General features: G+C 73.0%; 48 protein-coding genes (1 of these 48 cut by a window edge). 29 read left to right on the forward strand and 19 right to left on the reverse strand.

From position 1 onward, the window contains the following. Together QUG92_RS12790 and QUG92_RS12795 are read left to right on the forward strand one after the other, a co-directional pair. Nucleotides 1–595, forward strand: partial view of a DUF805 domain-containing protein gene (locus QUG92_RS12790; protein WP_289459321.1) — the 3' portion only. Its footprint begins 20 nt before the window's first position; 595 of the gene's 615 nt are visible here — the last part of the coding sequence; its start codon lies beyond the left edge, outside the window; its stop codon occupies nucleotides 593–595. Nucleotides 596–635: 40 nt separating this feature from the next. After that, nucleotides 636–1,679, forward strand: a complete 1,044-nt coding sequence (locus QUG92_RS12795) for an NAD(P)-dependent alcohol dehydrogenase (protein ID WP_289459322.1) — start codon at nucleotides 636–638, stop codon at nucleotides 1,677–1,679. Between the two features lie 114 nt (nucleotides 1,680–1,793). Here the strand turns inward: QUG92_RS12795 and QUG92_RS12800 are convergent, their stop codons facing one another. The 6 genes from QUG92_RS12800 to QUG92_RS12825 are packed head-to-tail and all read right to left on the reverse strand — an operon-like array spanning nucleotide 1,794 to nucleotide 9,571. Next, nucleotides 1,794–2,495 (reverse strand): GntR family transcriptional regulator, encoded by a 702-nt coding sequence (locus QUG92_RS12800; RefSeq protein WP_259346172.1) that lies wholly within the window; start codon nucleotides 2,493–2,495, stop codon nucleotides 1,794–1,796. Nucleotides 2,496–2,508: 13 nt separating this feature from the next. Then, entirely contained in the window at nucleotides 2,509–4,173 is a 1,665-nt protein-coding gene (locus QUG92_RS12805; RefSeq protein WP_434533051.1) for a dipeptide ABC transporter ATP-binding protein, read from the reverse strand. Next, the gene (locus tag QUG92_RS12810) at nucleotides 4,157–6,055 is read right to left on the reverse strand and encodes a gamma-glutamyltransferase family protein (protein WP_259346171.1); all 1,899 of its coding nucleotides are present in this window, start codon (nucleotides 6,053–6,055) and stop codon (nucleotides 4,157–4,159) included. The genes QUG92_RS12805 and QUG92_RS12810 overlap by 17 nt, the downstream gene beginning before the upstream one ends. A gap of 38 nt (nucleotides 6,056–6,093) precedes the next feature. Next, the gene (locus QUG92_RS12815; RefSeq protein ID WP_289459323.1) at nucleotides 6,094–6,966 is read right to left on the reverse strand and encodes an ABC transporter permease; all 873 of its coding nucleotides are present in this window, start codon (nucleotides 6,964–6,966) and stop codon (nucleotides 6,094–6,096) included. Further along, nucleotides 6,963–7,916: an ABC transporter permease gene (locus QUG92_RS12820; RefSeq protein WP_182046875.1), complete on the reverse strand. Its 954-nt coding sequence runs from the start codon at nucleotides 7,914–7,916 to the stop codon at nucleotides 6,963–6,965. The genes QUG92_RS12815 and QUG92_RS12820 overlap by 4 nt, the downstream gene beginning before the upstream one ends. After that, nucleotides 7,913–9,571, reverse strand: a complete 1,659-nt coding sequence (locus QUG92_RS12825) for an ABC transporter substrate-binding protein (protein ID WP_289459324.1) — start codon at nucleotides 9,569–9,571, stop codon at nucleotides 7,913–7,915. The genes QUG92_RS12820 and QUG92_RS12825 overlap by 4 nt, the downstream gene beginning before the upstream one ends. A 313-nt stretch (nucleotides 9,572–9,884) precedes the next feature. Here QUG92_RS12825 and QUG92_RS12830 point away from each other — a divergent pair, with 313 nt between their 5' ends. From QUG92_RS12830 to QUG92_RS12845, 4 genes are all read left to right on the forward strand, one after another. Then, complete coding sequence (locus QUG92_RS12830) at nucleotides 9,885–11,045, forward strand: peptidoglycan DD-metalloendopeptidase family protein (protein WP_289459325.1); 1,161 nt, start codon at nucleotides 9,885–9,887, stop codon at nucleotides 11,043–11,045. 68 nt (nucleotides 11,046–11,113) lie between these two features. Beyond that, on the forward strand, nucleotides 11,114–11,737 hold the full coding sequence (locus QUG92_RS12835; RefSeq protein WP_289459326.1) for a DNA alkylation repair protein: 624 nt from the start codon (nucleotides 11,114–11,116) through the stop codon (nucleotides 11,735–11,737). A 61-nt stretch (nucleotides 11,738–11,798) separates the two neighbouring features. After that, nucleotides 11,799–13,298 (forward strand): MFS transporter, encoded by a 1,500-nt coding sequence (locus QUG92_RS12840; protein WP_289459327.1) that lies wholly within the window; start codon nucleotides 11,799–11,801, stop codon nucleotides 13,296–13,298. Continuing rightward, nucleotides 13,288–13,845: a TetR/AcrR family transcriptional regulator gene (locus QUG92_RS12845; RefSeq protein WP_223246549.1), complete on the forward strand. Its 558-nt coding sequence runs from the start codon at nucleotides 13,288–13,290 to the stop codon at nucleotides 13,843–13,845. Before QUG92_RS12840 ends, QUG92_RS12845 begins: the two co-directional genes overlap by 11 nt. 124 nt (nucleotides 13,846–13,969) lie before the next feature. Here QUG92_RS12845 and QUG92_RS12850 read toward each other — a convergent pair whose 3' ends face one another. Beyond that, nucleotides 13,970–14,812, reverse strand: coding sequence for a polysaccharide deacetylase family protein (locus QUG92_RS12850; RefSeq protein ID WP_289459328.1), 843 nt, complete (start codon nucleotides 14,810–14,812; stop codon nucleotides 13,970–13,972). 222 nt (nucleotides 14,813–15,034) lie between these two features. Between QUG92_RS12850 and QUG92_RS12855 the strand changes: the two genes are divergently transcribed. The 5 genes from QUG92_RS12855 to QUG92_RS12875 all read left to right on the forward strand — a co-directional run bounded on the left by QUG92_RS12855 (nucleotide 15,035) and on the right by QUG92_RS12875 (nucleotide 18,987). After that, on the forward strand, nucleotides 15,035–16,225 hold the full coding sequence (locus tag QUG92_RS12855) for a zinc-dependent alcohol dehydrogenase (protein ID WP_069711910.1): 1,191 nt from the start codon (nucleotides 15,035–15,037) through the stop codon (nucleotides 16,223–16,225). Nucleotides 16,226–16,253: 28 nt separating this feature from the next. Beyond that, nucleotides 16,254–17,312 (forward strand): NAD-dependent epimerase/dehydratase family protein, encoded by a 1,059-nt coding sequence (locus QUG92_RS12860; protein WP_289459329.1) that lies wholly within the window; start codon nucleotides 16,254–16,256, stop codon nucleotides 17,310–17,312. 222 nt (nucleotides 17,313–17,534) lie between these two features. After that, nucleotides 17,535–17,879, forward strand: coding sequence for an SHOCT domain-containing protein (locus tag QUG92_RS12865; RefSeq protein WP_289459330.1), 345 nt, complete (start codon nucleotides 17,535–17,537; stop codon nucleotides 17,877–17,879). 9 nt (nucleotides 17,880–17,888) lie between these two features. After that, the gene (locus QUG92_RS12870) at nucleotides 17,889–18,305 is read left to right on the forward strand and encodes a DUF6314 family protein (RefSeq protein ID WP_289459331.1); all 417 of its coding nucleotides are present in this window, start codon (nucleotides 17,889–17,891) and stop codon (nucleotides 18,303–18,305) included. A 4-nt stretch (nucleotides 18,306–18,309) separates the two neighbouring features. Further along, a complete protein-coding gene (locus QUG92_RS12875; protein WP_289459332.1) occupies nucleotides 18,310–18,987 on the forward strand; it encodes a pentapeptide repeat-containing protein in 678 nt (225 codons plus the stop codon). Here the strand turns inward: QUG92_RS12875 and QUG92_RS12880 are convergent. Further along, entirely contained in the window at nucleotides 18,972–19,970 is a 999-nt protein-coding gene (locus QUG92_RS12880; RefSeq protein WP_289459333.1) for an NAD(P)/FAD-dependent oxidoreductase, read from the reverse strand. The genes QUG92_RS12875 and QUG92_RS12880 overlap by 16 nt on opposite strands. A gap of 65 nt (nucleotides 19,971–20,035) precedes the next feature. Between QUG92_RS12880 and QUG92_RS12885 the strand changes: the two genes are divergently transcribed. Next, complete coding sequence (locus QUG92_RS12885) at nucleotides 20,036–20,659, forward strand: helix-turn-helix domain-containing protein (RefSeq protein WP_182046865.1); 624 nt, start codon at nucleotides 20,036–20,038, stop codon at nucleotides 20,657–20,659. A gap of 3 nt (nucleotides 20,660–20,662) precedes the next feature. Here the strand turns inward: QUG92_RS12885 and QUG92_RS12890 are convergent, their stop codons facing one another. Together QUG92_RS12890 and QUG92_RS12895 are read right to left on the reverse strand one after the other, a co-directional pair. After that, complete coding sequence (locus tag QUG92_RS12890; RefSeq protein WP_289459334.1) at nucleotides 20,663–21,337, reverse strand: hypothetical protein; 675 nt, start codon at nucleotides 21,335–21,337, stop codon at nucleotides 20,663–20,665. A gap of 142 nt (nucleotides 21,338–21,479) precedes the next feature. Further along, nucleotides 21,480–22,253: a glycosyltransferase family A protein gene (locus tag QUG92_RS12895; protein WP_289459335.1), complete on the reverse strand. Its 774-nt coding sequence runs from the start codon at nucleotides 22,251–22,253 to the stop codon at nucleotides 21,480–21,482. A gap of 156 nt (nucleotides 22,254–22,409) precedes the next feature. On the opposite strand from QUG92_RS12895, the gene QUG92_RS12900 reads away from it, so the two are divergent. From QUG92_RS12900 to QUG92_RS12940, 9 genes are all read left to right on the forward strand, one after another. Beyond that, nucleotides 22,410–23,315, forward strand: a complete 906-nt coding sequence (locus tag QUG92_RS12900) for a hypothetical protein (RefSeq protein WP_289459336.1) — start codon at nucleotides 22,410–22,412, stop codon at nucleotides 23,313–23,315. After that, entirely contained in the window at nucleotides 23,312–23,755 is a 444-nt protein-coding gene (locus QUG92_RS12905; protein ID WP_289459337.1) for a phage holin family protein, read from the forward strand. Before QUG92_RS12900 ends, QUG92_RS12905 begins: the two co-directional genes overlap by 4 nt. Further along, nucleotides 23,752–24,324 (forward strand): DUF3618 domain-containing protein, encoded by a 573-nt coding sequence (locus QUG92_RS12910; protein WP_182046859.1) that lies wholly within the window; start codon nucleotides 23,752–23,754, stop codon nucleotides 24,322–24,324. Before QUG92_RS12905 ends, QUG92_RS12910 begins: the two co-directional genes overlap by 4 nt. 83 nt (nucleotides 24,325–24,407) lie before the next feature. After that, complete coding sequence (locus tag QUG92_RS12915) at nucleotides 24,408–24,833, forward strand: MarR family winged helix-turn-helix transcriptional regulator (protein WP_182046858.1); 426 nt, start codon at nucleotides 24,408–24,410, stop codon at nucleotides 24,831–24,833. A 41-nt stretch (nucleotides 24,834–24,874) separates the two neighbouring features. Continuing rightward, a complete protein-coding gene (locus QUG92_RS12920) occupies nucleotides 24,875–25,516 on the forward strand; it encodes an MBL fold metallo-hydrolase (protein WP_289459338.1) in 642 nt (213 codons plus the stop codon). A gap of 48 nt (nucleotides 25,517–25,564) precedes the next feature. After that, nucleotides 25,565–26,245: an HAD family hydrolase gene (locus QUG92_RS12925; protein WP_289459339.1), complete on the forward strand. Its 681-nt coding sequence runs from the start codon at nucleotides 25,565–25,567 to the stop codon at nucleotides 26,243–26,245. 60 nt (nucleotides 26,246–26,305) lie between these two features. After that, complete coding sequence (locus QUG92_RS12930) at nucleotides 26,306–26,788, forward strand: GNAT family N-acetyltransferase (protein WP_259346170.1); 483 nt, start codon at nucleotides 26,306–26,308, stop codon at nucleotides 26,786–26,788. 47 nt (nucleotides 26,789–26,835) lie between these two features. Continuing rightward, on the forward strand, nucleotides 26,836–27,459 hold the full coding sequence (locus QUG92_RS12935) for a TetR/AcrR family transcriptional regulator (protein WP_289459340.1): 624 nt from the start codon (nucleotides 26,836–26,838) through the stop codon (nucleotides 27,457–27,459). Next, nucleotides 27,456–29,156 carry an MDR family MFS transporter gene (locus QUG92_RS12940; RefSeq protein WP_289459341.1) on the forward strand — a complete coding sequence of 567 codons (1,701 nt, stop codon included), beginning with the start codon at nucleotides 27,456–27,458 and terminating at the stop codon, nucleotides 29,154–29,156. The genes QUG92_RS12935 and QUG92_RS12940 overlap by 4 nt, the downstream gene beginning before the upstream one ends. Before the next feature lie 117 nt (nucleotides 29,157–29,273). Here the strand turns inward: QUG92_RS12940 and QUG92_RS12945 are convergent, their stop codons facing one another. Then, the gene (locus tag QUG92_RS12945; RefSeq protein ID WP_353063141.1) at nucleotides 29,274–30,281 is read right to left on the reverse strand and encodes a LacI family DNA-binding transcriptional regulator; all 1,008 of its coding nucleotides are present in this window, start codon (nucleotides 30,279–30,281) and stop codon (nucleotides 29,274–29,276) included. A 202-nt stretch (nucleotides 30,282–30,483) separates the two neighbouring features. Here QUG92_RS12945 and uriH point away from each other — a divergent pair, with 202 nt between their 5' ends. The 5 genes from uriH to QUG92_RS12970 all read left to right on the forward strand — a co-directional run bounded on the left by uriH (nucleotide 30,484) and on the right by QUG92_RS12970 (nucleotide 35,406). Continuing rightward, a complete protein-coding gene (uriH, locus tag QUG92_RS12950; RefSeq protein WP_289459342.1) occupies nucleotides 30,484–31,491 on the forward strand; it encodes a uridine-preferring nucleoside hydrolase UriH in 1,008 nt (335 codons plus the stop codon). Further along, nucleotides 31,488–32,906: a uridine transporter UriT gene (gene uriT / locus QUG92_RS12955; protein ID WP_289459355.1), complete on the forward strand. Its 1,419-nt coding sequence runs from the start codon at nucleotides 31,488–31,490 to the stop codon at nucleotides 32,904–32,906. The genes uriH and uriT overlap by 4 nt, the downstream gene beginning before the upstream one ends. Then, complete coding sequence (locus QUG92_RS12960) at nucleotides 32,903–33,760, forward strand: ribokinase (protein ID WP_289459343.1); 858 nt, start codon at nucleotides 32,903–32,905, stop codon at nucleotides 33,758–33,760. Before uriT ends, QUG92_RS12960 begins: the two co-directional genes overlap by 4 nt. A 99-nt stretch (nucleotides 33,761–33,859) precedes the next feature. Continuing rightward, nucleotides 33,860–34,795, forward strand: coding sequence for a Ppx/GppA family phosphatase (locus QUG92_RS12965; RefSeq protein ID WP_182047668.1), 936 nt, complete (start codon nucleotides 33,860–33,862; stop codon nucleotides 34,793–34,795). 2 nt (nucleotides 34,796–34,797) lie between these two features. After that, nucleotides 34,798–35,406, forward strand: a complete 609-nt coding sequence (locus QUG92_RS12970) for a hypothetical protein (protein ID WP_289459344.1) — start codon at nucleotides 34,798–34,800, stop codon at nucleotides 35,404–35,406. Nucleotides 35,407–35,438: 32 nt separating this feature from the next. Here QUG92_RS12970 and QUG92_RS12975 read toward each other — a convergent pair whose 3' ends face one another. Further along, nucleotides 35,439–36,053: a putative antibiotic biosynthesis monooxygenase gene (locus tag QUG92_RS12975; RefSeq protein WP_289459345.1), complete on the reverse strand. Its 615-nt coding sequence runs from the start codon at nucleotides 36,051–36,053 to the stop codon at nucleotides 35,439–35,441. 57 nt (nucleotides 36,054–36,110) lie between these two features. On the opposite strand from QUG92_RS12975, the gene QUG92_RS12980 reads away from it, so the two are divergent. Further along, entirely contained in the window at nucleotides 36,111–36,611 is a 501-nt protein-coding gene (locus QUG92_RS12980) for a DUF6328 family protein (protein ID WP_182047673.1), read from the forward strand. Here QUG92_RS12980 and ku read toward each other — a convergent pair. Continuing rightward, nucleotides 36,608–37,648: a non-homologous end joining protein Ku gene (gene ku, locus QUG92_RS12985; RefSeq protein WP_289459346.1), complete on the reverse strand. Its 1,041-nt coding sequence runs from the start codon at nucleotides 37,646–37,648 to the stop codon at nucleotides 36,608–36,610. The genes QUG92_RS12980 and ku overlap by 4 nt on opposite strands. 62 nt (nucleotides 37,649–37,710) lie before the next feature. Between ku and QUG92_RS12990 the strand changes: the two genes are divergently transcribed. Next, nucleotides 37,711–38,601, forward strand: coding sequence for an SDR family oxidoreductase (locus QUG92_RS12990; protein WP_182047677.1), 891 nt, complete (start codon nucleotides 37,711–37,713; stop codon nucleotides 38,599–38,601). Continuing rightward, nucleotides 38,598–41,120 carry an ATP-dependent DNA ligase gene (locus QUG92_RS12995; RefSeq protein WP_289459347.1) on the forward strand — a complete coding sequence of 841 codons (2,523 nt, stop codon included), beginning with the start codon at nucleotides 38,598–38,600 and terminating at the stop codon, nucleotides 41,118–41,120. The genes QUG92_RS12990 and QUG92_RS12995 overlap by 4 nt, the downstream gene beginning before the upstream one ends. A gap of 324 nt (nucleotides 41,121–41,444) precedes the next feature. Here QUG92_RS12995 and QUG92_RS13000 read toward each other — a convergent pair whose 3' ends face one another. From QUG92_RS13000 to QUG92_RS13025, 6 genes are all read right to left on the reverse strand, one after another. Continuing rightward, complete coding sequence (locus tag QUG92_RS13000) at nucleotides 41,445–41,618, reverse strand: hypothetical protein (RefSeq protein ID WP_182047681.1); 174 nt, start codon at nucleotides 41,616–41,618, stop codon at nucleotides 41,445–41,447. 10 nt (nucleotides 41,619–41,628) lie between these two features. Beyond that, nucleotides 41,629–42,597 carry a sugar phosphate isomerase/epimerase family protein gene (locus QUG92_RS13005; protein ID WP_289459348.1) on the reverse strand — a complete coding sequence of 323 codons (969 nt, stop codon included), beginning with the start codon at nucleotides 42,595–42,597 and terminating at the stop codon, nucleotides 41,629–41,631. A 177-nt stretch (nucleotides 42,598–42,774) separates the two neighbouring features. Further along, nucleotides 42,775–43,521, reverse strand: a complete 747-nt coding sequence (locus QUG92_RS13010) for a fumarylacetoacetate hydrolase family protein (protein ID WP_289459349.1) — start codon at nucleotides 43,519–43,521, stop codon at nucleotides 42,775–42,777. A gap of 18 nt (nucleotides 43,522–43,539) precedes the next feature. Continuing rightward, the gene (locus QUG92_RS13015) at nucleotides 43,540–43,764 is read right to left on the reverse strand and encodes a hypothetical protein (RefSeq protein WP_289459350.1); all 225 of its coding nucleotides are present in this window, start codon (nucleotides 43,762–43,764) and stop codon (nucleotides 43,540–43,542) included. Next, nucleotides 43,761–44,108, reverse strand: coding sequence for a hypothetical protein (locus tag QUG92_RS13020; RefSeq protein WP_182047687.1), 348 nt, complete (start codon nucleotides 44,106–44,108; stop codon nucleotides 43,761–43,763). The genes QUG92_RS13015 and QUG92_RS13020 overlap by 4 nt, the downstream gene beginning before the upstream one ends. 102 nt (nucleotides 44,109–44,210) lie before the next feature. Next, nucleotides 44,211–46,682, reverse strand: a complete 2,472-nt coding sequence (locus QUG92_RS13025; protein ID WP_289459351.1) for a phosphoketolase family protein — start codon at nucleotides 46,680–46,682, stop codon at nucleotides 44,211–44,213. Nucleotides 46,683–46,820 lie beyond the last annotated feature (138 nt).

The following is a 46,820-nucleotide window of genomic DNA, read 5'->3' on the forward strand; positions in this document are numbered from 1 at the left end:
GCTCGACCAGGGGCCGGTCGACGTCGGGGCGCGCCCGGTCGTCGCGTGGCTGCGGTTCTGGACGCAGGGGTGGCGCTTCCACGGGCGGGCGAGCCGTTCCGAGTACTGGTGGGTCCTGCTCCTCGAGGCCCCCGTGGCGCTCGGCGTCTGGTGGCTCCTGCAGCGCGCCGGTCTCGCGTCGCACTGGACGCTCTCGGCCGACCCGTTCGGGATCGTCCCGGCGCCGCAGGTGACGTTCCGGCTGGTGTCCTCGGAGCACTCGTGGTGGGGGATCGGAGCGGGCCGCGACGTCCGTCCGTCCGGGTGGGACCTCGCCGTGCTGGCCGGGCTCGCGCTGACGTTCGTCCCGCGGTGGTCCCTGCTCGTCCGGCGACTGCACGACCGCGACCACAGCGGGGCGTGGATCCTGCTCATGGTGTGCCTCGGGCCGTTCGGCGCGCTCGTGCTCGCCGTGATGGTGCTGCGGTCGTCGCGGCCGAACGGGGCGCGGTTCGACCGGGGGTTGTTCGCGGGGCGGAGGGATGCTCCCTGGTCGTCGACAGCGGTGTCCGCGCCTGCGCCGGAGCCTCCATCCGAGCAACACGTGTCGTCCTGAGCGACGGGCGTAGTCTGGATCACGTCGAAGGAGGACACCCATGCACGCCGTCGTGTTCGAGCAGTACCAGACGTTCCCCGTCCTGACCGAGGTCGAGAAGCCCGTCCCGGGCCCGGGGGAGGTGCTCCTCAGGGTCGCCGGCGCAGGAGCCTGCCACTCCGACGTCGCCGTCTACCGCGAGTTCCGGGAGGGGCAGCCGGGCGCGCAGGTCCCCGGGTTCGTGCTCGGCCACGAGAACTCCGGCTGGGTCGAGGCCGTCGGTGACGGCGTCTCCGGGTTCACCGAGGGCGACGCGTACCTCGTGTACGGGCCGGTCGGCTGTGGGCACTGCTCGTACTGCTCGAAGGGGCAGGACACCTACTGCGAGAACGCCGCGACGAACCCGTACGCGGCCATCGGCCTCGGGCGTGACGGGGGCATGGCGGAGTACGTCACGGTCCCGGCGCGCAACCTCGTGCCGCTCGGTGACGCCGACCCGATCGCGGCGGCCCCGCTCAGCGACGCGGCCCTGACGCCGTACCACGCGATCAAGGCCGCGCTGCCGAACCTGGCCGGCGGCGGTCGACACGTGCTCGTCGTGGGTCTCGGAGGGCTCGGACAGATCGCGGTGCAGATCCTCACGGCGCTCACCGGCGCCACGGTCATCGCGACCGACACCAAGCAGGACGCCATGGAGCGGGCGGCTGCCCGTGGCGCGGTCACCGTGCCCGCGGGGCCCGACCAGGCCGCTGCGATCCGCGAGCTCACCGGCGGGAAGGGCGTCGACGCGGCGTTCGACTTCGTGGGCGCGACGCCGACGATCGCGACGGCGAAGGCCTCGATGGCGATCGGCGGTCGGCTCACGGTCGTCGGGATCGCCGGTGGGACCGTCGAGTGGAACTTCTTCTCGACGCCGTACGAGTCGACGATCACGAACACCTACTGGGGCACGATCGAGGACCTGCACGAGGTCGTCGCGATGTACCGGGCGGGGCAGATCGAGCCCGACGTCGAGCGGTTCGCACTGCGCGACGCGCTCGAGGCCTACCGGAAGCTCGAGGCCGGCGAGCTGTCCGGTCGCGCGGTGGTCGTCCCGACGCTGTAGCGGCGGGCGGCGGGGCGGCGCGGCTGCCCGAGGCTCGGCTGGGCGGACACTTTCGCGGCCACCGGGCCACGAAAGTGTCCGCGGGCGCGAGCCTCGGCCGCGCGGGCCGGCGCGTCAGACCGCGGGGCCGGCCTCGCGCAGGGCGTCGGCCTGCTCGGGGGAGGAGCGGGCCGCGTAGCCGATGCGGCTCTCGCGCACGTGCCACGCCATGCGCTCGGCGGCCCCGTCCACGTCGCCCGCGTCGATCGCGGCGAGGATGCGCCGGTGGTCGGGCCAGAGCCGCTTGCCGCGCGAGAAGGTGTCGAGCGCGTAGAGCCACTCGATCTTCCGCGAGAGCTGCCGGAGCAGGGTCGCGAGCGTGGCGCTGCCGGACAGCTCGGCGACGAGCAGGTGGAAGCGCTCGTTCAGGTCGACGAGCTGGTCGAGGTCCTCGCGCTCGACGGCGGCGTCGCCCGCGTCGAGGACGGCGCCGAGCTCCCGGCGGACCCGCCACCAGTCCTCGGGCGGGGTCGCCTGGTCGAACAGGGTGCGGGCGCGGGTGGCGGCACGGCGGGCCGTCGCGGTCTCGAGCGACTCGCGCACCGCGAACAGGTCGTCGGCCTCGTCGAACGGGATGTCGGCGATCCGGGAGCCGACGTTCGGACGGGACACGACGAAGCCCTCGCCCTCGAGCCCGCGCAGCGCCTCGCGCACCGGGACCCGCGAGACGCCGTAGCGGTCGGCGAGGAACGCCTCGGTCACCCGGGTCCCCGGCTGGAGCACGCCGGCGACGATGTCGAGGCGGATGGCGTCGATGACACTCGTCCCGTTCAGCACGGTGCCGATCGTCTCACGCGGCCGCCTCGGCGAGACGCTTCCCGGGGATGGCGTCGAGCAGGTCCTTCGTGTACTGCTCCTGCGGGTCGTCGAACACCGCCGCGACACTGCCCCGTTCGACCACCTCGCCGCGACGCATCACGACGACGTCGTCCGCGATCCGGCGGACCACCCCGAGGTCGTGCGTGATGAACAGGTAGCTCAGGCCGAGCCGGTCCTGCAGGTCGTCGAGCAGCGTCAGGATCTGCTCCTGCACCAGGACGTCGAGCGCCGAGACCGCCTCGTCGAGGATGATGAGCTCCGGCTCGAGCGCCAGCGCCCGGGCGATCGCCACGCGCTGCCGCTGCCCGCCGGACAGCTCGTTCGGGCGGAGCTGCGCCACGGACCGGGGCAGCGCGACCTGGTCGAGCAGCGTCGCCACCCGCTCGGTGCGCGAGGCCCGGTCGCCGATCCCGAACACCCGGAGCGGCTCGTCGATGATCCGCTCGATCGTCGAGGTCGGGTCGAGCGAGCCGTAGGGGTCCTGGAACACGGGCTGCACCCGCCGTCGGACGTCCCGCCGCTCCCGACCCCGCGCACTGCCGATCGACAGCCCGTCGACGAGGGCACTGCCCGAGGTGGGCGTCTCGAGACCGAGCACGACGCGGGCGACGGTCGTCTTGCCGGAACCGGACTCGCCGACGACGGCGGTCGTCGTGCCGCGGCGGACCGTGAAGGACACCCCGTCCGCGGCGCGGAGCGTGCCGGCACCGCGTCCACGGAGCTTGTACTCCTTCACCAGGTCGGTCACGACGAGGATCGGCTCGCCGGCCGCGACCGGCTCCGGTGCGACCCCGGACAGCGCGGGCGCCGCCGCGATGAGCCGCTTCGTGTACTCGTGCTGCGGGTCGCGGAGGATCGCCTCGGGCGCGCCCTGCTCGACGATCTCGCCGTCGAGCATCACGACGACGCGGTCGGTCCGGTCCGCGGCGACGCCGAGGTCGTGCGTCACGAACAGCAGCGTCGTTCCGTGCTGGTCCACCAGGGTCTGCAGGTGGTCGAGGATCTGCCGCTGCACCGTCACGTCGAGCGCGCTCGTGGGCTCGTCGGCGATGAGCAGCTCCGGCTGCCGGGCGAGGGCCACCGCGATGAGGATGCGCTGCCGCATGCCGCCGGAGAACTCGTGCGGGTACTGGTCGGCCCGTCGCCCTGCTTCGGGGATGCCGGCCTCCGTCATCAGGGCGATCACCCGTTCGCGGAGCGCCGCGCGTCCGCGCAGCCCGCCGGCCCGCAGGGCGTCCGCGATCTGTGCAGCCACCCGCATCGAGGGGTTGAGGTTCGTCGACGGGTCCTGCGGCACCAGTCCGATCCGTCCGCCCCGGACGCGGCGCATGAGCGGTTCGTCGGCGTGGGCGATGTCGTCGTCGCCGAGCCGGATGTCCCCGCCGGTGATGTGGCCGGCACCGGGCAGGAGCCGCAGCAGCGCGGCGATGAGCGTCGACTTGCCGGAGCCCGACTGCCCGACGATCGCGACGCGCTCGCCGCGGCGGACGTCGAGGTCGATGCCGTGCAGCACCTCGCGGTCGCCGAACGCGACCCGCAGGTCGCGCACGGACAGCAGGTGGTCGGCTCCGGTGTCGGACGGGAGGCGCGGCTCGGCCCCGGTGGTGGTGGTCACGTTCTCAGCGTCCTGCGGCATAGCCCTGTGCTCCTCGCGGGTTGGCGGCGGCGCCCAGGACGCCGGTGTCGGGGTCGCGCGTCACGCACGACAGGCGGCCGAGCGACCAGTCGCCGGCGCGGGTGACGACGTGGCCGAGCTCCTCGAGCCCGGTGATGACGTCGTCGCCCAGTCGGTCCTCGACGACGAGGCCGCCGGGGGTCCAGGTGCGGGGCCAGAACGACCCCGGGAACGACGTCGTGTGCAGAGCGGGGGCGTCGATCGCCTGCTGCGGGGACCACCCGCCGACGATCGTGCGCAGCAGGTAGAGCAGCTGCCACTGGTCCTGCTGGTCGCCGCCCGGTGACCCCATCGCCACGACCGGTTCGCCGTCCCGCAGGACGAGCGTCGGGGTGAGCGTCGTGCGGGGGCGGGCGCCGGGGGTGAGGGTCGTCGCCGTGCCCTCCTCGAGCCAGGTCATCTGCAGGCGGGTGCCGAGGCAGAACCCGAGCTCGGGGATCGTCGGGGACGACTGCAGCCACCCGCCGGACGGCGTGGCGCTGACGATGTTGCCCCAGCGGTCGACGACGTCGATGTGGCACGTGTCGCCCCGGGTCTCGCCGGTCTCCATCACGATCGGCTCGCCGCGGTCCTCGTGGTCGGGTGCGTCCTCGGCGGGTGCGGCCACGGCCTGACCGCGTGCTCCCGGGACCGTGGGCTCCCCGACGCCGGCGACCGGTCCGCCGCGGGGCGTGTACGACTCGCGGAGCGGCGGCAGCGCCCCGCCGGGCACCGAGACCGTCCCCGGGCGGAGCTCGTGCGAGGCGCGGTCGCCGATGAGCGCCCGCCGCTCGGCGGAGTAGGCGTCGGACAGCAGCTCGTCCATCGGGACGTCGCCGTCGCCGTAGTACGCCTCGCGGTCGGCGAGCGCGAGCTTCTGCGCCTCGGCGATCGTGTGCGCGCCGAGGACCGTCGAGGGGTCGAGCCGCTCGTCGTCGAGCGGTTCGAGCAGCCGGAGGGTCTGCAGGAGCGCCGGGCCCTGACCCCACGGTCCGGTCTTGGCGATGGTGTGCCCGCGGAACTCCGCGGTCGTCGCGGGTTCGGTCGTCGCCCGGAACGCCGCCATGTCCGACGCCCGGATCACGCCCGCGTGGTCGGTGCCCGACGCGTGCCGGTGCGGGTCGCGCACGAAGCGGTCGACGGCCTCGGCGACGGAGCCCTCGGCCCACTCGGTGCGGGCGGCCTCGATGCGCGCGACGCGCGCGTCGCCGTCGTCCCCGTCGACACCGGACCCGGCCTGCACGAGCCGCTCCAGCACGGCGGCCCACGCCTCGTTGCGCACCATGGTCCCGGGGACCGGCACCGAGCCTCCCGGCAGCCACCGCTCGGCGGAGGACGGCCAGTGCTCCCGGAACAGGTCCTGGACCGTCGCGATCGTGGCGACCACCCGGGGTGCGACGGGGTGGCCGTCACGGGCGTAGCCGACGGCGGGGGCGAGCACGTCGGCGAGCTCCCAGGTGCCGCGCTCCGCGAGGAGCAGGAACCAGGCGTCGACGGCGCCCGGGACGGCGGCCGCGAGGGCACCCGATCCGGGCACCAGGTCGAGCCCCTCGGCACGGTAGTGCTCCGGCGTCGCTCCCGCGGGGGCGGGGCCCTGACCGACCAGGACGGTCGGGGTCTTCCCCTCGGCGGTCGCGTACACGGCGGTCATGTCGCCGCCCGGACCGTTGAGGTGCGGCTCGACGACGTGCAGGACGAAGGCTCCCGCGACGGCGGCGTCGAAGGCATTGCCGCCGCGCTCCAGGACCGACTGCGCCGTCGCGGTGGCGATCCAGTGCGTCGATGCGGCCATGCCGAAGGTGCCCTGCAGGTCCGGCCGGGTGGTCTCGGTCGGCGGTGCGGTGAAGGCGGGGTTGGTGCTCATGGTGCTGGTGCTCCTCAGCGGTGTTCTCGGCGGTGTTCTCAGCGGTCCGAGGCGGTGGGGTCGAGGGCGTCGCGCAGGGCGTCGCCGAACAGGTTGAAGCCGAGGCAGATGACCGCGATCGCGATGCCCGGCACGACGGCGGCCCACGGGGCCTGGCCCAGGTACTGCTGCGCGTCCGAGAGCATGATGCCGAGGCTCGCCGTCGGCGGTTGGATGCCGAGGCCGAGGAAGGAGAGCAGGGCCTCGCCGATGACCGCGACCGGCATGATCACGGTCGCCTGCACGATGATCGCGGAGACGCAGTTCGGCAGCACGTGCTGCAGGATGATCCGCGCGCCGCCGGCGTCGAGGGTCTTCGCGCTCGTCACGAAGTCGGCGCTGGTGATCCGGAGCGTCTCGCCGCGGACGATGCGGATCATCGCCGGGACGTGCGAGATGCCGATCGCGATGACGGCGTTCGTCAGGCTCGGACCGCTGATCGCCGCCAGGCCCACCGCGAGGATGAGGAACGGGAACGCGAGCGCGACGTCGGTCAGGCGGCTGATGATCGCGTCGAGCCAGCGCCAGTACCCGGCGAGCAGGCCGAGCGGGGTGCCGACCACGACCGCGAGGAGCACCGACAGCACGCCCACGACGAGCGAGACCTGGATGCCGTAGAGCGTCCGGGAGAGGATGTCGCGACCGAGGTCGTCGGTGCCGAACCCGAAGCCGACGGTGAAGGGCACCTGGAACGGCAGGTCGAAGTGGGTCGCCGTCGGGTCGTGCGGGGCGACCAGCGGCGCCGTGATCCCGGCGAGCACGACGACCGCGAGCATGATGCCGCCGGTCATGCCGAGCCGGTTCGTCCGGACCTGCTTCCAGATCCGGCCGCGACTCGAGCCGAGGTCGAAGGGGGCGGTGATGGTGGTCATGCGGTTCCTCCGACGCGGATCTTCGGGTTGATGACGGAGTACAGGACGTCGACGGCGAAGTTGATGAGGACGTAGCCGAGGGTGATGACGAGCACGACGGCCTGGATGACCGGGTAGTCACGGGTGAAGACGGCGTCGAGCGTGAGCTTGCCGAAGCCCGGCAGCGCGAAGATGCGCTCCGTGACGACGGCGCCGGAGATCAGGCCACCGAGCTGCAGGCCGACGATGGTCACGACGACGATCATCGAGTTCCGCAACCCGTACCGGAACAGCACCCGCGGACGGCTCAGGCCCTTCGCGCGTGCCGTCCGGACGAAGTCGGTCTTCATCGTCTCGATCATCGACGCCCGGGTCTGCCGCATGATCACGGCGGCGAGCGAGGTGCCGAGGATGAGGGCCGGGAGCGTCAGGTGGTGCAGGGCGCCGACCGGGTCGCTCGTCACCGGCACGTAGCCGGACGCCGGGAACCAGCCGAGGCCGGCGGCGAGCCACACGATCGCGAGGATGCCGAGCCAGAAGTTCGGCACGCTCAGGCCCACGAGCGCGGCGGCGTTCGCCATCCACTCGGGCCAGCGGCCGCGGTAGCGCTCGGCGAGGGTGCCGAGGGCGACCCCCACGACGACCGCGACGACGATCGCGTAGAGCGCGAGCCACAGCGTGACCGGCAGGGTCGCGCCGAGGAGCTCGGTGACGGGCGTGCCCGTCCGGGTGGACTGGCCGAGGTCGCCCTGCAGCGCGTTGACCACGAAGCGCCAGTACTGCACGAGCAGGGAGTCGTCGAGGCCGAGGTCGGCGCGGACGGCGGCGAGCCGTTCGGGGCTCGCCTCCTCGCCCGCCAGGGCCAGCGCGGGGTCGCCCGGCAGCTGCCGGACCCCGAAGAACACCACGATCGAGGCGAGGACGAGCGTGAGCGCCGCCTGCCAGAGCCGGGTCAGGACGTACCGGATCACTTGTCGCCGCCTTCCACGAACGCCGCCTGGCTGAGTCGGACCACGCCGTCGGCGTAGGTGGAGACACCGGCGACGTCCGTGCTGACGCCGGTGATGCTGCGGGTCCGGTAGAGGTAGATGATCGGGTCGTCCTGCTGCACCTTCGTGACGAGCTGGCCGTACAGGTCGGCGCGCTCCTGCTGGTCGGTGGCCTGCGCCGCCCGGCTGATCAGGTCGTCGACCTCGGGGTCGCTGTACCCGGGGTAGTTGTTGCCGCCGCCCGTGCCGAGGAACGAACCGATGTTGCCGTGCGGGTCGACGCGGCCCGACCACCCGAGCTGCAACGCCTGGAAGTCGCCGCGCGTCTGGTCGTCGAGCAGGGTCGTGTACTCGACCGGGGTGATCGTGATCGCGAAGCCGCCGGCGCGGGCCTGCGCCTGCAGGGCCTGGGCGAACCGGACCGTGTCGGGGGTGTTCGTCACCTCCATCTCGATCGGGAAGGGCTGCTCGACGCCGGCCTCCTCCAGGAGCTCCTTTGCCCGCTCCGGGTCGTACGCCGGGCACGCCTTGCTCGCGTCGGTCGCGAAGGCACTCGTGTCCGGGATCGGGGAGCACGCGACGTCCGCCCAGCCGCGGAAGACGCTCTGCACGAGCTCGCCGCGGTTGATCGACATCGACAGGGCCTGGCGGACCTTCCGCTGGGTGGCGAGCGGGGTGTCGAGGGGCTTCGGATCGGTGCCGACGCCGTCCTGGTTCGCGAGGTTGATCGTGATGCCCTGGTAGCCGAGTGATCCGGTGCGCAGGACCTCGAGGTCCTTCCGCTTCATCAGCTCGTCGACGTCCTGCGTCGAGATCGTGTCCGCGACCTGGACGTCCCCGGACTTCAGGTTCTGCGCGCGGATGCTCGCGTCGGTGATGATCCGGTACGTGATGCGGTCGAAGTGCGCGCTCGCCGGGTCGTGGTACATCGGGTCGCGCTCGACGGTGATCGACGTCTGCGGCACCCGCTCGACGAACTTGTACGGGCCGACGCAGACCGGGGCGTCGCCGAAGCCGTCGCCCTCCTGCTCGAGGGCGGTCGGCGACATGACCATGCCGGCCCGGTCAGCGAGCGCCGCGGTGATCGGGGCGAACGGCGTGCTGTAGTGCAGGCGGACCGTGTGGTCGTCGACCGCCTCGATGCCCGTGACGGGACCCATCTCGCTCTTCCGGCTCGAGTCGTCCTTCGTCAGGTTCCGCTCGAGCGTCGTCACGACGGCGGCCGCGTCGAAGGGCGTGCCGTCGGCGAAGCGGTAGCCGGTGTGGACCGGGAACGTGACGGTCTTCCCGCCGTCGGAGACCGTCGGCAGCTCGGTCGCGAGCATCGGGACCACCGTGCCCTCGGCATCGATGTCGTAGAGCTTCTGGCACATCGTCTCCATGACGTACCGGGTGTAGAGCGACGACGACGTGGTCGGGTCGAGCCGGTCCGGTTCGGCGGAGAGCGCCATCACGAGGTCACCGCCCTCGCGGACCTGGCGGTCGCCGACCGCGACGGTGGTGACGGTGCCGGCCGTGGCGCCGCCGGCCTTCGAGCGTTGGACCGGGACGCACGCCGTGAGGGCGAGCGTGGCGGCCAGGGCGACGGCGGGCAGCGCGAGCAGTGTCCGGCGGCGTCGAGCGGGGGAGTTGGACATCGTGTTCCTGGAGCGTGCGGTGTGCGTGGCGGCTCTTGTGGAGCCGCGCTCAGGAGTGCGGTGATTGCATACAATCACGCCTGCTCACTCCGTTTTGTACACAGTCTGTTTCCATCGTGTAACAGATGAGGCGATCCGCCGGCCGCTGCTACCCCCGGAACTGGGGAGAACGGATGTCGCCCGCGGCCTTGTCTCCTGCCGCTGGCCGGGTGACCATCGTTCGGCGGCCCGGACAGGGCGGGCTGCCGTCACGTGGCCACCAGGCCACGACCCGTCATCCACGGGACCACACCGATCAGGGGAACCTCCTTCCGTGCGCAGCAGCATCACCCGACGGCTCGCAGCCGTCGTGGCGGCGATCGCCGTCACCCTCACCGGCAGTGTCGTCGCAGCCGCCCCGGCCCAGGCGGCGGTCACGTACGTCGGGACCGTCAAGGCCAACACCTTCATCAACCCCGGGGACTCGCTCACCTCCCGCAACGGCCAGTTCCGGCTCACCATGCAGGGCGACGGCAACCTCGTCGAGTACGGCATCGGCGGCCGGGTGCTCTGGGCGTCGGGCACGTCGACGTCGCCCGGGGCGAGCGCCGTGGTCAACCCGGACGGACAGATCACGATCGTCCGGAGCGGCAAGCTCATCGCCCGCTGGGGCGAGGCCGGACACGTCGGCAAGCACCTGCAGATCGGCGCCGACGGCGTCATGACGTCCATGGACGTCAACGGGAAGTACGTGTGGCAGGCCCGCACCTACCAGGACCGCGTGTCCGCGGGGTCGGTCATCGCCTCCGGGACCGCGCTGACCTCGGACGGCAGCGGGGCGCGCAAGCTCACCATGCAGGCCGACGGCAACCTCGTGCAGACCGTGGACGGGAAGGCCGTCTGGAGCTCCCGGACGAGCGGGAACAAGGGTGCGTACGCGGCGGTGCAGACGGACGGCAACCTCGTCGTCTACTCGGTCGACAAGCGGGCGCTCTGGGCGTCGAGCACCAGCCGTGCGGGTGCCGGGCAGCTGCTCGTGCAGGTCGACGGAAACGTCGTGCTCTACGGCAAGGCCGACACCCGCGTCTGGTCGACGCGGAAGGTCAGCAGCCTGTCCTGGCCCGTCGTCGGCACCAAGATCTCCGGGCGCTACGGCGACGACCGCGGTGCCGGGCACGTCCCGCGCTACCACCAGGGCACGGATGCGCCGGTGCCCGTCGGGACGCCCGTGTACGCCTCCGGCACCGGCACGGTGACGTCCGTCGTCCCGAACAACGCGTCGTACGGCAACTACATCGTCGTCACCTACGGCATGACCACCGTCCTGACCGCGCACCTCAGCGCGATCCAGGTGCAGAAGGGCCAGGTCGTCAAGGTCGGCACGCAGATCGGGAAGTCCGGCAACACCGGCCAGTCCACCGGTCCGCACGTGCACGTCGAGGTCCGCCAGGGCAGCACGCTCGTCGACCCGCTGAAGGTGCTCTCCTTCCGGTGAGCCGAGGGCGCTCCGGCGCCTGATCGCCCTGGCCGGAGGGTGCCCCTCGAGCGGCTAGCGTGGTCGCGATGGACATCCGCGATGCCGAGGCCGTGCTCGCCGCCTTCGCCCGCACCCCCGGCGACGTGGCGGGTGCACGCCGGGTCGCGCGGGAGTTCGCCGACCTCGACGCGGGCGAGCGGTCTGCACTGCTCTGGAGCGAGGACCCCGGGGCGCGGCTGGTGGCCGTCGTGCTGCTCGTCCAGGCGATGCGCGCCCACCCGGACCCGGAGCTGACCGAGGAGTACCTCGCCGCGGCGAAGGCCGAACGGTTCGACGACCCGGTCCTGGTCGACATCGCCGCCGAGGAGCTCGTCGGGGCGCCGCTCGTCGGCGGTTCGACGGGACCGCTGTTCGCTCTTGCCAAGTCCGACGTGGCGACGGTCCGTCGGGTCGCGGTCGTCGCGACCCTGGCGTTCGTCAAGCAGGGCGACGCCGAGGTGCCGCTCGCGATCGCCGGCCGGCTCGTCCGGGAGCGCAGCGAGACCGTGCAGTCCGCCCTCGGGTGGGTGCTGCGCGAGACCGGGAAGCGGGCGTCGGAGCCCGCGCTCGTGGCGTTCCTCGAGCGCCAGGGACGGTTCCTGTCACCGGCGGCGCGCGCGACGGCGACCGAGCACCTGCCCGCGGCCGAGCGCGACCGCCGGCGCGGCTGAGACCTGCGCACTGACTGTGCAGTCGGCACTACCGACCAAACGGTCGGTTATGGTCGACGGCATGCAGCAGACGACCGCCACCCCGACCCACCGCGCGACGACCCGCGAGTGGGCCTCCCTCGGGGTCCTCACCCTGGCCGTCGTGCTGCTCGCGGTCGACGGCACCGTGCTGGCCCTCGCGGTCCCCGCGCTCACCGCCGACCTGGACCCCACGGCCACGCAGGTGCTCTGGATCGGGGACGTCTACTCGTTCGCCCTCGCCGGGCTGCTCGTCACGATGGGCAACGTGGCCGACCGCATCGGCCGGAAGCGCCTGCTCCTCGTCGGTTCGGTCGCGTTCGGCCTCGCCTCGGCCGGGGCCGCGTTCGCGCAGGGGCCCGAGGTGCTCATCGCCGCCCGCGCCCTGCTCGGCATCGCCGGCGCCACCCTGATGCCGTCGACGCTGTCGCTGGTCCGGGCGATCTTCCGCGACCCGCGGCAGCGCACCCGTGCCATCGCGGTGTGGTCGGCCGGTGCGACCGGTGGTGCCGCGGCGGGTCCGCTCGTCGGTGGGGCGCTGCTCGAGCACTTCTGGTGGGGCTCGGTCTTCCTCATCAACATCCCCGTCATCGTCGTGATCGTCGTCGCCGGCGCGTTCCTGCTGCCGGAGTCGAAGGGCGGCGCGCGGACACCGATCGACCTGCTGTCGGCCGTGCTCTCGGTCGTGGCGATCGTCCCGCTCGTCTACGCCGTGAAGCACCTCGTCGGGCACGGAGCGGACTGGACGGTCCCGGTCGCGGCGCTCGTCGGCATCGGTGCCGGGTGGTGGTTCGTCCGGCGCCAGCGCACCCTGGCGACGCCGCTGATCGACCTGCAGCTCTTCCGCATCCCCGCCTTCGCCGGCGCGGTGGTCGCGAACTCGCTGTCGGTCTTCGCGCTGACCGGGCTCCTGTTCTTCTTCTCGCAGTACCTGCAGCTCGTCCGGGGCTTCTCCCCGCTGCTCGCGGGGGCGGCCGAGCTCCCGGCGACGGTCGCGTCGATCGCGGTCATCGCCGTGATCGGGCTGCTGACCCGCCACGTCGGCCCCGGGCGGTCGATCGGCCTGGGGCTCGCCGTGGCCGCGGTCGGCATGGCCGGGCTCGCGTTCGCCGAGGGGCTGCCGACCTACGTCGGGATCGCGATCGCCCTCGCGGTCGTCGGGCTCGGCGTCGGGGTGTCGATGACCCTGGCGACCGACGCGGTGGTCGCCGCGGCGCCCCGTGAACGCGCGGGTGCCGCGAGCGCGATCTCGGAGACCGGGTACGAGCTCGGTGTCGCGATGGGCATCGCGGTGCTCGGGTCCCTGCAGACGGCGTTCTACCGGGCGAACCTCGACGCCGGTGCGCCGGACCGCGTCCGGGAGTCGCTCGCCAGTGCTGCCCAGGTCCTCGACCCGTCGTCGCCGGTGTTCGCGCAGGCGCAGCACGCCTTCACCGGCGGCATGCAGCTCGCGTCGGTCTGCGCGGCGGTCCTGCTCGCGGTCGCGTCGGTCGTGGCGCTGCGGGTCATCCCGAACCGGCAGGATGGTCCGCGTGAGCACTGACGGCACCCGCGACCGCGAACGCACCCGCTCGGCCGTGCTCGAGGCGGCGGAACGGCTGCTCGGTGAGCGGGGCACCCGGGTGAGCGTGGCCGAGGTGGCCGAGGCCGCCGGTGTCTCGAAGAGTGGCCTGCTGCACCACTTCCCGTCGAAGGACGCGCTGCTCGTGGCGGTCGCCGAGCACGGTCTGCAGACCTTCGTCGACGAGGTGATGGGGCACGTCGACCTCGCCGAGAACCGGCCGGGCAAGGTGCTCCGCGCCTACGTCCGGACGCTCTGCGGCGGCAGCGAGCGCGCGATGGCGGTGTTCTCGCCGAACGCCCTGTGGGCGGGCCTGATGTCGGTGCCGGGGATCGAGCCGGTGGTGGCGGCGGACGCCGAGCACTGGCGCACGCTGTTCGCCCGCGACGGCCTGCCCGAGGACCGCTCCCTCGTGGTGCGGCACGCCGCCGAGGGGCTCGCCGCCGCGTCGGCGCTCCCGCCCTACCTCGACGCGCGGGAGCTCGCGGTCGCGCGCGATGCGCTCCTCGCGCTGGCCGAGCCCGCCTGAGCCCCGCGGGACGCAACGGGAGCGACTGCTCGCAGCGGTACCGCACTGCGAGGAACCGCCGACGTTGCGTTCCGCGGGCACCGACGCGGGACGGGCACGCGCGCGGGCCCGGGCACAGGACGGGTCAGCGCGAGAAGACGTCGTCGAGGGTGTACGTCGCCAGGTGGCGCTCCTCGAGCAGGGCGTGCAGCCGCGGCAGCGCCCCGATGGTGCCCGGGAAGTTCGCGTGCCCGATCACGATGTGCGCCGGCTGGAACCACTGCTCGGCGAACCCGACGATCTGGTCCGGGGAGATGTCGCCCGAGTCCGCGAGCGTGCCGTACCAGAGCAGCGGGGTCGTGTAGCCGACCGCCGCCGCCGCACGATCCACCCGGGTGTCGTGGTACCCGAAGGGCGGTCGGAAGTACGGGCGCGCATCGACGCCGAAGGTCCGCTCGAGGAACTCGTGGTTCCGGGTGAGCTCGTCCTGGATCGCCTGGTCGCTCAGCTTCGTCAGCGCCGGGTGGTCCCACGTGTGGTTGCCGAGCTGCACCTGCCCGGACTCGACGAGCGGGCGGAGCAGGTCGGCGTGCTCGGTCCACGCGGGCCGGTCGCCGTTCACGAAGAACGTCAACCGCGTGCCGGTGGCCGAAGCGGAGCGGGCGTAGGCGGCGACGACGTCCGCGGACGCCCCGTCGTCGACCGTCCACGCGATCCCGGGGGTACGGGCGGGCAGGGCGGTCACGGTCCCGGCGGGCAGGGGGACGCGGGTGAGTGCGGGCCGCGTCGGTGTCGGGGTGGGGGTCGACGTCGCCGTCGGTGTCGGCGTCGGTTTCGGCGTCCCCGTGGCGGTGGCCGTCGGGAGAGTGGTCGCCGAGGCGGTCCGCCCCGCGGGTCGGCTGCCGGTCGAGCACGCGGCGAGCACCCCCGTCGCGAGGGCGCCGGTCGCGCCGGCGAGGAGTGCGCGTCGGGTGGTGCCGTGGTCCATCGGTCCCAGCGTGGTCGAGCCTGCGGATCCGCACATCGGCGGACGGGCTGACCCCCGGTGGCCGACCGGCCACCGGGGCGGACGGGAGGCCCGCCCCACCACCGCCGCCGCAGCGCGCTGCGGACGGGGCTGGGAACGCACCACGGGGCGGGCGCGTAGCGAGGAGGTCACGCGAGTCGTGCCTCCCGGCCGGCTCGGAAGCGACCACGAGAGGAACGCGACGTGCGCGCACTGACCTGGCAGGGCACCGAGAAGGTGTCCGTCGAGACCGTCCCCGACCCGACCATCCAGGAGCCGACCGACGCGATCGTGCGGATCACCTCCACGGCGATCTGCGGCTCCGACCTGCACCTGTACCGGGTCCTCGGCCCGTACATCGACAAGGGCGACGTCCTCGGCCACGAGCCGATGGGCATCGTCGAGGAGGTCGGCTCCGCCGTCACGAACCTCAAGGTCGGCGACCGCGTCGTCGTCCCCTTCAACATCTCCTGCGGCCACTGCTGGATGTGCCAGCACGGCTTCCAGTCGCAGTGCGAGACCACCCAGGTGAAGGAGTACGGCACCGGTGCCTCGCTCTTCGGGTACACGAAGATGTACGGCCAGGTCCCCGGCGGCCAGGCCGAGTACCTACGCGTGCCGCACGCCGACTACGGCCCCATCAAGGTGCCCGACACCGGTGCCGACGACCAGTGGCTCTTCATGAGCGACATCATCCCGACCGCGTGGCAGGCCGTGCAGTACGCCGAGGTCCCCGAGGGTGGCACGCTCGCGGTGCTCGGCCTCGGCCCGGTCGGCCAGTTCGCCGCCCGCATCGGCAAGCACCTCGGCTACCGCGTGCTCGCCGTCGACCCGGAGCAGGTCCGTCGCGACCTCGGCGCGAAGCACGGCATCGAGGTGTTCGACCTCGACGACGACATGGTGTCGAAGCTGATCGACCTGACCGACGGGCGCGGTCCGGACGGTGTCGTCGACGCGGTCGGCATGGAGGCGCACGGCAACCCGGTCGCCGGGTTCGCCCAGCGCGCGGCCGGGCTACTGCCCGACAAGCTCGCGCAGAAGGCGATCGAGACCGCCGGCGTCGACCGGCTCGCAGCCGTGCACGCGGCGATCGACCTCGTCCGCCGTGGTGGCACGGTGTCGCTGTCCGGTGTCTACGGCGGCATGGCCGACCCGATGCCGATGATGACCCTGTTCGACAAGCAGATCACGATCCGCGAGGGGCAGTGCAACGTCCGCCGCTGGGTCGACGACCTCATGCCGCTCGTGTCCGACCCCTCGGACCCGCTCGGCACCCTCGACCTGACCACCCACCGGGTGGCGCTCGAGGACGCCCCGCACATGTACTCCGTCTTCCAGAAGAAGGAGGACGGGTGCATCAAGGTCGTGCTCGACCCCTCGATGGCCGCGGCGTGACGGGCGACCGGTCGGGACTGGTGCGCTGATGCGCGTCGTCGTGGTGGGTGCCACCGGCAACGTCGGCACCGCCGTGCTGCGGCGGCTCGCCGCGGCACGGCTCACCGGTGACGGCCGGGCGGGCGACGAGGACGGCCTGCAGGTCGTCGGCGTCGCCCGCCGCCTGCCCGACGCGCGCGTCGCACCCTACGACGTCGCCGAGTGGCGCGCCGTCGACGTCGGGGCACCGCGGGCGGTCGACGAGCTCACCGCGGCGTTCCGGGGCGCGGACGCCGTCGTGCACCTGGCGTGGGCGCTCCAGCCGACGCACGACATCCCCGCGCAGCACCGGACGAACGTCACCGGCACGGCGAACGTGCTCGAGGCCGTCGCCCGCGCCGGGGTCGGGCAGGTCGTCGTCGCGTCGTCGGTCGGCGCCTACCGCGGCGTCGACGTCGACGGGAAGCGCACGCCGGTCGACGAGTCGTTCCCGGCGACGGGCATCCCGACGGCGACGTACTCGATCCACAAGGCCGAGAACGAGCGGGCGATGGACGCGTTCGAGCGCGCCCACCCCGAGGTCGTCGTGACCCGGCTCCGCCCCGGCCTGGTGTTCCAACGCGGGGTCGCCGCCGAGCTCCGCGGGCTGTTCCTCGGCCACCTCGTGCCGATGTCGATCGTGCGGTGGGTCCGCTGGGCGGTCCTGCCGCTCCCGCTGCCGTTCGTGTTCCAGGCCGTGCACGCCGACGACCTGGCGGACGCGTTCTGGCGGACGATCGACCGACGGGCCGCGGGCGCGTTCAACATCGCGGCGACCCCCGTGCTGACGCCGCCGCGGATCGCACGGGCCCTCGGGATGCTCGGCGCCGTGCGGATCCCGCTGCGGCTGCTCCGCGGGATCGTCACGCTCACCTGGCGGCTCCGGCTCCAGCCGACCGACGCCGGGTGGCTCGACATCGCCGCGGGGGTGCCGATCATGCGGACCGACCGGGCCCGGAGCGAGCTCGGGTGGGAGCCGCGGCACACGGCGGACGAGGCACTGCGCGAGCTCGTGGGCGGGTTCGCGGACGGCGCGAACGTGGAGGCGTCGGGGCCGCTGCGCGGCTGAGGCGGGGCCCGGGCGGCAGCGGTTGCGGGCGGTCGTTCCGGGCGTCGGTGGTGGCCCTCGCATGCCTGGTCGTTCCGGGCGTACCCGGAGGTTCCGGGCGTACCCGGTCGATCCGTTCGACCAGGGACGCCCGGAACCACCTTCCATCGCGGGTGTGCTGGGAAGGAACGGGCGCGTTACGATCCCGACGAGGGCGCGATCGTGCCCCAGGGGGAGGGTGTCATGTCGATCGACGACTTCGGGTTCCCGGACGAGGGGAACAACCCGCTGATCCCGCCGGCGTTCGACGTCGCCGCGACGATCATCACGGTCGGCGGGGTCCTCGTGGTGCTCGGCATCGTCGCCACGATCGTGCTGGCGATCTACCGCGCCAAGCGCATGTCCGACCGCGGTCAGAACCCGTTGACCCTGCAGGAGGACCTGGCGTACCGGGCGATGCAGAGTCAGACGCTCGCACCGCCGACGACGCTCGAGCAGCGGCTGGCCGAACTCGACGACCTGCACCGTCGTGGCGTGATCTCCGACGACGAGCACCGGACGGCCCGGGCCGAGGCCCTCCGCGCGTAGCCTGGCGGGATGCTGCCGACGGACCTGATCGGGGAGTGGACCCTGCGCCGGACGGTCGTCGACCGCCGGGCCGGGGTGACCGGTGACGTCGCCGGGACGACGTCCCTGACACTGGTGACGCCCGACGAGGTCCGCTGGGACGAGGCCGGCGTCATGCGCCTCGACGGCCGCGAGACCCCGGTGTCCCGGACGCTCGTCGTGCGCCACGGCCAGGACGACCGCTGGACCGTGCACTTCGCCGACGGCCGGGTGTTCCACGACTGGGCGTGGGGCGCGTCCGTCGAGCACGCGTGCGCGCCCGACGACTACACGGGCGTGCTCGCCGGCAGTGCCGACCGGTGGACGGTGCGCTGGGAGGCCCGCGGCCCGGCGAAGGACCTCCGGCTTGACAGCGTGCTCGAACGTCGGGCCGCCACGGCAGACTGAGCGCATGGCCCGCACCCCCGGCAAGCCCACCGGCACCGTCGCTCCCCGCATCACCCCGGTCGACCCCCGTGACCTCGAGGACTGGACGCCGGCCCCCGGCGACCTGCTGACGGGTGACCGCGTCGAGGGCAAGCGCGTCGCCGTGCTCGACCTGGCGGGGGAGCGTCTGCCCGACCTCGAGCTCGAGGAGTGCGTGGTCGAGACCCTCCGCGCGGACGACGCCGACCTGCGCGGCCTGCGCGTCCGCGACTCCGTGGTGGAGACGCTCGACGCCCCCGTGCTCCGGGCGTCGAGCAGTGCCTGGCGGGAGGTCCGGTTCGCCGGTGGCCGGGTCGGCTCCGCCGAGCTGTACGACGCGACGCTCAACGGGGTCGAGTTCGTCGGGATGAAGCTCGGGTTCGTGAACCTGCGCGGCTCGACGCTGACCGACGTGGTCTTCCGCGACTGCGTCGTCGACGAGCTCGACGTCGCCGACGCCCGGCTGCTCCGGGTGTCCTTCCCCGGCACGAGCATCCGCGCCGTCGAGGGGACGAACAGCCGCATCGAGCACGTGGACCTGCGGGAGGCCGACCTCGACCGGGTGGAGCGGCTCGAGGGTCTGCGCGGTGCCACGATCGGCTCCGACCAGCTCTTCGCCCTCGCACCCCTCCTGGCGGCCCAGGCCGGTTACCGCGTCGACTGACCGGTCGGGACGCTCGGGTCAGCGGCCGCTGCGAGCGCCGCCGCGATGTCGGCCTGCACGAGGTCGCCGTGCACCGCGGCCCCCGCCTGGGTCCCCGCGGCGGCCGAGGCGATCACCGTGGCCATGGGCGACGTCACGTTGCCCGCGGCCCAGACTCCGCGCACGCCCGTCTGCCCCGTCGCGTCGACCGTCAGGCCGCCGCCGAAGCGGAACCCGTTCACCACGACGTCCTCGGCCCGGAGCCCGAGCCCCTCGAGGAACGCGACCCGCGGCTCCGCCGTGCTCGCCGCCGCCAGGGCGTCGAGCGGGACGACCTCGCCCGACCCGAGTTCGACCCCGGTGAGGACCCCGTCCGTCGACAGCACCCGGGCCACCGGCCCCTCGACGACCGCGATGCCCCGGGCCCGGAAGGCGCTGCGGGCGGTGTCGTCGAGCAGGTCCGGGTCGGTGACGAACGCGGTGACCCGGTCGCTCAGGGCGCGGAACATCTGCGCGTGGTGCGCCCCGTTCGGCGTCGTCACGAGGACGCCGATGCGTCGGTCGCGGATCTCCCACCCGTGGCAGAACGGGCAGTGGACGACCCCGCGTCCCCACTGCTCGGCGAGCCCCGGGACGTCCGGCAGGACGTCGACGGCGCCGGAGGCAACGACCAACCGGCGGGCGGTGACGACCCTGCCGGAGTCGAGCGTGACCGAGAAGCCGACCGGGTCGGTGTCGGTGCCCGCGGTGACGGACGCGGCCACGACCCTCCCGGCCGTCACCTCGGCCCCGTAGGCGGCGACCTCGTCGCGCCCGATGCGGGTCAGCTCGGTCGGCGCGACGCCCTCGCGCCCGAGGTAGTTGTGGGCGCCGGCGGCCGGCGCGTTCCGTGGTTCGCCGCTGTCGACGACGAGCACGGAGCGTCGCGAGCGCCCCAGGATGAGCGCGGCGGACAGGCCGGCGGCCGAGCCGCCGATGACGATGACGTCGAAGTTCTCTCGCATGGTCGCAGCCTGCGCGATCCGTTCCGAACCAGCAAGGATGCTTGCCGGTCTGGCAACATGGTCCCATGGTGCGCAGCCGGGAGGAACGGATCACCCCGCCGACGACGGCGGAGGTGGTCGACGCGGTCGGCCCACGCCTGCGGGCGCTGCGCGAGCGCCGCCAGGTCACGCTCGCGGCGCTCGCCGACGAGACCGGGATCTCGGTGTCGACGCTCTCCCGGCTCGAGTCGGGCCAGCGGCGGCCGACCCTCGAGCTCCTGCTGCCGCTCGCCCGCGCCTACCAGGTGCCGCTCGACGACCTGGTCGGGGCGCCGCAGACGGGGGACCCGCGGGTGCACCTCAGGCCCGAGCGGCACGGCGGACGGGTGGTGATCCCGCTGACGCGGCGCACCGGCGGCGTCCGGTCGTTCAAGCAGCTCATCCCGCCGGAGCCCGCGGACAGCGACCGGACCCTCCGGACGCACGAGGGGTACGAGTGGCTCTACGTGCTGTCCGGGCGCCTGCGGCTGCTGCTGGGCGACCGCGACTTCGACCTCGGACCCGGCGAGGTGGTCGAGTTCGACACCCACACCCCGCACTGGGTCGGCAACACGACGGACGGAGTCACCGAGGTGCTCTGCCTGTACGGGCCGCAGGGGGAGCGGGCGCACGTGCGGTCCCGGCCCGCGTCCCGGCGGGACGACGGGTAGGGGTCAGCCGAAGACGTGCGCCTCGACGTCCTCGAGCAGGCCGTCGGTCGGGACGTTCGACTGGGTGATGCGGATGCCGATGTCGCCACGCGTGAAGTAGGTGTCCCCGTCGGTGACCGGGTACTGCGGGTTCTGGGAGATCTTCTGGCAGCGGTAGCCCTCGGACTCGCGGTCGCAGTCGAAGCCCGACAGCTGCTGCAGTGCGGCGAACGCCTTCGTCGAGTCGACGACGGCGACGTCGATGACCACGTTCGTGACGTCCACCCGCGGGTCGCGCCAGACGCAGTACAGCCGCCCGCCACCGGGCTGCAGCACCGGGGTGAAGGCGGTCTTCGGGACGGCGACGGGATCGCCGACGACCGAGGGGTCGTTGAGCGGGTCGTCGGTGAACTGCCACCTGCCAGCGGTGACCAGTCCGCTGCACGACGAGGGCAGGGTGCCGCCGTCGTGGTCGACGCCGGGGACCTGCGGGATGGTCGAGGTCGGACTCGGCGTGCTGCCGGCGTCCGCCGTGGCGTCGCTCGTCGGCGCGGTCGTCGCCGCACTCGTGCTCGCCGTCGACGTGGACGTGGCCGTGGCGCTCGGGCCGGTGGTCGATCCGTCCGTGCAGGCGCTCAGGACGAGTGCGGCACCGAGGCCGATCGTGACGAGCAGTGTGGTGGCGGGCGCGTGCCGCATGGTTCTCCCCCTCGATCGCGGTCCGACGGAGGCGCCGGCCCGCTCGTCCCCGACGGTAGCCGGGCGCGACGACCGCCGGTGCCCCCGAGACCGATCCGTGGCCGGCCCGACACCCGATCGTGACCGGAGCGCCGGGCCCTCGTCAGCGGCCGGACCAGGCGCCCCGGGAGCGGGACGGGAGGCAGGCGCGGAGCGCGGCCCGGCACCGCCGCGCCCACCGTCGGCAGGGGTTCGCCCGACGGCCGTGCACCCGGAACGTGTGGAACGCCCGCCGGGTGCGGAGCGCGGCCGAGGCGACGCCCGAGAAGGGCCTCGCCGAGACCTCGACGAGCAGGGCGCGGTCCACGACCACCCGCCACGCCGGGTCGAGTGCCATCGAGAGGTCGACGTCGTCGTGCACCTCGGGGTCGTCGCGGTGCGTCCGGGAGCGCGCCGCGAGCCACGTCGAGCGGTGCATCGCCGTCGCGGACCCGAACAGCGGCGGCCGGGCGAGCGCGCCGCGCATCAGGACGAAGTACGGGCCCATGTAGAGCGTGTCCCAGAGCCGTCGGACCAGCGGACCGCCGTCGTGCGGACGGCCCGGACCGGTGACCGCGACGACCCCCGTGCCGCCGAGGAGGCGGACCGCCGCAGCCACCCACCCGGGCGGCGGGACCGAGTCGGCGTCGAGCCGGACGAGCACGTCGCCGGAGGCGTGGTCGTACCCGCGCGCCGAGGCCCGGGCGATGCCGCGGACCGGTTCGTGCAGCACCGTCGCGCCGGCGGCCCGGGCGACCGCGGCGCTGTCGTCGGTGCTGCCGTTGTCGACGACCACCACCTCGTCCACGGGCCGCGTCTGTGCCGCGAGGGCGGCGAGGCACCGGCGCAGGTGCTCGGCGTCGTCGAGCACGGGGACGACGACGGAGACCAGCGGCACCCCCCGATCCTGCCCGAGGGGTGCTGGACGGGCCGTCGGGCGCGGGCGTCACCGCGTTCGCCGACGTTCCTGTGGCACGGCGCAGGCAGGGTCGCGCACCGTCGGGTCCAACGCGGCGGGTGCCGTACCCGTCGCGACCGATCCGGAAGGCCGACCATGACCACGAACCCACCCGGGAACGACTCCGGGACGCCCATCCACGACCGCACCGCCGCGTCCGAAGGACACGAGGTGTACCCGGGCGTGACCGTGCCCTCGTTCGGCAGCGACACCTCCGCGCCGCGCGACACCGACCGCGAGTTCGACGACGTCCTCCTGCCCGAGGGCGACGTCCGCCGACCCGAGGGGTTCGACGACGTCGAGCCGCTCGACGCACTGCCCGCCGACGAGCAGCTCCCGGCGACGCCGTCCGCCGCCGGCGCCTCGGCACCGCTGCACGACTCCACGACGACGAGCACCGGGTACCTGCCGCCCGTGGGCACCAGCACGGGCACCGGCAGCACGGGTACCGGCAGTACCGGCAGCACGGGCTCCGGCGGCACCGACGGTGGCGGCAAGGCCGACGCCGCCAAGGGTGCCGCGCAGGACGTCGCCGGCGACGCGAAGGACAAGGCCGCGAGCGTGGCCGGTACCGCGAAGGAGCAGGCGTCGAACGTCGCCTCCGAGGCGACCGACCACGCCAAGCAGCTCTACTCCCAGGCCTCCGACACGCTCAAGGAGCAGGCGGCCGGCCAGCAGGAGCGCGCCGCCGGGGGCCTCCGCAGCCTCGGCGAGCAGCTCGGCCGCATGGCCGACAACGACGACGAGCAGGGCATCGCCGCGAAGGTCGTCCGCGACCTGTCGAACCGTGCGGGCTCCGCGGCCGGGTACCTCGAGAACCGCGACCCGGGTTCGCTCCTCGACGAGGTGAAGACCTTCGCCGCGAAGCGCCCCGGCACGTTCATCGCGCTCGCCGCGGGCGCCGGCATCCTCGCCGGACGCCTGACGAAGGCCCTCGCCACCGAGGTCAAGCACGAGAAGGAGGCCGGTGAGTCCTCGACCGGCACGGGGAGCGGCGTATGAGCCACACGGTCCCGGGCGCGACCCCGCTGGGCGAACCGACGCCCGAGGAACGCGCCGCCACCACGCCGCTGGGCGAACTGCTGACCGACGTGTCGAAGGACCTGTCGTCGCTGTTCCGCCAGGAGGTCGCCCTCGCCAAGGCGGAGCTCACCGAGTCCGCCAAGAAGGCGGGCAAGGCCGGCGGCATGTTCGGCGGCGCCGGGCTCACCGCCCTGTTCGCCCTGCTGTTCCTGTCCATCGCCGCGTGGTGGGGTCTCGGGTACCTCATCGGCAACGCGTGGTCCGCCGTCGTGATCGCCGTGGTCTACGCGATCGTCGCCGCGATCCTCTACGTCCGTGGACGCAAGGAGATCAAGGAGATCCAGGGCGTCCCGCAGACGGTCGAGACCGTCAAGGAAGTCCCCGAAGCACTCAAGCCGAACACCGGGAGGAAGCCATGAGCACCCCAGAAGAGATCCGTGCCGACATCGAGCGCACCCGCGGTGCCCTCGGGTCCGACGTCGACGCCCTGGCCGACAAGGTCAGCCCCTCGTCCATCGCCCACCGGCAGAGCGAGAAGGTCAAGAGCCGCTTCCAGGGCGTCCGCGACTCCGTGATGGGGTCCGCGCACTCGGCGGGCTCGAGCGTCTCGGGGTCCGCCTCGGGTGCGACCGACCGGGCGAAGGACGTCGCGCACGAGGGCGTCCGGAAGGCGAAGGGCAACCCGCTCGCCGTCGGCCTGATCGCCTTCGGCGCGGGGTGGCTCGCGTCGTCGCTCATCCCGACCTCCGACAAGGAGGAGCAGCTCGCCGGTGAGCTCAAGGACAAGGCGGCGCCCCTCGTCGAGGACGTCAAGTCCCAGGCGAAGGACGTCGGGTCGCAGCTGGGCGACGTGGCGAAGGAGCACGCGCAGGACCTCAAGGGGACCGCGCAGGACGCCGCCCAGACCGTGAAGGACGAGGCGCAGGGCGCCGCGTCCGACGTCCAGGACCACGCGAAGAGCGCCGCGGACGACGTGCGCAGCAGCTGACGGACGTCAGCAGAGGACGGACGGGAGGCCCGTGGCGACACCGCCACGGGCCTCCCGTCCGTTCCGCGGTAGCGTCGTGGCCCATGGACCCGATCGACGAGCTCGCCGCCGAGTTGCGCCGGTCGATCGGCCGCCTCGTGCGCGCGGCCCGACGCGAGGGCGACAGCCTGCCGCCGGCGCACTCGGCGACGCTGGGGTTCCTCGGACGCGAGGGGCCGATGACGATCGCGGAGCTCGCGCGGCGACGCGGGGTGAAGCACCAGGGACAGTCCCGGACGGTGGCGGAGCTGACGAACCAGGAGTACGTCGAGCGGACCGCATCCGAGACGGACCGGCGGGCCTCGGTCATCCGCATCACCGATGCGGGCAGAGCCGCGCTGCAGCAGGACATGGACGGCCGTGCGGACTGGCTCGCGACCGCGATGCGTGCGGAGCTCGACGACGACGAGCGCGCCCTGCTGGCCCGGCTGCCGGAGGTCTTCGAGCGCCTGGCCCGCCGGGCGGACTGAACGACCAGCCATTTGTACAACAGTGTTGTACAGTTGGCGGCATGAAGCTGACGAAGTACAACCACGCCACCGTCGTCCTCGAGCAGGACGGCGCCTCGCTCGTCATCGACCCGGGCTCCTTCACGCCGGAGTCCGCCGACCTCGTCGCCGCGGCCACGGTGGTCCTCGTCACCCACGAGCACGCCGACCACTTCGCCGTCGACGCGATCCGTGCGGGGCTCGAGCGCAACGCCGACGTCGTCGTCCACGGCCCGGCGTCGGTCGTCGAGCAGCTCGGCGACCACGACGGCCGCGTCCGCACGGTCACCGCGGGCGACACCGTCGAGGTCGGGCCCTTCACCGCCCGCGTCCTCGGCGAGGAGCACGCGGTCATCCACCGCGACATCCCGACCATCGCGAACGTGGGCTACCTCGTGAACGACGCCGTGTTCCACCCGGGCGACGCCTACCTCGTGCCGGACGCCCCGGTCCGGACCCTGCTCGTCCCGACGAGCGGTCCGTGGGCGAAGACCGGCGAGGGCGTCGACTACGTCCGCGCGGTCGCACCCGAGCGCGTGGTGCAGATCCACGAGCTGCTCCTCAGCGAGGGCGGTCAGGAGATGAACGTCCGCATGTTCGGCACCGAGGGGCTCGGTGGCGTCCCGGCGTCGATCCTGCCCGTCGGTTCGTCGATCGAGGTCTGACGGCGCGACCCTGGACCGGTCCGGCGGTCGTGGGAGCAGGCTGGGTGGATGGCTGATGCTCCCTCGACCGCCGTCCTCTTCGACATCGACGGGACCCTCGTCGACTCCAACTACGCGCACGTCGACGCTTGGTGGCGGGCCTTCCGTGCGGCGGGCGAGTCGGTCGACGCGTGGCGCGTCCACCGGGCGATCGGCATGGACTCGGGTCGTCTGCTCGAGGAGCTGCTGCCCGACGCCTCCGACGAGGTCCGCGACACCGCAAAGCAGTTCCACACCGCGTACTACTCCGAGCACATACCGCAGCTGCGGTTGCTGCCCGGGGCCCGCGAGCTGCTCGAGGCGGTCGCCGACGCCGGCCACGCGGTCGTCCTCGCCACGAGCGCGCCGGAGTCGGAGCTGTCGGTGCTCCGCGAGCTCCTCGACGCGTCCGCGTGGGTGACCGCCGAGACGAGCTCGGAGGACGTGGAGGAGGCCAAGCCCGCGCCCGGGATCATCCAGGTCGCCCTCGACAAGGTCGGGGTGGCCGCGGACCGTGCGGTGATGGTCGGTGACGCGATGTGGGACGTCGAGTCCTCCGGTACGGTCGGGCTCCCCTGCGTCGGGGTGATGACCGGCGGGATCGGCGGCGACGAGCTCCGTGGGGCCGGGGCGGCGGCGGTGTACGACGACGCTGCCGCGGTGCTGCGCGCGCTGCAGGCCGGCGAGGGGCCGATCGCCGCGCTGCGCTGAGGGCACGGCCGCGGGTGACGGCGCAACCGAGCGCTCCGGCGCGTGCCAGGATGGACCATCGTGATCACGATCGAGCGCGTCGCCTGGGAGGACCCGCGTGGTGTGGCCCTCCGCGCCACCATGGACGAGGAGATGCACGAGCGCTACGGCGCCGGGCACCGGGACGAGGACCCCGCGGTCACCGCCGAGCGGGACCGTGCCCTGGCGGTCGACCCCGCCACCGTGATCACCTCGATCCTCGCGCTCGACGAGGACGGCACGCCGCTCGGGCACATCGCCGTCCGCCGTCTCCGTGACGAGGTCGAGCTGAAGCGCCTCATCGTGCTCGCCGCCGCCCGCGGCAAGGGCGCCGCCACCGCGCTGCTGTCCGAGGGCGAGCAGGTCGCCCGCGAGGCCGGCGCCGCGCGCGTCATCCTGCAGACCGGGGACAAGCAGCCCGAAGCCGTCGCGCTCTACCGCAAGACCGGTTGGGAGCAGATCGACGTCTACGAGCCGTACGCGGCCACGATGCCCTGGTCCTACTGCTTCGCGAAGGCGCTGTAACCCGTCCTTCCGTTGCACTCTCAGCGGCAGAGTGCAATTCTTGTTCGGTGAGCACCACCGAACGCACGCGCGCGCTGCGTCGACGCATGGTCGTCGAGGCACGCCGGGCGACCATCGAGCACGGCCTGCACGGTTTCACGATCGAGCAGCTCTGCGAGACCGTCGGCGTCTCCCGCCGCACGTTCTTCAACCACTTCGCGTCGAAGGACGACGCCGTGCTCGGCATCGAGCAGGGCGCGACGGAGGAGCTGCTCGCGGCGTACGTCGACGGCTCGCTCGTGCCGGCCGACCTCGACCCGCTCGGGTCGATCGTCGCGCTCGCGATCGAGCACGTGCACGTCGTCGGGATCGACCGCGCCGACGAGGCCCTCGTCCGCCGGGTCTTCGAGCGTGAGCCCGCGATGGTCGCGAAGTTCCTCGCCGCTGCCGAGGTCCAGCTCGCCGCCGTCGGCCAGGCCGTCCGGCAGCGCTTCGGGTGGACCGACCCGGACGACCGGCGGGCGCAGCTCGTCGCCGAGGCCGCCGCGGGTCTGCTCAAGGTCTCCGCCGGCGAGTACTTCGACGACGCGTTCGACGAGACCTCCGGCCCGACGTTCGACGCGCTGCTCACCGAGAACCTCCGCCAGCTCAGGGCGGCCATCACCACCACCGGACAGGACCACACCGCATGAGCACCACCGCGCAGGGCACGAAGCGTGCCCGCCCCGGATCCGACGGACCGCTGCTCCTGACGCAGCGCCGGATCTGGATCATCTTCTCCGCGCTCATCGCGGGCATGCTGCTCTCCAGCCTCGACCAGACCATCGTCTCCACCGCGATGCCGACCATCGTCGGTGAGCTCGGCGGCGTCGCGCACCAGGCCTGGCTCACCACCGGGTACCTGCTGGCGTCGACGATCGTGATGCCGATCTACGGCAAGTTCGGCGACGTCCTCGGCCGTCGCAACCTGTTCCTCGTCGCGATCGCGCTCTTCACGATCGCGTCGGCCGGGTGCGCCTTCGCCGGCGACTTCACGCAGCTCGTCGCGTTCCGGGCGATGCAGGGCCTCGGTGGCGGCGGCCTGATGATCCTGTCCCAGGCGATCATTGCCGACATCGTGCCCGCCTCGCAGCGCGGCAAGTACCTCGGCCCGCTCGGCGCGATCTTCGGCCTGTCGGCGATCGGCGGCCCGCTGCTCGGCGGCTTCTTCGTCGACCACCTCACCTGGAACTGGGCGTTCTACATCAACATCCCGGTCGGCATCGCGGCGTTCTTCGTCGCCTGGTTCGCGCTCACCCTGCCGACCAAGAAGGCCGAGAAGCGGATCGACGTGCTCGGCGTCGTGCTCATGTCGATCGCGACCACGTGCCTGGTGTTCTTCTCGGAGTTCGGCGGCAGCGCCGACCACGGGTGGGACGCGCTCGAGACCTGGGCCTGGTTCGCCGGCCTGGTCGTCGCCGCGGCCCTGCTCGTCCTGGTCGAGTCCCGCGTCGAGGACCCGGTGCTCCCGATGTCGTTCTTCCGCAACCGCACCTTCCTGCTCGCCACCGGCATCGGTCTCGTGCTCGGCATCGGCATGTTCGCCGCGATCGGGTTCGTCCCGACCTTCCTGCAGATGGCGTCGGGCACCTCGGCTGCCGTCTCGGGCCTGCTCATGCTGCCGATGATGGTCGGCCTCATCGGCACCTCGATCGCCTCCGGCGCCCTCATCACGAAGACCGGTCGCTACCGGGTGTTCCCGATCGTCGGCACGGTCCTGGTCGCCCTCGCGATGCTCGCCATGACACAGCTCGCCGCGGACACCCCGATCTGGCTGATCTGCGCCTACCTGTTCGTGTTCGGCGCCGGGCTCGGGCTCATCATGCAGGTCGTGGTCCTCGTCGCGCAGAACGCCGTGCCCGCCGCCCAGGTCGGCACCGCGACCTCGACGAACAACTACTTCCGCGAGGTCGGTGCCTCCCTCGGCACCGCCGTCTTCGGCGCGCTCTTCACCGCGCGCCTGACGACCGCGCTGACGGACGTGTTCACCTCGGCGGGAGGGTCGGCCACCGACGCCGCGTCCTCGGCGGGGAGCATCGACCCGTCGACCGTCGCGAAGCTCCCCGAGGCGGTGCAGGACGGCATCGTGGATGCGTACGCCGACTCGCTCGCGCCGGTGTTCTGGTACCTCCTGCCGTTCATCGCGATCGCGTTCCTGCTCGCCCTGTTCCTGCCGCAGATCACGCTGTCCGACACGGCCGGCATGGTCGCCCGCGGCGAGGCCGTCGGGGGCGCCGAGGCGGACGAGCTCGAGCGGGCGCGGCGGACCGGCGCGGCGGGCGACGCACCCGTCCCGACGTCGCCGGTCGACGCCGAGCCGCCGGCATCGGGGCGGGACGCCTCCGCCTGACGCCGTGCGACACGCCGGCGTCGCCGCGAGACGCCCCTGATCGGCCGAGACGCCTCCGGAAGCGGGGGCGTCTCGCCGCGTCCGGGGCGTCTCGTGCTGGGTGCGGCGGCGCGCCGCCTATCCGCCGGTGCTCGCGCGCCGCACCAGGCGCGCGGGGAGCGCCACCGGCTCCACCGCGGTGCCGTCGAGCGCCGCGAGGAGCCGGAGCGCCGCGGCCCGACCGAGCTCGGCACCGGGGAGTGCCACGCTCGTCAGGGCGGGTGCCGTGACCGACGACGACGGCAGGTCGTCGAAGCCGGCGACCGCCAGGTCCTCCGGTACCCGGAGCCCCATCGCGCCCGCGACGCGCAGCACCCCGTAGGCGAGCGTGTCGGCGGCGGCGACCACGGCGGTGACGCCGTCCTCGTGCCAGGCCTCGATCGCGTGCTCGGTCGCCGCCGCGGCGGCGTCCACCGTCAGGTCGGCGCGGGCGCCGAGCTCCGAGACGGTGATGCCCGCGGCGGCACAGGCCCCGTCGAACATCCGGTGCCGGATGCCGAAGGTGGCGACCCGTGCGGTGCCGTCGAGGTACACGACGTGCTCGTGCCCCTGCTCGCGGAGGTGCGCGACGAGTTCGTCGATGCCGGGGGAGAGGTCGTAGTCGACCGTGACCGCGGACTCGGGGGCGTCCGGGGCGTCGAGCAGCACGACCGGGACGCTCGCGTCGAGGGACTCGCCCGCAGCGGGGGCGTCGACGAGGATGCCCGCGGGCCGCAGTCGCTCGAAGCGCCGCAGGTCCGCGGTCGACGGCTGTGCGCCGCGCTCGGTCACCGAGAGCACGAGCTGGTACCGGTCGCCGAGGGTGTCGCGGACGCCGCGGATGACCTCGGCGAAGAAGGGGTTCGACAGGTCGGGCGCGATGAGGACCACGAGGTCGCCGGTCCCGCGGGCCAGCGAGCTCGCGGCGTGGTCGACGACGTACCCGAGCTCGTCGACGGCATCGCGCACGCGGGAGGCGATCGGCGCGGACACCCGACCGCGGTCCTTGCCGTTCACGACGAGGGACACCGTGGCGATGCTCGTGCCCGCACGCTCGGCCACCATCGCCGCGGTCACACGACGGGCCGGCACGGCGGAGGATGGCACCCGTCGAGCCTACCGACGGCGGACGCGACAGCGCGTGAGGACTGCTCGGAGTTGACGTCAAACGCTTGACGTGCTTCCATGTCAAACGCTTGACGCGCCGTGCCGGAGTTGGTTCCTCCACGACGCGGACCCCACCGCGTCAAGCACAGACCTCACGCCGCCCCCGGGCGGACACCAGATCCCCGACGAAGCGGAGCCCCAGGTGCCTGACGCAACGACGCAGAAGATCATCCTCGACTGCGACCCCGGCCACGACGATGCGGTCGCCATCCTCCTGGCGCACGGCAACCCGACGATCGACCTCCTCGCGGTGACGACCGTCGTCGGCAACCAGACCCTGCCGAAGGTCACCCGCAACGCCCTCGCCGTCGCCCGCATCGCCGGGATCACCGGCGTGCCGTTCGCCGCCGGTGCCGACCGTCCGCTGCTCCGCCCGATCGAGGTCGCCCCCGACATCCACGGGGAGAGCGGCCTCGACGGGCCGATGCTGCCCGAGCCGTCGTTCGACCTCGACGAGCGGCACGCGGTCGACCTCATCATCGACACCGTCATGGCGCACGAGCCGGGCACGGTCACCCTCGTGCCGACCGGCGGTCTGACGAACATCGCGCTCGCCGCCCGCAAGGAGCCGCGCATCGTCGAGCGTGTCAAGCAGGTCGTGCTCATGGGCGGCGGCGTGCACGTCGGCAACTGGAGCCCGGTCGCCGAGTTCAACATCGTCATCGACCCCGAGGCCGCCGACATCGTCTTCAGCGCCGGCTGGGAGGTCGTCATGGTCGGCCTCGACCTGACCCACCAGGCCCTCGCCACCCCCGAGGTCGCCGCGCGCATCGCCGCCGTCGGCACCGGCCCCGCCGCGTTCGTCGGCGAGCTGCTCGACTTCTTCGGCAAGGCCTACGAGGACGCCCAGGGCTTCGACGCCCCGCCCGTCCACGACCCGTGCGCCGTCGCGTACGTCATCGACCCGACGATCGTCCGCGCCGTGAAGGTCCCGATCACCATCGAGACCCAGGGCCGCCACACCCTGGGCATGACCGTCGCCGACTTCCGGGCCACAGCTCCGGCGGACTGCCGCACGAGCGCCGCGCTGGAGCTCGACCACGAGCGCTTCTGGGACCTCGTGGTGGACGCCCTCGAGCGCATCGGCGAGACGCCCGACACCGGGTGGACGCCGCGGTCCGCCGACGCCACTGCGGTCCAGGAGGCCTGAGCACCGTGACCACCACCTCGACGACGAAGTCGACCGCCGCCCTCACCGCCGCCCTGCTCGCGGCGTGCGTCGCGTTCCAGCTCAACGCGAGCATGCTCAGCCCCGCGCTCGCGACGATGGCGACGGAGCTCCGCACGGACGACGCGACCATCGGCCTCTCGCAGACCCTGTTCTTCACGATCGCCGCGCTGTTCTCGCTGTTCCTGCCCCGCCTGTCCGACATCGTCGGCCGCAAGCGGGTCCTGGTCGGCATGCTCCTCGTGATGCTCGTCGGCAGCGTCGTCGCGGCCCTCGCCGTCAACGTGCCGATGCTGTTCGTCGGCCGCATGGTCCAGGGCGTCACCGGCCCGGTCGTGCCGATCGGCCTGCTCGTCCTGCGCAACGAGATCGCCGACCCGAAGCGGTACGGCGCCGCCCTCGGCCTGCTCACCGCGGTGAACGGCGGCATCGCCGGCGTCGACGCCCTGGCCGGTGGGGGGATCGCCACGCACTTCGGCTTCCGCGGGATCTTCTGGGTCATCGCGGTCGTCACGGTCGTCGCCGCCGCCATGGTCGCGGTGTGGGGCGTCGAGTCGAAGCCGTCCGCCGGCACCCGGATGGACTGGTGGGGCGTGCTGCCCCTGGTCGTCAGTGTCGGCGCGCTGCTCACGGCGTTCAACGAGGCCGGCAAGCTCGGCGCCGCGGACTGGGCGCTCGTCGTCGGCGGGATCGTCGTCGCCGTCGTCGCGTTCGCGGTCTTCTGGGCCGTCGAGTCGCGCGTCCGGGAGCCGCTCGTCGAGACGCGGTTCCTCAGGCGTCGCGGCACGTGGGCGCTCCTCGCCACGACGCTGCTCACCATGACCGGTGTCTTCGCGGTCGTGAACGGTCTCGTCACGAGCCTCGCGCAGAACCCGGAGGTCGGCTTCGGGATGGAGCCGGACCTCGCGTCACTCGCGTTCCTCACCCCGTACGCGCTGGTCGGCTGGATCGTCGGTCCCTTCGCCGGCCGCCTCGCCCCGACGCTCGGCTACCGTGCCGTGCTCCGCTTCGGCCTGGTCGGCAGCATCGTCGCGACGCTCGTGATGGCGATCGTCGGCGTGCACTCGCTCCCCGTGCTCGTCGCCGCGACCGTGCTGATCGGCATCACCTACGCCGGCATCGCGAACATCATCCTGAACGGGCTCGGCATCGTGCTCTCGCCGGCGTCGAACCCCGGCTTCCTGCCCGGTCTCAACGCGGGGGCGTTCAACCTCGGCGCGGGCATCAGCTTCGCGGTCCTGCCGGCCCTGCAGATCGCACTCGGCACCGGCGGGTCCGCGGGCACCGCGGGCTACTCCGGTGGCATGCTCCTCGGTGCCGTGGTCACCTGCGCGGCACTCGCCACGTCCTTCCTCATCCCGCGCCCGGCCTCGGCCGAGACAGGAGCATCCGCATGACCGGCATCGTCGTCGTGGGCAGCCTCAACGCGGACCTGGTGGTCCGCACGGAGCGCTTCCCGCAGCCCGGTGAGACCCTGCACGGGTCCGACCTCGCGATCCTGCCGGGGGGCAAGTCTGCCAACCAGGCTGTCGCGGCCGGGAGGCTCGGGGGCACCGTCCGCATGATCGGTGCGGTCGGCGACGACGGCAACGGCACGCTGCTGCGTGAGTCCGTCGCATCGGCCGGCGTCGACACCACGCACGTGGCGGTCCGGCAGGGCGTCGCCACCGGCACGGCCGTCATCACGGTCGACGCCGCGGGCGAGAACACCATCGTGGTCTCCGGCGGCGCGAACGCCACGCTGACGCCGGAGGACCTGCCCGCCGACGCGTTCGACGGCACCGGGGTGCTCGGCCTCTGCCTCGAGGTCTCCCTCGACGTCGTGCTCGCGGCCGCCCGTGCCGGACACGCGGCGGGCGCGACGGTGCTGACGAACCTGTCCCCGTTCGGCGCCGTGCCGCAGGAGCTCCTCGACCTGACCGACGTGCTGCTCGTGAACGAGCACGAGGCCGCCGCGCTCGGCGACCACGGCGTCGCGCGGTCGATCGTCACCCGGGGCGGCGCGGGCTGCGTCGTGCACGACGGGGACGCCGAGCCGGTCGAGGTCGCGGCCGTCCGGGTCGACCCGGTCGACACCACGGGCTGCGGCGACGCGTTCACCGGTGCGGTGGCGCTCCGGCTCGACGCGGGGGACTCCCTCGTTGAGGCTGCGCGGTTCGCCGTGGGCGTCGGGGCGTACGCCGCGACGAAGCCGGGCGCCCAGGCGTCCTACCCGACCACGTCGGAGCTGGAGTCCTTCCTGCGGTCCTGACCCTCCCTGCGGACTCGGCCGTCACACCGCTCCGCAGGCTCCGCGGTGCGCCGGAACCGGCCCGGAGGGGCCCTGCCTCCCGGCCGCTAGCGTTGGCACATGCGCGTGGGAGTCCTCGACATCGGGTCCAACACCGGCCACCTGCTCGTGGTGGACGCGCACGGCGGTGCCGCGCCGTTGCCCGCGTCGTCCTACAAGCAGCCGCTGCGGCTCGCCGAGCACCTCGACGAGGCCGGCGCGGTGACGCCCGAGGGCATCGACGCCCTCACCGCCTTCGTCGCCGAGTCCGTCCGGGTCGCGGAGGACCGCGGCTGCGAGGACATGCTCGCGTTCGCGACCTCCGCCGTGCGGGACGCGGTCAACTCCGACGCGGTGCTCGCCCACGTCGAGCGCGAGACCGGTGTCGAGCTCGCCGTGCTGTCCGGCGGCGACGAGGCGCGCCTGACGTTCCTGGCCGTCCGCCGCTGGTTCGGCTGGTCGGCGGGACGACTCGCGGTCTTCGACATCGGTGGCGGCTCGCTCGAGATCGCCGGTGGCGCGGACGAGGCGCCGGACGTCGCGTGGTCGATGCCGATCGGTGCCGCTCGGCTCGCGCGCACGTACTTCGTCGACGGCACGCCCAGCGAGGACGACGTGCGCCGCATCCGGCACGAGATCCGCGTCGCCATCGCGCGGGACGCCGGGCTGCTGCTCCGCTCGGGGCGGCCCGACCGTGCCGTCGCGACCTCGAAGACGTTCCGCTCGATCGCGCGGATCTGCGGTGCCGCACCGTCGGGGGACGGGCCGCTCGTCCCGCGGTCGCTCGACGGCGCCGAACTGCGCCGGCTGCTGCCGTCGCTCCTGACGAGGTCGGTCGCGGAACTCGCGGCGCTGCCGGGCGTCTCGCCGAGCCGGGCGCACCAGGTGGTGCCCGGCGCGCTCGTGGCCGAGGCGTGCCTCGACATCTTCGACCTGCCGGCGCTCGAGATCTGCCCGTGGGCACTGCGCGAGGGCGTCATCCTCGAGCGGCTCGACCAGCTGTCGGTGCTCGGCTGACGATGCCGCGGCACGCGACGGAGGGGCCCGTCGACGCACCGGGCGACGCCGAGGGACCGTGGACGCGCATCGGGCTCTGGAGTGCACGCGTGGGCGTGGTCCTGGCCGTCGTGGTGATCGTCCTCGCCGTCGTCACCCGCCCGTCCTGGTCCTCCCAGGGTTTCGACGCGGACGGGTACCCCCTGGCGGTGCTGCCGGACGTCGCACTGGTCTGCGCGCTCGTGCTCGGCGTCGGCTGGCCGTGGTTCTCCGGAATCGCGGCCTCGACGCGCTCGGTGCACCGCGACGGCGACGAGCTCGTCGCCGTCACGGTGTACGGGCGGCGTCGCGTGCGGTCCGCAGGGGCGAGGCTCGTCCGCTTCCGGATGCTGACGAACGTCGGCACTGTGCACGGAGCGCTCCTGGTCGACCGACGGCTCCGGCCCCTCGTCGTGCTCGACCCGATCGGTGCCGGCGGGGCGAGCAGGCTGCAGGCGCTCCTCGGGGACGGGAGCGGAGCGATCGGTCGAGTGGTGCTCGAGCACGTGCTCGGGTTCGTCTGGCTCCTCGCCACCGTCGTCGTCGTCGTGACACTCGTGACGGCGCTCCTCGTGCTGTTCAGTGCACCCTGAACACGCAACCGGCCCGGTGTCCCGACGACCGATCAGCGCTGCCGGGCGGTCCGGGGCGGCGCGAGCAGCCACGGGCGGATGAGCCCGGTCACGAAGGGCAGTACCCAGAACGTCATGATCGGCGTCAGCACGAGCGTCGTGACCAGCACGCGCGGCAGCACGGCGAGGGTGCCGAACGCCGGGACGAGCCAGCCGACCAGGAACGTGAAGGCCAGGTTCACCGGGAAGAACCCGAGCCAGATGCTCACGGCCTGCTTCCACCGCGGCGGTGCACTCGACGCCGGGGCGTCCTGCGGGGCGTCGAACCACCCCTCGATGCCGGTGCGCTTCTCGACCCGGGACTCCACGACGAGGTCGCGGCCCAGGTCGAGCCAGCGGAGCCGGTCGTCGGAGTTCTCCCACGTCGCCAACTGCTCGTGGTCGGCGAACCGGTAGAGCACATGCCACTCGCGGCTGGTGGCGTGCGAGCGGACCCACCCGGAGCCGAGGAAGCCCGGGTAGCGGTTCGCCAGGTTGACGCCGGACTGCACCCAGGCGGTGGCGTCGGGGATGCGGTCGGGATCGACGAGACGGGTGATGGACACGGTGACGGGCGGGCCGGCGGTCACGGATGACGACTGCAGGCTCCCTGGCTCTTGTGGAGTCATGCGGACAGTCTCGCGGAGTCGTGTTTCCGGTGCGTGACGGGGCAGTAGGTTCGGCGCATGAGCGACGTCAGCGGTGCAGCACGGGACACCGAGCGTGGTCGGCACGAGACCCCGACCGAGCGGTGGGACCGCAACTGGTCGGACATCCAGCAGGAACTCCGGATCGTGCAGACGGGGACGCAGATCCTCGCCGGGTTCCTGCTGACGCTGCCGTTCCAGCAACGGTTCACGATGCTCAGCCCGGGCGAGGAAGTCGTCTACCTCGTGCTGGTCGTGCTCGCGGTCGTCATCACCGTCGTCGCGCTGTCCGCGGTGTCCGCACACCGACTGGTGTTCCGGCAGCGACAGAAGCACGACCTGGTCCGGGCCGGGAACGTGCTGCTCATCACGGCCCTCGCGGCGAGCGCCCTGCTGTTCTCCGGCACCGTGCTGTTCGTGTTCGACGTGGTGATCGGGGACGTCGGCGGGGTGGTGGGCGGGGTCGTCGTCTTCCTCGGGACCGCGGCGCTGTGGGTGTCGATCCCGCTCGCGCTGCGGCGGACGGGTCGCGACGGCTAGCTGGCCTGCTTCTTCGCCGGCGCCTTCTTCGCAGGGGCCTTCTTCGCGGGGGCCTTCTTCGCCGGCGCCTTCTTCGCGGGGGCCTTCTTCGCCGGTGCCTTCTTCGTGGTCGTGGACTGCTCCTCCGACGCAGCGTCGTCCTCCGCAGCCCGGCCGGACGACGACCGCGAACCAGACGACGACCGTGAACCAGACGACGACCGTGAGCCGGACGATGACCGCGACCCGGTGCCTCCCGACCGCGACGACCGGTTCTTGTCGACGGACGCCCGCAGGGCGGCCATCAGGTCGATGACGTCCCCGCCCTCGCCGTCGTCCTCGTCCTCCGCCTGCTCGCCGAAGGTGTCGGCGGTGTCGACGTCGTCGCCCGCCTCGAGCTTCGCGTCGATGAGCTGCTGCAGCTCCTCCTGGTACGCGTCGGTGTACCGGTCCGGGTCGAAGTCGGTCGACATGCTCTCGACGAGCGACGACGACATCTTCAGCTCGTTCGCGCTGACCTTCACCGAGGCGTCCAGGCCCGTGAAGTCGGCGGCCCGGACCTCGTCGCCCCACAGCAGCCCCTGCAGCAGGATGACGTCGTCGTTCACCCGCAGGACGCCGAGCCGGGTCTTCTGCCGGAGCGTGAACTGCACGATCGCGAGCCGGTCGGTCTTCGCGAGGGTCTCGCGGAGCAGCACGTACGCCTTGGGGGAGCGGGAGTCCGGCTCGAGGTAGTACGACTTCTCGAACATCATCGGGTCGACCTGCTCGACGGGCACGAACTCGAGGACCTCGATCTCGTGCGACTGCTCCTCGGGCAGCTGCTTGAAGTCGTCGGCGGTGAGCACCACGGTCTTGTCACCGTCGTCGTAGGCGCGCTGGATGTCGGCGTACTCGACCTCGTGGCCGAACTCGCAGACGCGCTTGTACTTGATGCGGCCCTTGTCCTCGTCGTGGACCTGGTGCAGGGAGACGTCGTGGGTCTCGGTCGCCGCGTACACCTTGATGGGCACGTTGACGAGCCCGAACGCGATGGAGCCCTTCCAGATCGACCTCATGGGGCCATGATGCCCGCGCGCACCCGAGAACGCCCGCCAGGACGCGCGAGCACCATGGGCCCATGAGCCAGCTCGACAAGCAGGACCCGCGCGACCAGTACGCCCGTCCGCCGTTCCCGGCGCAGACCCAGCAGGGGTCCGGCCTGGCGAGCGCGATGGACCCCGTGCCCGACCACGGCGAGACGAGCTACGTCGGCACGGGCCGGATGCGCGGCTACCGGGTGCTCGTGACCGGGGCGGACTCGGGCATCGGCCGCGCTGCCGCCGTCGCGATGGCGAAGGAGGGCGCCGACGTCGCCCTGAACGCCCTGCCCGAGGAGCGCGAGGACCTCGAACAGGTCCGCGACGTCGTCGGCGACCTCGGCCGCAAGGCGGTGCTGCTCCCCGGCGACCTGACCGACGAGGACTTCTGCGCGGCGCTGGTCCGGGACGCCGTCAGCGAGCTCGGCGGCCTCGACGCCCTGGTGCTCGTCGCCGGACACCAGCAGGTGCACGAGGACGTCACGCAGCAGTCGACGGAGGACTTCGACCGGACGATGAAGGTGAACCTCTACTCGCTGTTCTGGCTCGTCCGCGCGGCCGTCCCGCACATGGCACCCGGCAGTGCGATCGTGACGACGAGCTCGGTGTCGGCGTACCAGCCGCAGGACCGCATGATCGACTACGCGGCGACGAAGTCCGCGATCATCACGTACACGAACGGCCTCGCCCGACAGCTCGCCGCGAAGGGCATCCGCGCGAACACGGTCGTGCCCGGCCCGGTCTGGACGCCGCTGCAGCCGATCAGCTACCCCGGCGACGAGATCGCGGCGTACGGCCAGGACACCCCGCTCGGGCGTCCCGCGCAGCCCGTGGAGCTCGGCAGCGCCTACGTGTACCTGGCCGGCCCGGAGTCGTCGTACACGTCCGGCAGCACCCTGACCGTGGCGGGAGCGACCGGGGTCGCGCTGTGAGCCCGGTGGCCCGGAAGACGACGGTCCTGGTCGGTGACCGGCGGATCGCGCTGACGAACACCGACAAGGTGCTCTGGCCGGAGACCGGTACGACCAAGGGGCAGGTCATCGCGTACTACGAGCGCGTCGCGCCGTGGATGATCCCGCACGTCAAGGACCGTCCGGTGACCCGGAAGCGCTGGGCGAACGGGGTCGACGGCAAGGTCTTCTTCGAGAAGAACCTGCCGGACTCCGCGCCCGACTGGGTCCGCCACCACACCATCGCGCACAAGGAGCACGACACCGAGTACCCGATCGTCGACGACCTGCCGACCCTGGTCTGGATGGCGCAGCAGGCCGCCCTCGAGCTGCACGTCCCGCAGTGGCGCTTCGGGCCCCGTGGTGGTCAGCAGCCACCCGACCGGCTGGTGCTCGATCTCGACCCCGGCGAGGGCGTCGGGCTGTCCGAGTGCGTGGAGGTGGCGCTCGCCGCACGCGAGATCCTGCACGGCATGGGGCTCGACCCGTACCCGGTGACGTCCGGGTCGAAGGGCATCCACCTGTACGCGGCGCTCGACGGCGGGGCGTCGACGGCGCAGGTCTCCGACGTGGCCCACGAGCTGGCGAAGGCGCTCGAGCAGGACCTCCCCGACCTGGTGCTGTCGTCGATGAGCCGGGCGGAGCGGACGGGCAAGGTCTTCGTCGACTGGTCGCAGAACAACGGCAACAAGACGACCATCGCCCCGTACTCGCTGCGCGGCCGTGACCGGCCGACGGTCGCGGCACCGCGGACGTGGGACGAGCTCGGCGAGCGCGGGCTCGCGCAGCTCACCATGGACGAGGTGCTGGACCGCCTGGAGGCGCACGGCGACCTCCTGCACCCGGTCGCGTCCGCCTCGTTGTCGGTCGGGAGGCCCGACTCCGGTCACTGGGACAGCGACCGGACCCAGCGTGCGAACGACGCGGAGCAGCCTGCCCGCGACCGGCTCACGGCCTACCGCGCGAAGCGCGACGCGTCCCGCACCCCGGAACCGGTGCCCGTGGACGCACCGACGGTGCGGGAGGACGGCACCCCGACGTTCGTCATCCAGGAGCACCACGCGACGCGGGACCACTACGACTTCCGCCTCGAGCACGACGGCGTGCTCGTGAGCTGGGCGCTGCCGAAGGGTGAGCCGACCGACCCGGGGAAGAACCACCTGGCCGTGCAGACCGAGGACCACCCGCTCGAGTACGGCTCCTTCGAGGGCACCATCCCGCACGGCGAGTACGGCGGCGGCACGGTGACCCTGTGGGACGACGGCACGTACGAGCTCGAGAAGTGGCGCGAGGGCGAGGAGGTCATCGTCACGCTGCACGGCCGGACGAACGGCGTACGACGTCTGGCGCTCCTGCACACCCGCGGGCGCGGGAAGGGCCGCCAGGGCGACGAGCAGAACTGGCTGATCCACCGCACCAAGGAGCAGCCCGACCGCCTGGCGGACGGCGGCGCCACGACGGGGGCGGAGCGTGCCTCCCGTCCGCCGGCAGGTGCACGCGACGGCCGGCAGCGGATCGACGCGGCCGCGACCTCCGACACCGCACCGGCGGACCGTCGCACCATGCAGGCGACGCTCGCGAAGGGCGAGCCCCGGCTCGACCCGGCGCACTGGGCGTTCGAGATGAAGTGGGACGGCGTGCGCGCCCTCGCCACCGTCCGCGACGGTCGGGTGACCCTGCGGAGCCGGAACGACCACGACCTCACCGCGCAGTACCCGGAGCTCCAGGAGCTCGGTGAGCGGGCGGGCGTCGACGGGGTGTACGACGGCGAGGTCGTCGCGCTCGACGGACGCGGCTGTCCCTCGTTCCAGCTGCTGCAGGACCGGATGGGGCTGACGAAGCCGCGGGAGGTCGAGGCGGCACGGGCGCGGACACCCGTGCGGCTGCTGCTCTTCGACGTCCTCGAGGCCGACGGGCACGACCTGACCCGGCTCGGCTACGACGCCCGGCGCCGGGCGTTGGAGACGGTCGTCGACCCCGGCGGGGCCGTCGACGTCCCGCCCGCCGTCGACGGCGACCTCGACCGTGCGGTGTCGGACTCGCGCGACCAGGGCCTCGAGGGCGTGGTCGCGAAGAAGCGGTCGTCCCGCTACGCCGAGGGACGCCGCTCCGAGGCGTGGCTGAAGATCAAGCACCACGCCGCCCAGGAGGTCGTCGTCGGCGGCTGGCGTCCCGGCAACGGGAGGCGCGCCGGCGGGATCGGGTCGCTCCTGCTCGGCGTCCCCGGTCCGGACGGTCTCGAGTACGTCGGTCGGGTCGGCACCGGGTTCCGCGACCGTGACCTCGACGAGATCGCCGAGGTGCTCGGGAAGGCCGGACGTGCGACCTCCCCGTTCGTGGACGTCCCACGTCCCGACGCCCGGGACGCGCACTGGGTGCGTCCGGTGCGCGTCGGTGAGGTCGAGTTCGCCGAGTGGACGGCGGACGGCCGGCTGCGGCAGCCGTCGTGGCGGGGCTGGCGGCCGGACAAGGACCCCGAGGACGTCGTCCGCGAGGGCTGAGCGGACGACCGTCGAGCGGCGTCCGGGGGTCCGCCCGGGAAGGCGGCCCGCACGCCGGATCAGGGAGCGCACGGGCCGCCGTCGGGGCGCCGTGACCGGTGTGTTCAGGGTGACCGGTCGCGGCGCGTCCTGGGCCCGGCACGACGGTGTGCCCGGGTGTCCCGCGAGCCGTTGCAGCTCCGGGACCCACTGGTGTGACGGGTCGGGGAGCCGGATCGTCACATCCGGCGACCGATTTTCTTCCCGCCGGGTCCGTCGGCGACACGACGGACCGCCCGGGAGCGGGTGCTCCCGGGCGGTCCGAGGTGGTCCGCCGTGCTGCGCTCAGGCGGCGGGCGCGGGCCCGTCCGCCGGAGCGCCGCCGTCGGCTGCGGGCAGGTCCTCGTCGACGAGTTCCTCCTGCTCGGGGAGGTCCACCTCGGCCGCTGCGGCCTTGGCCTCGTCGATGGACTCCTGCGAACGCCGGAGGAGGTCGTCGTCTGCTGCGTGATCCGTCATGCCGGCGACGTTACGCGGGCGCCCCTGTGTCGGAGTCGTGCCGGCGTCGGGGCAGGACCGACCGCGGCGGGACGGTCGGCTCGAAGTCGACGGCGGAGGTCGGTGCGGGTGTCGTCGGCATGGCGGGCGCCGCCGGCTGCCCGAAGGCATCGGCCGCGTCGAGCACGGCCCGCGTCGCAGCCGCGGCCGTGCGGAGTGCATCGACGAGGGGCATCGCCCGGTGTGCCGCCGTCCGGACCTCGACGCCCCACGGCTCGTCGAAGCCGAGGTCCCGCACGACGCGGACCAGGCCGGGGAGGTCCCACGCACCGGCTCCGGGCAGGTGCCGGGCGCTCCGCGACTCCTCCGCCAGGGTCAGACCGGACGGGGTGTGCAGCAGGCCGTCGCTCAGCTCCACAGCGGCGAGCACGGCGGGGGAGACGCCCTGGGCGACGGACGCGAGCGTCGAGCCGCCCCGCAGCGTGTGCATGGCGTCGAGGAGCAGGCCGCCGTTCGGGTGCCCGGCCGCCGCGACGAACCGCGACGCCCGTTCGATGGTCGGGAGGTTCGACCACGGCTCCGGCTCGAGCACGAGCTGCGCGCCGACCTGCCCGGCCTGCGTGGCGAGCTCGATCCAGTCCGCGGTCATCGACGCCGGCGAGGTCGGGACGACGCCCGGGTCGGCGCGCACCACGACCTGCCACGCGCTCAGGGTCGCCGCGGCCTCGAGCACGACCCCGCGGTCGGCGTCGTCGTCGGTCGTCCGGCCGTCGTGCGACCACCAGCGGTCGAGGGGACCGAGCTGGACCCAGACGATCCCCGCCCGGTCGAGCACGCGGCGCAGTGCCGCGAACCCGGTGGTCGCCCGCACCTCGTGGAGGTCGTCGAGCGACAGGGACAGCCCGGCGAACCCGGCGTCCCCGACGGCTCGGACCCGGTCGGCGATCGGTTCGTCGCCCGCCCAGGTCCAGGACGTCGCGAGCAGGTCGTGTTCGTGCACGGCGCACCTCCTCGGTCCGGACACCGGGGGTGACTGCGACGCGCTCGGCGTCGGTCGTGCCCCTCGTGTCCCGTCGGTGTGACGCCGGTGGTCCGCCGACGTCGACCACCGTTGTACGCCCCCGGGCTGCGGACCCTCACAGCGGGTCGTGCGGCTCCGGCACCGGTCCGGTCCGGGTCAGGTGATCCGCGTCCGCACGCTCCCGACGCCCGCGATGCTCCCGGTGAGGGCGTCCCCGCGCTGCAGCGTCCCGACCCCGTCCGGGGTGCCCGTGAACAGCAGGTCCCCGGGTGCGAGCGCGACGGAGCGGGACAGCACCGCGATGGTCTCCGCCACCGACCAGATCTGGTCGGCGAGGTCCCCGGACTGCCGGAGCGCGCCGGCCCCGTCCGCGCCGATCCCGTCCGCGTCGGTCCCGTCCGCGTCGGTCCCCTCCGCGCCGTTCGCGACCCGGAGCTCCACGACCCCGACGGTGGGATCGATCCCCGCCGCGGGCACGAGCGTCCCCACCGGCGCCGAGGCGTCGAAGCCCTTCGCCAGGTCCCACGGTCGGCCGAGCCGCTTCGCCTGGGCCTGCAGGTCACGACGGGTCAGGTCGAGCCCGACCGCGTAGCCCCAGACGAGGTCGAGGGCATCCGCGACGGCGACGTCCGAACCGCCGCGGCCGAGGGCGACGACGAGCTCGACCTCGTGTTCGAGTCGCTCGGTGCCGGGCGGGTACGGCGTGTCCGCGTCGTCCGTGACCAGGGCGCTCGCCGGCTTCGTGAAGAAGAACGGCGGCTCGCGGTCCGGGTCGTGCCCCATCTCGCGGGCGTGCGCGGCGTAGTTGCGGCCGACGCAGTACACGCGGCGGACGGGGAAGCGCCCACCGGTCGAGGTCGGCAGCGTGACGAGGTCCGGGGCGGCGATGACGAGGTCCTGCACACGCCCAGCCTGGCACGGTCAGCTCTCCGCCAGGGATGCCTCCTCGCGCAGGTCGTACACCAGGTGCGCCCGGGCACGGTCCTGGCGTTCCCGCCACTCCTGCCGGAGGTCCGCCAAGAACTCGGGTCGACCATCCTCGAGCATGAGCGGTCCGTAGTGCGGGTCGGCGAGCAGGTGCTCGAAGGCGCGCTCCACCATCTGCAGGCGTCGTTTGAACAGACGATCTGACTCGTCGGTGATCATCTGGTTCGTCCTCCTGCTCCTTCGTCGTCCGTCGGCCCGTCGCTCCGTCGACGCTCTCGTTCGTCACGCTGGATCTCGGCCAGGACCCACTCGTCGTCGGCGGTCACCCACGACCGGGTCGTGAGTGCATGGGTCATGAACGCAGCAGCGTCGTGATCGTGCGGGTCTCCGGAGTTCGCCCGTTCGACCACCCAGGACCAACGCTGCCACCACAGGTCCCGGTGCACCGAGAACTCCGTGTTTCGCCGCATCCGCCGCCCCTCGAGCACGGTCACGACCACGCTCGCGGCGGCGACCGCCGCCCCCGCCAGCGCGACCAGCGCGCTCACCCACCCGACGTCCATGCGGCCAGCCTCACGCCACAGGACCGGCCACGCGTCGGGCGTGACCGGTCCTGTGGAGGGTGTGCCGTGCCTCCCGACTGTGCAGGAGGGACGGGACGGATGTCAGTTGCCGGGAGCCGCGCCCTCGGTCTCGCCCTCGCCCGGGTCGCCACCGGTCCCACCCGACGTCGGCTCGTCCTGCGGCCAGCCCCGGAACTCCCACCCGGACAGCGACGGGTGGTCCTCGCCGCGCGTGTAGGCGAAGGTCCGCGCGGCCTCGCGGGCCTCGGTCAGCTTCGTCAGCAGGTGGGCGTGCGCGTCGGCGTCGACACGGGTCAGTGCGTCGTGCGCGAGCGCGAAGCGGTCCATGTCGTTCCGCATGAGCATGTCGAACGGCGACGTCGTGGTGCCCTGCTCGAGGAAGCCGTGCACGTGCAGGTCGTCGTGCCCGTGCCGGCGGTACGTGAGGTTGTGCACGAGCGACGGGTAGCCGTGGAAGGCGAAGACGGCCGGCGTCCCGGGCACGAACACCTCGTCGTAGCGCTCGTCGCTGACCGGGTGCTCGTGCTTCCGCGGGTCGCCGAGCGACAGCAGGTCCACGACGTTGACGAAGCGGACACCGACCTCGGGCGCGTGCTTCCGGATGATGTCCGCGGCGGCCACGGCCTCCACCGTCGGCACGTCCCCGGCGCTCGCGAGCACCACGTCGGCGTGACCCACCGTCTGCTCGGTGCCGGCCCAGTCCCAGACGCCGAGGCCCGCCGCGGCGTGCGCGACGGCGTCGTCGAGCGACAGGAACACCGGCTCCGGGTGCTTCCCGGCGACGATCACCTCGATGCGGTCGGTCGTCTCGAACGCGTGTGCCGCGACGGCGAGCAGGGTGTTCGCGTCCGCCGGCAGCTTGATGCGGACGAGGTCCTGCTGCTTCGAGGCGACGACGTCGAGGAACCCGGGGTCCTGGTGCGAGAACCCGTTGTGGTCCTGCCGCCACACGTGCGACGACAGCAGGATCGACAGGTTCGACACCGGGGCACGCCAGTCGATGTCGGTCGACGACTCGAGCCACTTCGCGTACTGCCCGACCATCGAGTCGATGATGTGCGCGAACGCCTCGTACGTGTTGAGGAGTCCGTGCCGGCCGGTCAGGACGTAGCCCTCGAGCATCCCCTCGAGCAGGTGCTCCGAGAGCACCTCGATGACCCGGCCGCGCGCACCGAGGTGCTCGTCGCCCGGTGCGCGGCGGGCACGCCAGACCCGCGACGTCACGTCGAAGACCGCGTCGAGCTTGTTCGAGATGGTCTCGTCCGGGCCGAACAGGCGGAAGGCCGAGGGGTTCCGCGAGGTGAGCTCCGCGAGCCAGGGCCCGAGCGTGGCGGTCGCGCTGGCGTCCTCGCCGACCGGGACGGCGAACGGCTCGAGCGACGGCCGGTCGAGTGCGGTCCGGATGCGACCACCGTTGGCGTGCGGGGTGGCACTCATCCGGTGCTCGCCCTGCGGCCGGATCGTCGTGAGGATGCCGGTCGGCTGTCCGTCGGCGTCGAAGAGTTCGTCCGGACGGTAGGACCGCATCCACTCCTCGAGCTGCTCACGGTGCCCGGCGTCCTCGCGCACGGCGGGCAGGGGGACCTGGTGCGCGCGGAAGGTGCCCTCGACGCGCTCGCCGTCGACCTCCTGCGGACCGGTCCAGCCCTTCGGGGTGCGGAGCACGATCATCGGCCAGCGCGGCCGGAGGTCGGCGGCACCGGCGGGCTGCCCGGCGGCGGCGCGCTCGGCCTGTGCCCGCGCGGCGGCCTGGATGTCGTCGATCGTGGCGAGGGCCCGGCGCAGCGCGCCGTCGAAGAGCGCGTGCACGGCGAACGGGTCGTGGTCGACGCGGGCGGAGTCGACCACGATCGGCTCGTACCCGAGCCCGCGGAAGTACGCCGTGAGGTCCTCGTCGGGGATGCGCGCGAGGATCGTCGGGTTGGCGATCTTCCACCCGTTGAGGTTGAGGATCGGCAGGACCGCTCCGTCGGAGACGGGGTCGAGGAACGTGTGCGCCTGCCAGGAGCCGGACAGCGGGCCGGTCTCGGCCTCGCCGTCGCCGACGACGCAGGCCACGACGAGGTCGGGGTTGTCGAGCGCGGCGCCGTACGCGTGGGCGAGCGAGTAGCCGAGCTCGCCGCCCTCGTTGATGGAGCCGGGCGTCTCGGGGGCCGCGTGCGACGGGATGCCGCCGGGGAACGAGAACTGCCGGAAGAACTTCCGCAGGCCCTCGGGGTCGGGGGTGATGTCGGGGTACAGCTCTGTCCAGGTGCCCTCGAGCCACGCGTTGGCGTTCATCGCGGGACCGCCGTGTCCGGGGCCGCACACGTAGAGCAGGTCGCGGTCCGTCTCGGCGATGAGCGCGTTGCAGTGCGCGTAGACGAGGTTGAGCGCGGGGGAGGTGCCCCAGTGCCCGAGCAGGCGGGGCTTCACGTCGTCCGGGTCGATCGGGCGCGTGAGCAGGGGGTTGTCGAGGAGGTAGATCTGCCCGACGGTGAGGTAGTTCGCGGCGCGCCACCAGGCGTCGATCGCCCGGATCCGGTCCGTGCTCGGGATGTGTGCGGGGGCCATGCCCCCACGGTACGGAGTGGGGGACAGCACTTCCCCAGGAACGATCCCAAACCGATCGGGCGAGGGTGCCGAACCACTGTCACAAGCCGGGAAACACCCGGAGCGCTCACCAGCCGCAGGTAGCTGGTTCTCCACCCC

It is taken from the genome of Curtobacterium citri, assembly GCF_030362955.1.
In the GTDB taxonomy this organism is placed as follows: Bacteria; Actinomycetota; Actinomycetes; order Actinomycetales; family Microbacteriaceae; genus Curtobacterium; species Curtobacterium citri.

Bases quoted from the DNA above. Each gene is read 5' to 3' on its own strand.
- QUG92_RS12795 (WP_289459322.1), top strand. From the start codon at position 636: ATGCACGCCGTCGTGTTCGAGCAGTACCAGACGTTCCCCGTCCTGACC.
- QUG92_RS12805 (WP_434533051.1), bottom strand. From the start codon at position 4,173: ATGCCGCAGGACGCTGAGAACGTGACCACCACCACCGGGGCCGAGCCG.
- QUG92_RS12810 (WP_259346171.1), bottom strand. From the start codon at position 6,055: ATGAGCACCAACCCCGCCTTCACCGCACCGCCGACCGAGACCACCCGG.
- QUG92_RS12815 (WP_289459323.1), bottom strand. From the start codon at position 6,966: ATGACCACCATCACCGCCCCCTTCGACCTCGGCTCGAGTCGCGGCCGG.
- QUG92_RS12825 (WP_289459324.1), bottom strand. From the start codon at position 9,571: ATGTCCAACTCCCCCGCTCGACGCCGCCGGACACTGCTCGCGCTGCCC.
- QUG92_RS12835 (WP_289459326.1), top strand. From the start codon at position 11,114: ATGGACATCCGCGATGCCGAGGCCGTGCTCGCCGCCTTCGCCCGCACC.
- QUG92_RS12840 (WP_289459327.1), top strand. From the start codon at position 11,799: ATGCAGCAGACGACCGCCACCCCGACCCACCGCGCGACGACCCGCGAG.
- QUG92_RS12850 (WP_289459328.1), bottom strand. From the start codon at position 14,812: ATGGACCACGGCACCACCCGACGCGCACTCCTCGCCGGCGCGACCGGC.
- QUG92_RS12860 (WP_289459329.1), top strand. From the start codon at position 16,254: ATGCGCGTCGTCGTGGTGGGTGCCACCGGCAACGTCGGCACCGCCGTG.
- QUG92_RS12865 (WP_289459330.1), top strand. From the start codon at position 17,535: ATGTCGATCGACGACTTCGGGTTCCCGGACGAGGGGAACAACCCGCTG.
- QUG92_RS12870 (WP_289459331.1), top strand. From the start codon at position 17,889: ATGCTGCCGACGGACCTGATCGGGGAGTGGACCCTGCGCCGGACGGTC.
- QUG92_RS12875 (WP_289459332.1), top strand. From the start codon at position 18,310: ATGGCCCGCACCCCCGGCAAGCCCACCGGCACCGTCGCTCCCCGCATC.
- QUG92_RS12880 (WP_289459333.1), bottom strand. From the start codon at position 19,970: ATGCGAGAGAACTTCGACGTCATCGTCATCGGCGGCTCGGCCGCCGGC.
- QUG92_RS12885 (WP_182046865.1), top strand. From the start codon at position 20,036: ATGGTGCGCAGCCGGGAGGAACGGATCACCCCGCCGACGACGGCGGAG.
- QUG92_RS12890 (WP_289459334.1), bottom strand. From the start codon at position 21,337: ATGCGGCACGCGCCCGCCACCACACTGCTCGTCACGATCGGCCTCGGT.
- QUG92_RS12900 (WP_289459336.1), top strand. From the start codon at position 22,410: ATGACCACGAACCCACCCGGGAACGACTCCGGGACGCCCATCCACGAC.
- QUG92_RS12905 (WP_289459337.1), top strand. From the start codon at position 23,312: ATGAGCCACACGGTCCCGGGCGCGACCCCGCTGGGCGAACCGACGCCC.
- QUG92_RS12910 (WP_182046859.1), top strand. From the start codon at position 23,752: ATGAGCACCCCAGAAGAGATCCGTGCCGACATCGAGCGCACCCGCGGT.
- QUG92_RS12915 (WP_182046858.1), top strand. From the start codon at position 24,408: ATGGACCCGATCGACGAGCTCGCCGCCGAGTTGCGCCGGTCGATCGGC.
- QUG92_RS12920 (WP_289459338.1), top strand. From the start codon at position 24,875: ATGAAGCTGACGAAGTACAACCACGCCACCGTCGTCCTCGAGCAGGAC.
- QUG92_RS12925 (WP_289459339.1), top strand. From the start codon at position 25,565: ATGGCTGATGCTCCCTCGACCGCCGTCCTCTTCGACATCGACGGGACC.
- QUG92_RS12940 (WP_289459341.1), top strand. From the start codon at position 27,456: ATGAGCACCACCGCGCAGGGCACGAAGCGTGCCCGCCCCGGATCCGAC.
- QUG92_RS12960 (WP_289459343.1), top strand. From the start codon at position 32,903: ATGACCGGCATCGTCGTCGTGGGCAGCCTCAACGCGGACCTGGTGGTC.
- QUG92_RS12965 (WP_182047668.1), top strand. From the start codon at position 33,860: ATGCGCGTGGGAGTCCTCGACATCGGGTCCAACACCGGCCACCTGCTC.
- QUG92_RS12970 (WP_289459344.1), top strand. From the start codon at position 34,798: ATGCCGCGGCACGCGACGGAGGGGCCCGTCGACGCACCGGGCGACGCC.
- QUG92_RS12975 (WP_289459345.1), bottom strand. From the start codon at position 36,053: ATGACTCCACAAGAGCCAGGGAGCCTGCAGTCGTCATCCGTGACCGCC.
- QUG92_RS12980 (WP_182047673.1), top strand. From the start codon at position 36,111: ATGAGCGACGTCAGCGGTGCAGCACGGGACACCGAGCGTGGTCGGCAC.
- ku (WP_289459346.1), bottom strand. From the start codon at position 37,648: ATGAGGTCGATCTGGAAGGGCTCCATCGCGTTCGGGCTCGTCAACGTG.
- QUG92_RS12990 (WP_182047677.1), top strand. From the start codon at position 37,711: ATGAGCCAGCTCGACAAGCAGGACCCGCGCGACCAGTACGCCCGTCCG.
- QUG92_RS13000 (WP_182047681.1), bottom strand. From the start codon at position 41,618: ATGACGGATCACGCAGCAGACGACGACCTCCTCCGGCGTTCGCAGGAG.
- QUG92_RS13015 (WP_289459350.1), bottom strand. From the start codon at position 43,764: ATGATCACCGACGAGTCAGATCGTCTGTTCAAACGACGCCTGCAGATG.
- QUG92_RS13020 (WP_182047687.1), bottom strand. From the start codon at position 44,108: ATGGACGTCGGGTGGGTGAGCGCGCTGGTCGCGCTGGCGGGGGCGGCG.
- QUG92_RS13025 (WP_289459351.1), bottom strand. From the start codon at position 46,682: ATGGCCCCCGCACACATCCCGAGCACGGACCGGATCCGGGCGATCGAC.